Source organism: Herbaspirillum frisingense GSF30, assembly GCF_000300975.2.
GTDB classification, from domain to species: Bacteria; Pseudomonadota; Gammaproteobacteria; order Burkholderiales; family Burkholderiaceae_D; genus Herbaspirillum; species Herbaspirillum frisingense.
Map to the genome: position 1 here is coordinate 114737 of NZ_AEEC02000007.1, position 56834 is coordinate 171570.

The window sequence follows — 56834 nt, forward strand, 5'->3', positions numbered from 1 at the left end:
CGCCGCCATCTCGCCGTATTTCCGCGAGGTGCAGCCCTTGCTGACCCGCGCCAGCGGCGAACCGGTGATGAGTGCAGTGGATGCCGCCGACGCCGCCCTCAAGCTGGACGCCTTCAAGCGCGAGCTGCCGCGCCGCGTGCGCGCCACCCGTGGCACGCTGGCCGAACAGTGCGACAGCGACAGCGCCATGCTGGATTTCGATACGGCATCTGAACTTCTGTACCGCGTGGTCGAAGAACTGCATGCCTACACCCTGACCTATGCCTCGCTGAACCAGCGCCACCACGAGCGCGAGCAATGGGAGCATTCCTATGCCCCCAAGACCAGCATGACCACGGCATTGATCGCCGGTGCCCGCGCCGCCATCGTGATGCTGTGCCTGGCCGGGTTCTGGATCGCCAGTGGCTGGCCCAGCGGCGACGTGGCCGTGCTCAATGCGGCGGCTTTCTGCGCCATCACCTCGGCCGCCCCCGACCCGGCCAAGGCCACGCGCACGGTCGCCATCGGCGTGCTCTTCGCCGCCGTGGCCGGCTATGTCTACACATTCCATATCCTGCCGCGCCTGGATGGCTACTGGATGCTGGCCAGCGCGCTCATGCCGGTGCTGATGCTGGCCGTCTGGCTGACCACCAAACCCAAATGGGCCGGTTACGGCCTGGGGATCTGCATCTTCTTTCCCTTCCTGGCGGTACCGGACAACTTCGCCCACTTCAACGCGGCCGGCTACCTGAACGAATCGGTGGCGCTGGTGGTGTCCTTGCTGGTGACGGCCGTGGCCTTCATGCTGCTGCTGCCGCCGACCACCGACTGGACCGTGCGCGTGCTGGAAAAGCAATTGCGCAAGCAGGTGGTGGACGCCTGTTTCGGCAAGCTGGGCCGCCTGGCGCTGAAGTTCGAAAGCGGCACCCGCGACCTGATGCACCAGATCACGATCCTCACCAGCAGTCGCCCGATCCTGCGCCAGAAGGCGCTGGGCTGGATGTTCGCCACCCTGGAAGTGGGCCACGCCATCATCGAACTGCGTACCGAACTGCACGGCATCCGTACCGAAACCCCGGACCTGCTACCGCCCTCCGCCTACGCCGCACTGAACCGCCTGCGTGAAGCCGTCCCGGCCTTGTTCGCCCGGCCGTCGGCGGCAACCCTGCAGGCGGCGCTGGACGCCAATGACGCCACCATCGTCGAAGTCCAGACCGCCATCGGTCCGCATTACCGCGAACGCAGCGAACGTCATCGCCTGCAACGCACCCTGAGTTACCTGCACTTCATCCGCACCGCCCTGCTCGATCAGCAATCGCCGCTGCATACCATGCGCGCCGGTGCCAACCCCGCTTCCGGAGAGCGCCATGCCACGTGAGATTTCCTTCTTCGACGCCTACATTCCAACGGTACTGCTGCTGGCCGTGCTGGCCGCCGTCCTGGCCATGGCCGCGGACCGCCTCCTGGTGCGGCTGGGCTTCTACGAACTGACCTGGCACCCGGCGCTGTTCCGCGTGAGCCTGTTCGTCTGCCTGGCGGCCTTGCTGGGGCTGTTCGTGTATCGCTAGCGGACATCGGCTCTACCGCCTTCTGCGCCAAACCCATCACTTCAGAAAAGATAAAGAAACAATCAGGAGTAGTTCACCATGTCGGTCAAATCGATTTTCCGCGTCCTCATCACCTCGGCCATTTTCCTCTTGGCCATCCTGCTCGCCTGGAGCCTGTGGCAGCACTACATGCATTCCCCATGGACCCGCGACGGCCGGGTGCGCGCCGAAGTGGTCAACGTCGCGCCGGATGTCTCCGGCCAGGTAGTGGCCCTGCCGGTGCGCGACAACCAGCTGGTCAAGAAGGGGGATCTGCTGATGGAAATCGACCCGGCCCGCTACACGCTGGCGCTGCAACAGGCCGAGGCCGCCGTCACCGCGCGCAAGGCAGATCTGGATGTGCGCCGTGCCGAGGTCGAGGCACGCCGCGCCGACCTGGCCATGCGCCGTGCCCAGGCCCGCCGCCGGGCCGACGTGGATGCGCTGGTGGTGTCGCGGGAAGCCCGCGAAGATGCCGGCAGCCAGGTTACCGCCTCGCAAGCCCAGTTGGACGCCGCCCAGGCCCAGCTGCAAGGCGCCCAGGCGCAATACCAGGCGGCCCTGTCGCAGCGCGATACGGCCAGGCTGAACCTGGAGCGCACCAAGGTGTTTTCCCCGGTGGATGGCTATGTGACCAACCTGGCCGTGCGTCGCGGCGACTATGCGGCTGCCGGCGCGGCCAAGATCGCGCTGATCGACAGCCACTCCTTCTGGGTCTATGCCTATTTCGAGGAAACCAAGCTGCCGCTGCTGTCCATCGGTGACCGCGCCAAGATCCAGCTGATCAACGGCGCCACCCTGGAAGGCCACGTCGACAGCATCGCCCGCGGCATCTATGACCGTGACAACCCGCAAAGCCGCGAACTGACCGCCGATGTGAACCCGACCTTCAACTGGGTGCGGCTGGCCCAGCGCATCCCGGTGCGCATCCAGCTCGACGAGGTGCCGGAACATGTACTGCTGGCCTCGGGGCTGACCTGCACGGTGGTCTTGGAGCCGGGGAGCGGCAAGTCGCAGCCGGCAGCGCGCAACTGAACCAGCCTGAGGTAGTGGAAAGGCGGCCCTGATGCAGCATCAGGGCCGCCTTTTTCATGTGCGCTTGCGCGCGACTGCACCCACGCTCATGCCGACCGGCTTGAGCAGCTTGTCGGCAGTGGCCAGCGTGGGACTGGACTCACCGCGTTCGATATCCTGCAAGGTGCGGGCAGATACGCCGCACAGCTTGGCGTATTCGGCAATGGTCAGGCGCAGGGTGGTGCGGATCTTGCGGATCACGGCGGGAATGGGCAAGGCCGGATCGGCGGCCAGTTCATCGAACAGCGCACGCCGTTCTTCCAATTGCTCGATGGCAGTGAGCGGCTTGAAGCGCTTGTCCATTCAAAGCGCCTCCAGTTGGGTACGGACCTGGGCCAGCGTGACGGCCAACGGGTCGAGGAATTGTGCGTCGATGCGCAGATCGCGGGCGCGCTCCAGCAGTCCTGCCAGCGGCTGTGCCATCTCGCGCACAGCCGCCCGCACCGGTGCTTCCTCCAGTCGGGCCGCGTCGCAGGCCTGCGCGATCGCGCTGGCCCACTGCGGCGAACCGCCGTCATCGTGCTCCCAGCGCATGCGCCGGGCGATGCCGTCGGGATGCAGCCACATGGGCGCGAAGTCGAACAGCGGCGTGAGCCCGATCTGCCCCTGCGCGTCGCGCCGGATGGCGGTGTTGCGAGCATGGTTGTCCTTGTTGCGCAGGACGATATTGGCGATATCGCGCTTCATGTATTCGATGATCTCCGCCACCGGATCGGTGGTCACCTCCCCCAGCCTGGCGCAGGTCACGTTATGCGACGGCGTCGCCGCAAAGCCGGTCACGCCGCAGAGCGAAGCAATGCTTTCCTGGGCGTAGCGCACCACCTGGCGGCGACCGTCACTGGACTGCACCTCGCGATCAAAACGCGGAATGAACAAGGCCTTGCCGTGCAGTTCCAGTGCAGCGTGGACCCGCAGGCCGAGGCTGGCTGCCAGCTGCATATAGGGGGCTTCCAGTTGCAGGATGTTGGCCAGGTCGGGATCGGGCCCTCGTCCGAACTTGACGATGTAGTGGCAGTCGGCCAGGTCATCGGGCAAGGCGTGGTCGAGATAGAACAGGCCATCGCGGGCACGCGTCAGCAGAATCTTCGGCCATTCGCCCTGCACCCCCGAGGAGCCTGCCAGGAACAGACCGTGCTGGGCCAGGTATTCGTTGAAGTCTTCCGAACGCGCCGCGATCTCTTCGACTGCGAACCCGCGCAACTGCGGCCCGCTGCGTTGCTGCGCCCATTGCCAGGCTTCCAGCAGGCGCAGGTTGCCAATGGGATTGCCAGCACCGGCACAGAGCAATGGCCAGTCGGCGCTGGCTTCGGCACGCTCGTCCAGGCCAAGCTGGCGCAGCAGCTCACCCCGGCCGTAGCCTTGCGGCAGCAGATCGATCAGGAACGCCGGCCAGCGGTGTTCGCGCAGGTCGTCGAAGCTGACGGGTACATTCACGGAGACCGCCGCCGCATCACGCCGGTTCTGGTAGTCCACCACATGCGCCGCCTCATAGGCCAGGAAGGACGAGGCCGCCATGCCCTGCTCTACCGGGCCGGTCAGGGACAACGCGGCCGCGTCGCGCCAGGCGCCGTCGATATGTAGTTGCAGGGTGCAGGAAGTCTTCATATACACATCATACTATCATCAATACCCATAAAATCCAGGACAAACATGATAGTTTGATGTGCTAAAGGCGGTATTCAGGTGGCAAACACCTGCCACACCAACCACACGTTGGCCGCCGAGATCGCCACGAACAGCAGCCACGCCGTGGCACTGACCCACCAGCGGTTGACCAGCTCGCCCATCAGGTCGGCACGGCTGGTCAGGCGGATCAGCGGATACATGGCAAAGGGCAATTGCAGCGACAGCACCACCTGGCTGGCCACCAGCAGCTTGCCCACCGAATGCGGCCCCAGGGTAAGCACCCCGATCAGGGCCGGTACCAGCGCCAGGGCGCGGGTGATGACGCGGCGCTGCCAGCAGGGAATCTTCAGTTTCAGGAAGCCTTCCATGATGACCTGGCCGGCGATGGTGCCGGTGAAGGTCGAGCTCTGACCGGACGCGAACAGGCCCACGCCGAACAGGATGGCCGCCATGGCCGAGCCGGTGATGGGGTCCAGCAGATGGTAGGCCTCATCCAGTTCTGCGACCTGGGTATTGCCGCTCTTGTGGAAGGCGGTGGCGGCCAGGATCAGGATGGTGGCGTTGATGACCATGGCGATCAGCAGCGAGATCGTGGTATCGACCCGGGTGTAGCGCACCGCTTCCAGCAGGGAGGCCGGATCGCGCCGCACGCTGCGGGTCTGCACGATGGAAGAATGCAGATAGAGATTGTGCGGCATCACGGTGGCGCCGATGATGCCGATGGCCAGATACAGCGGCTCGCGGCTGGAGATGGCCTGCAGCGAGGGAACGAAGCCTTGCATCACTTCATGCCAGTCGGCCTTGACGAAGGCCAGTTGTGCCAGCAGGCAGGTGGCGATCGTGATGACCAGTCCGAGGATGATGGCCTCCACCTGTCGGAATCCCCTGCCCTTCAGTCCCAGCACGATCAGGGTATCGAGCGCGGTCAGCAGCACGCCCACCGGCAGCGATACGCCCAGCAGCAGGTTGAAGGCCAGTGCGCAGCCCAGCACTTCGGCCAGGTCGCAGGCGATGATGGAGAGTTCGGCCAGCACCCACATGCCTTTGCCCACGGCGGGCGGGTAATGTTCGCGTGAATGCACCGCCAGATCCTTGCCGGTGGCGATGCCCAGGCGTGCGCACAGGCATTGCAGCACGATGGCGGCCAGGCTGGAGAGCATCACCACGAATAGCAGCTGGTAGCCGAACTGCGAACCGGCCTGGATGGACGTGGCCCAGTTGCCCGGGTCCATGTAGCCGATCGACACCAGCAGGCCGGGGCCGACGTAGATGCGCAGCTTTTGCCAGACCGAGGCACCGGCCGGCACAGCGACCGAGCCCGCCACTTCGGACGGGCAGAATGGCGCGGTGGCCGTGGTCGGCAGACCGGGAATGCGCGGCATGCGTGGTAAACGTGGAATTTGAAACTTCAGTGGCAAGACGGTTTCCCCCTGTGATCGCCCTTGGCGGCCGGCGCCGGGATCAAGCTCCCGAGGCAGGACGCCTTATTGTTTCCACTTGCTCAGTGCCGTGTCGTCGCTCTCGCGGGCATCGACCCAGCGGGCGCCGTCCGGCGTCTGTTCCTTCTTCCAGAACGGCGCCTGGGTCTTGAGGTAATCCATGATGAATTCGCAGGCCGCGAAGGCTTCGCCGCGATGGGGCGAGGTGACTGCCACCAGCACGATCTGCTCCAGCGGCTGCATGGGCCCGATGCGATGGATCACCAGCGCATCGAAGATGGGCCAGCGCGCCTTGGCCTGTTCCACGATCTGCTCCAGGGCGCGCTCGGTCATGACCGGATAGTGTTCCAGCTCCATGGCCGAGACGGCCGCGCCCTCGTTGAGATCGCGCACCGTGCCCACGAAACTCACCACCGCCCCTACGCGGGGATTGGACAGGCGCAGTTGCGCCACTTCGGTGGAGAGATCGAAATCGGCGGTCTGGACGCGGACAGGCATGGCTGGACGGAAAGTGAAAGGCAGGGCTGCGATTCTACCAGCGCAGCCCTGCCCGCGAGCACACGTGGATCAGACGATCAGACGATCAGCCCCCACAGCAGCAGCGTCATGCCCAGGCCGATCACCGAGACCAGGGTCTGGATTACCGACCAGGTCGCCAGGGTCTGCTTGAGGTTCAGGCCAAAGTATTCCTTGACCATCCAGAAGCCGGCGTCATTGACGTGGCAGAAGAACACCGAGCCGGCACCGATGGCCAGGGCCATCAGCGAATTGTGGGTCGCCGACAGGCCAGCCACCAGCGGCGCGACGATGCCTGCGGTGGCGGTCGTGGCGACGGTAGCCGAACCGGTGGCCTGGCGCAGTGCCACGGCGATGATCCAGGCCAGGAGGATCAGCGGCATGTGGGTGCCGGTGGCGATCTTGGTGATGGTGTCGCTGATGCCGGCGGCCAGCAGGGTCTGCTTGAGGCCGCCGCCGGCGCCGATGGTCAGCAGCAGGCCGGCGATGGGCGGCAAGGCGCGGCGCAGCGTGGCACCCACCTCGAAGCGGCTGCTGCCCTGGCCCCAGCCCAGCACCACCACGGCAAAGAGCACCGTGACGGTCAGGGCGATGATGGGTTCGCCGAAGAAGTTGAGCATCTCGAACAACTCGGTCTTGGGCGTGACCCAGATGCGCGCCACGGTACGGCCCAGCATCAACGCCACCGGCAGCAGGATGGTCACCAGCGAGGCTACGAAGCCCGGCTGCGACTGCCCTTCACGGGCACTGAAGAGCTTGCCGATCTGGTCCGGTTCGGCCAGGTTCAGGCGCGGTGCCAGGAAGTTGCCATACAGCGGGCCAGCAATGATGACTGCCGGGATGGCGACGATGAAGCCCAGCAGCATGGTAGTACCGAGATCGGCACGCAGGGCCGACACGGCAATCAAGGGACCGGGGTGCGGCGGCAAGAGCGCATGCAGCGTGGTCATGCCGGCCAGCGCGGGAATGGCCACGCGCATGATGGGCAACTGCGAACGGCGTGCCATGACGAAGATGATCGGCGCCATCATCACCAGCCCGACCTCGAAGAACAGCGGCAGACCGACCACCAGAGCCACCAGGGCCATCATCCAGGGAATGATGCTGCCACGCGCATAGCGCAGCAGGGTATTGACAATGCGGTCGGCCGCGCCGGACTCGGCCATGAGCGCGCCCAGCATGGCGCCCAGGGCGATGATGATGCCGGCCTCGCCCAACAGGCTGCCGGCGCCCTTGCTGAAGGCCTTGGCGATGTCTTCCAGCGGCAGGCCGGCGCCGATACCGGCGATGAAGGTGCCGATGAGGATGGACAGGAAGGGTGCGATGGACAGGAAGCTGATCAGCACCACGATGGCGATCAATGCCGCCAGCGTGACCAGCAGCAACTGCGTGTCCTGGGCCGCCCAGGCGGCCAGTTGGGTCGAAATCAAGATGGTTCCTTCTTAGGTGTGGATGAATGCGCATCGATGGACGATGTCTTTTGTGCACCCCCTCCGCAAACCTGTTTGGCGCAGGCTTGGTCTCCTCCTAAAGAATCCGGATGTCGAATGTCCTGGTGGTTTGCTTAGCTCCGGTCTTGTGTTTTTTGCCAGACGCTGGCCAACCACGGCTGCTGCTCACGCGGCAAACCGTCAGGGCGGTAATAATGCCGCAATTCAACGAATCCTGCTGGCAGCAGGTAACGGCGCCAGCCCTCCAGGCTGTGCCAGACGCCATAGCGCGGACCGCTCCAGCCTTCCAGGTCTTCCCCGCGGGGATTGGAACTGAAGAGGATGCCGCCCGGCTTGAGGCTGGCGTGTAACCGGGAGAGCACGCTCGGCAGTGCAGCCGAAGGCACATGGAACAGCGAGGCATTGGCGAAGATGCCGTCGAAGCGTTGCGGCGGCAGGTCCAGCTGCAGGAAGTCCTGGTGCCAGACCTCGCAGCCACTGGCCGCACGCGCCATCTCGACGAACTCGGCCGTACCGTCCAGCCCGACCGCAACATGGCCGCGCCGGGTGAATTCGATCAGGTCGCGCCCCGGGCCACAGCCGAAGTCCAGAATCGTGAAGGGCCCTTGCCCGGCTTGGCCGGCTCTGGCGTGCAAGGCATCCAGCAAGGCTGCCATGTTCTGGCTGACATCATGATCCCAGGTGCCTTCGCGAAAGCTCTGAGCATTGCTGCTGTAGTGCGCAATCGTGCCGACCGAGGGATCCCGACGGGTGCCCATGTCAGCCACCGGTGACCGGCGGGAAGAAGGCCACTTCGCCGCCCTCGGCAATCTCGGTATCGGCCTCGGTCATGTCATGGTCGTAGGCCATGCGCAGGTTCTTTTCCGGTCCCAGCACCTCGGCCCAGATGCCGCCCCGCCCCATCAGGAAGGCGCGCACGTCGCCGACGGTCTTGACGCTGTCCGGCAGCTCGATGATTTCCTGCGAGGTCTGCAGGGCTTCGCGCACGCTGGCGAAGAAACGGAGTTCGATTTTCATGAAGGGAAATTCCTTGGTGGTTCAGTTGAGCAGATGATCGAAGGCCAGGAACTGCACCATGTCGCCGGCGGCGATGGTCTGTCCGGGCGGGTTGTCGATCAGGCCGTCGGCCCAGGCGGTCGAGGTCAGCACGGCCGAGCCCTGACTGGGGAAGAGATCCAGGCCGCCCTGGGCATTGCGACGCACGCGCAGGAATTCCTGGCGGCGGTCGGCGCGGGGCCAGTCGAAGTCAGCACGCATGCTCACTGCCTGCGGCAGCACGGCAGCGCGTGGCAGGCCCTGCAGACGCAGCAGGAAAGGTCGCACGAACAGCAGGAAGGTGACGAAGGAAGAGACAGGATTACCGGGCAAACCGATGAAGAACGCTTCACCCGCGCCCTCTTCCCCGCGCCGCACCTGACCGAAGGCCAGGGGCTTGCCGGGTTTCATGGCGATCTGCCACATGTTGATGCGCCCTTCCGCTTCCACGGCCGGCTTCACGTGGTCTTCCTCGCCCACGGAAACGCCGCCGCTGGTGATGATGAGGTCATGCTCGCGGGCGGCTTCGCGCAGGGTCTGGCGGGTGGCGGCAAGGTTGTCGGGGACGATGCCGTAGTCGCTGACGGCGCAACCCAGTTTTTGCAGCAGGCCACGCAGGAGGAAGCGGTTGGAGTTGTAGATGGCACCGGGCTTGAGGGGCTCGCCGGGCATGGTCAGTTCGTCGCCGGTAAAGAACACCGCCACCCGTACCCGCCGCAATACCTCCAGTTCGGCCTGGCCGACTGAAGCCGCCAGCCCCAGTTCCTGCGGGCGCAGGCGGGTGCCGGCGTCGAGGATGGTGCTGCCCTGGCGGATGTCTTCGCCGGTATAGCGCACCCATTCGCCACGGGTGGGCACATGGCGGATCACGACGTGGTCACCGTCCACCTCGCAGGCTTCCTGCATGACGATGGCGTCTGCGCCCTCGGGCAGCATGGCGCCGGTGAAGATGCGGGCGGCCGTGCCGGCTTCCAGCGGCTGGCCGACGTGACCGGCGGGAATGCGCTGCGACACCCGCAGGCGCGCCTGGCCGGAGGCGCAATCGGCGGCGCGCACGGCATAGCCGTCCATCTGCGAATTGTCCATGCCAGGCACGTTGATGTGGGCCTGCACGGGAGTGGCCAGCACGCGGTCGCAGGCGTCCAGGGTGGCGACGGTCTGGCTGCCGGTGACCGGCACGGCCGCATCGAGCAGGGTGTCGAGTGCCTGGGCGACGCTTTGCATGGGCGTGCGGGCGGGCTTGGCCGGGGAGTCTGGAATGGGAGCGGGCGTGGATTGCATGGCGGGCTTGAGGGATGGAATGCAGGAGTTGCGTTGTTTTCTGGTCAATTCCGGTCAACACAGCGACCCGACATTCTAATGCAATCACCGCCCCTCTGCGGCCCATGAAAAACGCCGCCCGGGCCGATGGCGCGGACGGCGTGATCGGGCAGAACCGACGGTGCTTACAGGCCGGTGTGCTCGGCCACGAAGGCCTTCACACGGGCGGCATCGGCCGGCATGACCTCGAAGCGCTGCGGCAGTGCCTCGATATTCTCGAAGCCGGCCGGACGGTCGGCGTCACGACCCAGGGCTTCGCGGATGGTCTCGTTGAACTTGGCCGGCAAGGCGGTCTCCAGCACGATCATGGTCACACCCGGGGTGAGGTTTTCGCGCGCCACCTTGATGCCGTCGGCAGTGTGGGTATCGACCGTGATGCCGTAGGTCTTTTCGGCGAAGCGGATGGTGTCCAGGCGGTCGGCGTGGGTGGACTTGCCGGAGGCGAAACCGTACTTGATCACGCTGGCGAATTCATCGCCGTCGCTGCCGGGCTTGCCGGTCAGGCCGAAGCCACCGGCGGTCTCGACCTTGTGGAACAGGGACTTGACGCGGGCGCTGTCGCGGCCCAGCAGGTCATAGACGAAGCGCTCGAAGTTGGAGGCCTTGCTGATGTCCATGCTGGGGCTGCTGGTGTGGTAGGTCTCGGCCGACTTGCGCACGCGGTACACGCCGGTGCGGAAGAATTCGTCGAGCACGTCGTTCTCGTTGGTGGCCACCACCAGCTTGTCGATGGGCAAGCCCATCATGCGCGCGATGTGACCGGCGCAGATGTTGCCGAAGTTGCCCGAAGGGACGGTGAAGGAGACCTTCTGTTCATTGCTGGTGGTGGCGGCCAGGTAGCCACGGAAGTAGTACACCACCTGCGCCACCACGCGTGCCCAGTTGATCGAGTTGACGGTACCGATCTTCTTGGCGGCCTTGTATTCCAGATCATTGGAGATGGCCTTGACGATGTCCTGGCAGTCGTCGAAGACGCCTTCCACCGCGAGGTTGAAGATGTTGGGGTCTTGCAGGCTGAACATCTGTGCGGTCTGGAAGGCGCTCATCTTCTTGTGCGGGGACAGCATGAAGACGCGGATGCCCTTCTTGCCGCGCATGGCGTATTCGGCGGCGCTGCCGGTGTCACCGGAGGTGGCGCCGACGATATTGAGTTCGGCCCCCTGCTTGGCCAGGGCATATTCGAACAGGTTGCCCAGCAGTTGCATGGCCATGTCCTTGAAGGCCAGCGTGGGGCCGTTGGACAGGCTTTGCAGTACCAGCTTGTTGCCGTCGCGCTCTTCCAGCGTGCGCAGCGGGGTGATCTGGGCGGCGTCCTCACCGGCGCGGGTGTTGCGATAGACGTCGGCGGTATAGGTCTTGTGCGCCAGCGCCTTGAGATCGGCTTCGGGGATATCGGTGGCGAACTTGCGCAGCACCTCGAAGGCCAGGTCGGCGTAGGACAGCTTGCGCCACTGCTCGAGCTCGGCGCCGCTCACCTGCGGATACTGCGCCGGGAGGTAGAGGCCACCGTCCGGGGCCAGGCCGCCCAGCAGGATTTCGGAGAAGGAAGGAGTTGCAGCGTGACCGCGAGTGGAGACGTATTGCATGTCGATAGGAAGCGCCGGCAGGCGGCTGGAGGGTGAATTGGCAGGAAAGCCTTGGATTATAAGGCCAGACGGGCTACGACAAAAGCGCAGCAAGGGGCCGGCCATGAAATCCTTGTGGCATCCGGGGCAAGGTGATCATGGGAAGGACTATTGCCCCGGAACATCACTGACCTGAAATAAAACGTTACCACCCTTGAAAGCCGGCCATGGCCGGGCTATGCTGCGCCACTTCGTGTGCAGCGCCGGATTGGCGGAATGTTTGCACGCTGGCGACATCAAAGACCTATTCAAACTCAACAAGGATGGAAAACGGCATGAATCACAAGACCAAGACCCTGCTCGCAACGACCGGCCTGTTCGCGGCCCTCCTGGCGAGTCTGCCGGCCCACGCCGAGAACTGGCAATCGCTGGGCGGTACCGACCAGTCCGAACTGCTGGTCGATACCGACTCCATCGTCGAGTCCGGCGGCGTGCGCGAGGCCTGGTCGCTGTGGAACTTCAAGGAAGCGCGCCCCAACAATGGCGACAAGAGCTTTCCGACGCTGAAGTCCTACAAGGACCTGCACCAGTACAACTGCAAGGCCGGCACCATGAAGCTGGTGCGCGAGATCATCTTTGCCGAGAACGATGGCAAGGGCGACAAGCGTGACCATTCGGACGCGCTCAAGGGCATGGACTTCGTCAAGCCCAAGCCGATGTCGGTGGGTGACGCCATGCTGCAGGCGGTGTGCAGCTTCGAACTGAAGAAGTAGGACACAGCAGGACGGCCCTCGCCCGGCGCGGCGGTCCGCCCTGCCGACGTAAAAAAATCGGAGCCCGCGGGCTCCGATTTTCGTTGGCGGCCAGACTTGACCGGCGAGAGATCAGCTCAGCTCTTCCAGGCGGATCTTGGTGACCTTGCCCACGACGGTGGACAGGGCTTCGATCTTGGCGATGGCGGCCTCGATGTTCTTTTCCTGGGTCTGGTGGGTCAGCATGATGATGTCGGTCTGCTGTTCACCTTCGCCCGGCTCCTTCTGCAGCATGGCGTCAATGGAGATGGTCGAGTCGGCCAGGATGCGGGTGACATCGGCCAGCACGCCAGCCTGGTCGGCCACGCGGATGCGCAGGTAGTAGCTGGTCACCACTTCGCTCATGGGCAGCACCGGGGTATCGGCCATGGCATTGAGCTGGAAGGCCAGCGAAGGTACGTGGTGTTCCGGATCGGCCGTAGCCAGGCGGGTGATGTCGACCAGGTCGGCGATCACGGCCGAGGCGGTCGGCTCGGAACCGGCACCCTTGCCGTAGTACAGGGCTTCGCCGACGGCGTCGCCCCGCACCACCACGGCGTTCATGGCCCCCTCAACATTGGCGATCAGGCGCGAGGCCGGGATCAGCGTCGGGTGCACGCGCAGTTCGATGCCCTTCTCGGTCTGGCGCGTGATGCCCAGCAGCTTGATGCGGTAGCCCAGCTTTTCGGCATAGGTGATGTCGCTGGCCTGCAGCTTGGTGATGCCTTCCACGTGGGCCTTGTCGAACTGCACCGGGATGCCGAAGGCGATCGAGGCCATGATGGTCAGCTTGTGGGCTGCGTCCACGCCTTCGATGTCGAAGGTCGGATCGGCCTCGGCATAGCCCAGGCGCTGCGCTTCCTTCAGGACCACGTCGAAGTCCAGCCCCTTGTCGCGCATCTCGGAAAGGATGAAGTTGGTGGTGCCGTTGATGATGCCGGCCACCCACTGGATACGGTTGGCGGTGAGGCCCTCACGCAGTGCCTTGATGATGGGGATGCCACCGGCCACGGCGGCCTCGAAGGCTACCATGACGCCCTTTTCCTGCGCGGCCTTGAAGATCTCGTTGCCATGGGTGGCGATCAGGGCCTTGTTGGCCGTGACCACGTGCTTGCCGTTGGCGATCGCCTTCAGTACCAGATCGCGGGCGGTGTCGTAGCCGCCGATCAGTTCGACGACGATATCGATCTCGGGATCGTTCACCACCAGGTTGCCGTCGTTGACGACCTTGACTTCGCCACGGGTCAGTTCGGTCGCGCGGGCAGTATTGCGAGCGGCGACCATGGTAATTTCAATGCCCCGGCCTGCACGGCGCGCAATCTCTTCCTGGTTGCGCTTGAGAACATTGAAAGTACCGGAACCCACGGTGCCGATGCCGAGCAAACCTACTTTGATGGATTTCATATTGTCTTCGTGGTTGATGAAAAAGACCGCCTGGTCCGCATCAGCGGGCAGGACGGGTTACTGCAGAAACGGTCAGGCGGTGCCGTGGCGGCGACGATAGCCCTCCAGGAAATGGGCGATGCGGCCCATGGATTCGGTCAGGTCGTCGGTATTGGGCAGGAACACCACGCGGAAGTGGTCCGGCGTGGGACAGTTGAAGCCGGTACCTTGCACGATCAACACCTTTTCCTCGGCCAACAGTTCGTAGGCGAATTCCTGGTCATCCTTGATCGGGTAGATCTCCGGGTCCAGGCGCGGGAACATGTACAGCGCCGACTTGGGCTTCACGCAGGTCACGCCCGGGATGTCGGTCAGGAGCTTGTGCGCCAGGTCGCGCTGCTTGGTCAGGCGGCCGTTGGGGCCGACCAGGTCATTGATGCTCTGGTAGCCGCCCAGCGCGGTCTGGATCGCGAACTGGCCCGGCGCATTGGCGCACAGGCGCATCGAGGCCAGCATGTTGAGGCCCTCGATATAGTCGCGGGCGTGCTTCTTCTCGCCCGAGACCACCATCCAGCCGGCACGATAGCCGCAGGAACGATAGTTCTTGGACAGGCCATTGAAGGTGATGAACAACACATCATCGGCCAGCGACGCCAGCGAGGTGTGGGTGTTGCCATCGTAGAGCACCTTGTCGTAGATCTCGTCGGCCAGGATGATCAGCTGGTGCTGACGTGCCAGTTCGATGATTTCCTTGAGCACCTCGACCGAATAGAGCGCGCCGGTCGGGTTGTTGGGGTTGATGACGACGATGGCCTTGGTGTTGGGGGTGATCTTCTTCTTGATGTCGGCGATATCGGGCTGCCAGCCTTGCTGCTCGTCGCAGACGTAATGCACGGGGGTGCCGCCGGACAGGCTCACGGCAGCGGTCCACAGCGGGTAGTCGGGCGACGGCACCAGCACTTCATCGCCGGTGTTGAGCAGCGCGTTCACGCTCATGACGATCAGCTCGGAGGCGCCATTGCCGAGGTAGATGTCGTCGATGGTGACGCCTTCGATCTTCTTTTGCTGGGTGTAGTGCATGACCGACTTGCGCGGGGCGAACAGGCCCTTGGAGTCGGTATAGCCGGAGGCATTGCCCATGTTGCGGATCATGTCCTGCACGATCTCGTCGGGGGCATCGAAGCCGAAGGCGGCCAGGTTGCCGATGTTGAGCTTGATGATTTTGTGGCCCTCTTCCTCCATCTGACGCGCCTTTTCCAGCACGGGACCCCGAATGTCGTAACACACATCTGCCAGCTTCTTGGATTTCTGAATCGGTCGCACAGCTCTTCCTCTAATCGTTTCGCAGGGTTCGGCCAGCCTGGCCCCATCGGATCTCATCGGCGCACATGGCGGGACCGGAACCTTTGCCTCGCGGTCCTCTCCATTACCACGCTTGCCGTCATTTTCCTGCATGTTCCTGCCCGCTGCAGTGCAATGTAAAGCACCTGCAAAGAGGCCGGTGACGGCGCCCCAAGGGCCCGCCGGGAACCGGCCATTTTGCCCAAAGCTAAGCATTTTATCAATCAAATAGGCGTGCGCCGGGGTCGGAAACGGCTACAATGGCGCACTTTACGACCACGTTGCCGCGATGCATGTCGCCATGACATCCCGGCCCGGCCGTCTGCCCGGACCGGGCGCCTGCAACCCATCCTGCCCATCCTGCGATGAAGCTCCACACGACCGAGACCAAGCAATACCAGACCGTCACCGCCTACGATGAGGACGGTGTCGAGCTCAATGCCATCCGTTTCACCAACAGCTTGCTGGTGCTGCCCGAAACCGAGCCGGTGCCCTGGCCGGTGGACAGCTTCGAGGCGCTCACCCCGCAGCATTTCGACCAGATCGACGCCACCGCGCCCGACGTGGTCATCCTGGGTACCGGCGAGCGCCAGCGCTTCGTCCACCCCAAGCTGACCACCGTGCTCACGGCGCGCCGCATCGGTGTGGAATGCATGGACAACCAGGCCGCCTGCCGCACCTACAACATCCTCATGGCCGAGGGACGCAAGGTGGCACTGGCGCTGATCATCTCGCCACAAGCCTGAACCGGCACTTGCCGCGACAAGAAACCCAAGAACACGCAACAAGGAACCGCTGTCAATGCGCGAACTGTACAAATCCAAGGCGTTCGTCTGGACGCTGCTTATCCTCTTCCTGCTGGTCTGGTTCTGGATGCTGGGCGCTCGCGTCCTGGTGCCCACCGATGAAGGCCGCTACGCCGAGATGGCACGCGAAATGGTGGCCACGCAGGACTGGATCACCACCCGCCTGAACGGCATCAAGTATTTCGAAAAGCCGCCGCTGCAGACCTGGATGAATGCCATCACCTTCGAGCTGTTCGGCCTGGGTGAATGGCAGGCACGCCTGTGGACGGGCCTGTGCGGCCTGCTCGGCATCGGTCTGGCCGGCTACACCGGCAGCCGCGTCTTCAACGGCCGCGTGGGCTTCTATGCCGCGCTGGTGCTAGCGTCGAGCTTCTTCTGGGCCGGCATGGGTCACATCAATACGCTGGACATGGGCCTGTCGGGCATGATGACCATCGCCCTGTGCGCCCTGCTGATGGCCCAGCGTGACGGTGCCTCCCGCGAGGGCCAGCGCAACTGGATGCTGCTGTGCTGGGCCGGCATGGCCCTGGCGGTGCTGTCCAAGGGGCTGATCGGCATCGTGCTGCCGGGCGCGGTGCTGGTGCTCTATACCTTCTTCGCCCGCGACTGGGCGATCTGGAAGCGCTTACATCTGGTCAAGGGCCTGATCCTGTTCTTTGCCATCTGCACGCCCTGGTTCGTGGCGGTATCGCTGCGCAACCCGGAATTCCCGCAGTTCTTCTTCATCCACGAGCACTTCCAGCGCTTCACCAGCAAGATCCATAGCCGCACCGGCCCGTGGTATTACTTCATCCCCATCCTGGTGCTGGGCATCATCCCTTGGTTGGGCGTGTTCTTCCAGAGTCTGTGGAAAGGCACCCGCGAACAACGCGATACGGCGGGCTACAACAGCCTCAACGGTGGTCGCTTCCAGCCCAAGCGGCTGTTGCTGGTGTGGGCGGTGTTCATCTTCGTGTTCTTCAGCATTTCGGACTCCAAGCTGCCCTCCTATGTGCTGCCGATCTTCCCCGCGCTGGCCCTGCTGATCGCCTGCCACCTGGAAGAAGCCGATTACAAGGCCCTGGCCTGGGCCGGCTCGCTGGTGGCCTTGCCCGCCGCGGTGGCGCTGGCCTTCATCCCGCGCGTGCCGTCGATGGCCAAGGATGCCTACTCGCTGCCGCTGGTGGAAGCCCACGTGCCCTACCTCTACGCCGCAGCGCTGATCTTCTTCGTCGGCGGCATCGCCGCGATCCGCCTGGCCCGCCAGCACAAGGACTGGGCCGTCACCTCGCTGGCGGCGACCGCCTTCGTGGCCGGACAGTTGCTGCTGCTGGGGCATGACCCGCAAGGCCGCTATTCGGCCGGCGTCGACTATGTCCCGGCGCTGCAGGCAGAGCTCAAGCCGGAAACCCCGATCTACCTGGTCGGCCGCTACGAACAGGCCCTGCCCTTCTACCTGCGTCGCACCATGACCCTGGTGCAGCACGCCGACGAAATGGAGTTCGGCCTGAAACAGGAGCCGCAGCTGTGGCTGCCGACGGTGGACGCCTTCGTGGCCCAATGGGTGGCCGACAATGCGGCCGGCAAGAAGGACATCGCCATCATCGACCCGACCATCTACAAGCAACTGGTTGAACGCAAGCTGCCGATGCGCCTGATCGGCCAGGATCCGCGCCGCGTCATCGTGGCCAATGATCCGCCGCCTGCGTCCACTCCTGCCGCTGCCCATGCCAACGGCGAGAAAAAGGCCGGCAAATGAACCTGGCGACATTTGGCTTCATCTTTGTCGGCATCTGCCTGAACGCAGTAGCGCAACTCCTGCTCAAGGCCGGTACCAATGCCGTGGGTGCGATCCACCTGACCGCGGACAACTGGTTTTCCACCGGTCTCAAGCTGGCCACCCAGCTGCCCATCATTGGCGGCCTGTCCTGCTATGTGATCTCGGTGGGCGTGTGGATCATCGGCCTGTCGCGGGTGGACGTAACCATCGCCTATCCGCTGCTGTCCCTGGGTTACATCATCAATGCCATCGGCGCGTGGTATTTCCTTGGCGAGGCCATTTCCATGCAGCGCCTGCTGGCCATCGGCGTGATCATTGTCGGCGTGGTCTTGCTGACCCGAAGCTGATTTACAATACCGGGTCGCCGCGCGGCGCCCGCCAGCGCCGCGCCGGCCCTCCCATCCTGAATATCGTCTGACCGGATTCCACCATGAGCCTGCCTTCGCTGCCATTCCTGCCTTTCGCCAAACCCACCATCGATGAAGCCACCATCGCCGCCGTCGGCGAGGTGCTGCGCTCGGGCTGGATCACCAGCGGCCCCAAGGTCCAGGCGTTCGAAAAGGCGCTGTCGGAATACGTGGGCGGGCGCATCGTGCGCACCTTCAATTCCGGCACCTGCACGATGGAAATCGCGCTGCGCATCGCCGGCATCGGCCCCGGTGACGAAGTCATCACCACCCCCATCTCCTGGGTGGCGACGGCCAACGTGATCCTGGAAACCGGTGCCACGCCGGTATTCGCCGACATCGATCCGATCACCCGCAATATCGACCTGGATCGCCTGGAAGCAGCCATCACCCCGCGCACCAAGGCGATCATCCCGGTCTATCTGTCCGGCCTGCCGGTGGACATGGACCGCCTGTATGCGATCGCCGCCAAGCACAAGCTGCGCGTGGTGGAAGACGCCGCCCAGGCGCTGGGTTCGACCTGGAATGGCAAGCGCATCGGCTCGTTCGGCGATTTCGTCTCCTTCAGCCTGCAGGCCAACAAGAACATCACCAGCGCCGAAGGTGGCTTCCTGGTGCTCAACAATGCCGACGAAGCGCGCCTGGCCGAGAAATACCGCCTGCAGGGCGTCACCCGCAGCGGCTTCGACGGCCTGGAAGTGGACGTGCTGGGCGGCAAGTACAACCTGACCGATGTGAATGCCGCCATCGGCCTGGGCCAGTTTGCCCATATCGACGCAGTGACCGCCCACCGCAAGGAACTGGCACGCCATTACTTCGCCTGCTTCGGCAGCGACTTCGAAGCCAACTACGGCGCCCAGCTGCCGGTGGCCGACTTCGAGAACTCGAACTGGCACATGTTCCAGCTGGTGCTGCCGGAACGCATTACCCGTGCCGCCTTCATGGAAAAGATGATGGAAAAGCAGGTCGGCATCGGCTACCACTACCCGGCCATTCACCTGCTCAAGCTCTACCGTGAACGCGGCTTCAAGGAAGGCATGTTCCCGGTGGCCGAACGCGTCGGCCAGCGCATCGTTTCCCTGCCGATGTTCAATGTCATGCGTAAAGAGGACGTTGTGCGCGCGGTTGAAACGGTAAAATCGGTGCTTGGCTGATTTTTGCGGAATTGTTCGAAAATTTCGGCATAATTCGATTTATTTGCACTTTCGCAATTTGCAGCCAACGCAATTCGTCATCTTTGCAACACGCTGGCCTGAACGCCGCGACCTCTACTGTCGCAGCGCATCGGGCCTTTGATTTATTTCAGCACCTGCATTTCCAGCATTCGATATTTGATGAAACCAGAACTGTCCGTCGTCATCCCGGTTTACAACGAGGAATCCGGGCTCTCCAAACTGTTCGAGCGCCTCTACCCGGCGCTGGACGCGCTGGGCTACAGCTATGAAGTCATCTTCGTCAACGATGGCAGCCGCGACCGCTCGGCCGGCATCCTGGCCGAACAGTATCGGCTGCGCCCGGATGTCACGCGGGTGGTGCTCTTCAATGGCAACTACGGTCAGCACATGGCCATCATGGCAGGCTTCGAGGCGACCCGGGGCGAAGTCGTGGTGACGCTGGACGCCGACCTGCAGAATCCACCCGAGGAAATCGGCAACCTGGTCGCCAAGATGCGCGAGGGCTACGACTACGTGGGCTCGATCCGCCGCAAGCGCCAGGATTCGGCCTGGCGCACCTATGCCTCCAAGGCCATGAACCGCCTGCGCGAGAAGATCACCCGCATCAAGATGACCGACCAGGGCAACATGCTGCGCGCCTATGGCCGCAACGTCATCGACCTGGTCAATCGCTGCCGGGAGGTGAATACCTTCGTGCCGGCCCTGGCCTACACCTTTTCGCGCAATCCGACCGAGATCGTGGTGGAGCATGAAGAGCGCTCGGCCGGGGAGTCGAAATACTCCTTCTACAGCCTGATCCGCCTCAATTTCGACCTGGTGACCGGTTTTTCGCTGGTGCCGCTGCAGTTCTTCTCGCTGCTGGGTATCGGGCTGTCCTTCGCCTCGGCGGCGCTGTTCATCCTGATCGTACTGCGCCGCCTGCTGATCGGCGCGGAAGTGGGCGGCGTCTTCACGCTGTTCGCCATCACCTTCTTCCTGATGGGCGTGATCCTGTTCTCGATCGGCCTGCTGGGTGAATACATCGGCCGCATCTACATGCAGGTGCGCGCGCGCCCCCGCTATGTGGTGCAGGCCATCCTCGAGCAATCCTCTTCGGAAGACAAGCAAGCCCTATGAACGCCGTCGTATTCGCCTACCATGACGTGGGGGTGCGCTGCCTGAAAGTCTTGCTCGCCCGTGGCGTGCAGGTTTCGCTGGTGGTCACGCACGAAGACAATGCCGCCGAGAACATCTGGTTCGGCTCCGTGGCCGGGGTCTGCCGTGAGCACGGCATCACCTGCATCACTCCGACCGACCCGAAGTCGCCGCAATTGCTGGCCCAGGTGCAGGCGGCGCAGCCTGACTTTATCTTCAGTTTCTATTACCGCCACATGTTGCCTGCGGAAGTGCTGGCGACCGCCCGGCGTGGCGCCTACAACATGCATGGCTCGCTGCTGCCCAAGTACCGCGGCCGCGTGCCGATCAACTGGGCGGTGCTGCACGGTGAGACCGAGACCGGCGCCACCCTGCATGAGATGACCGTCAAGCCCGACGCCGGCAGCATCGTGGCCCAGACGGCCGTGCCCATCCTGCCCGACGACACGGCGCACGAAGTCTTCGGCAAGGTCGTGGTGGCCGCCGAGATGACCCTGTGGACTGCCCTGCCGGCCATGCTGGCGGGTCGCACACCGCAGCTGCCCAACGATCTGTCCAAGGGCAGCTACTTCAGCGGCCGCAAGCCCGAGGATGGCCGCATCGACTGGCGCCGCACCGCCCGCGAAGTCCATAATCTGGTGCGCGCGGTAGCGCCCCCCTACCCCGGCGCCTTCGAGGAAATCGCGGGTGATAAAATTACGGTCACGAGAACCCGGCTGGTTCCGCCGTCGGCCCACCCTGCCCTGCAGCGGGCCCATGGCATGCAGGACAAGTTCTTCGAAGGCGGCAAGTTGTACGCCCGTTGTGGCGATGGCAACTTCCTCCAGATCCTGGGCATCCAGATCAATGATCAGGATGCTTCACTCAACAATTACCTGAAATACATGGCCTCCTGAAGTCCGGCCATTCACTAGCTCTCAACATTATGAAAAAAGTCCTCATTCTCGGCGTCAACGGCTTCATCGGCCACCACCTGTCCAAGCGCATCCTGGAAACCACGGACTGGCACGTCTATGGCATGGACATGATGACCGACCGTATCACCGACATTCTGGAAAACGAGGCCTACAAGTCGCGCATGCACTTCTTCGAGGGCGACATCACCATCAACCAGGAATGGGTGGAATACCACGTCAAGAAGTGTGACGTGATCCTGCCGCTGGTGGCCATCGCCACCCCGTCGACCTACGTCAACGCCCCGCTGCGCGTGTTCGAGCTGGACTTCGAAGCCAACCTGCCGATCGTGCGTTCGGCCGCCAAGTACAAGAAGCACCTGGTCTTCCCCTCGACCTCGGAAGTCTATGGCATGTGCCACGACGAGGAATTCGATCCGGAAGAATCCGAGCTGATCTGTGGCCCGATCAACAAGCCGCGCTGGATCTACTCCTGCGCCAAGCAGCTGATGGACCGCGTGATCTGGGGCTACGGCATGGAAGCCGGCCTGAACTTCACCCTGTTCCGCCCGTTCAACTGGATCGGCGCCGGCCTGGACTCGATCCATACCCCCAAGGAAGGCTCGTCCCGCGTGGTGACCCAGTTCTTTGGCCACATCGTGCGCGGCGAGAACATCTCCCTGGTCGACGGCGGCCTGCAGAAGCGCGCCTTCACCTATATCGATGACGGCATCGATGCGCTGATGAAGATCATCGCCAACGAAGGCGGCGTGGCCACGGGCAAGATCTACAACATCGGCAACCCGGTCAACAACTACTCCATCAAGGATCTGGCCGACATGATGTTGAAGCTGGCTGCGGAGTATCCGGAATACGCCGACACCGCCAAGCAGGTGCAACTGGTGGAGACCACCTCCGCTGCCTACTACGGCAAGGGTTACCAGGACGTGCAGAACCGCGTCCCGAAGATCACCAATACCTGCGAAGAACTGAACTGGGCGCCCAAGACCACCATGGCCGACACCCTGCGCAACATCTTCGACGCCTACCGCAGCCAGGTCGCCGAAGCCCGTGCCCTGATGGACTGATTTCCATCCCGCCACGGCCCGCAAAACCGCGCTTCTGGCGCGGTTTTGTTTTTTCCGGCGTGAAACCGTCACAGAGACCATCATCATGAGCCGATCTGCAGCCTGTTTGCCCCATTTTGCTGCATCGCTGCATATTGTTCTATCGGCCGCACAATGCTAGTCTCGCAACTTGTCGGCGGGCGTTGGCGTCTTCTTCCAGAGCCCGCCCCACACCATGGCGCGACACGGCCATCACCCATTCCCGGTTCAGCGAATTGCCCAAACTCACACTCAAGATCGACGCCGACACCTATCGCGGCACCCGCGTCGGCGTCCCCAACCTGATCGCGCAATTGCGCCGCCATGGCGCCGGCGCCACCTTCCTGTTCTCCCTCGGCCCCGACCACACCGGCTGGGCGCTCAAGCAGATTTTCCGTCCGGGCTTCTTCAGCAAGGTGTCGCGCACCTCGGTGGTAGAGCACTATGGCATCAAGACCCTGATGTACGGCACCCTGCTGCCGGCACCGGACATCGGCAAGACCTGCGCCGGCTTCATGCGCCAGGCGCGTGATGCCGGCTTCGAATGCGGCATCCACACCTGGGACCACCGCGTCTGGCAGGACGATGTGCGTACCGCCGATGCCCAGTGGACGGTCGAGACCATGCACCAGTCCCATGCCCGTTACCGCGAGATTTTCGGCGAGGCTCCGCGTACCCACGGCGCCGCCGGCTGGCAGATGAATGACCATGCCTTCGTGCAACTGGACCAGTTCGGCATGGCCTACTCCTCCGACGGTCGCTCGCAACTGCGCGAGGATGGCCGTCTGGCCGACCAGGACGCTGGCCCGCATCGGCTCTCGGCATTCGGCAAGCCGCTGTCCTGCGTGCAATTGCCGACCACCCTGCCGACGCTGGACGAAATCCTGGGCCGTGATATCGGCGGCAAGATGATCGATGCGGGCAACGCCGCCGATTTCCTGCTGCAGTTGACCAGGGAGCCACGCGACCATGTCTTCACCTTGCACGCCGAACTTGAAGGGCAGAAACTCGCCCCCATTTTCGAACGATTGCTGGCAGGCTGGCGCGCCCAGGGATACGAACTGGTCTCCATGGGTGACTACTACGACAGTATCCGCAACGACGTCCTGCCCATCCTGCCGATCAGCTGGGGCGAATTGCCCGGCCGCTCGGGCGAGATGATCGTTCAGGCCATGTAATCCGGACAACAGATCGAGCTTCTGGCCGGCATCACTTCCACCAACAAGACTTCACCTACGGGGCGCCATTTTGACAGACCGACCATCCATCCTGAACAAGACCGTGCCGGAGTTCTCGGCCGCCATGACCAGTGGCAAGACCTTCAACCTGGCCGATTACCGGGGCAAGAACCTGGTGCTGTATTTCTATCCCAAGGACAATACCCCGGGCTGTACCACCGAAGGCATGCAGTTCCGTGACCTGCACCCGCAATTCCTAGCCGCCAACACCGAAATCTTCGGTATCAGTCGCGACAGCCTGAAGTCGCATGAAAACTTCAAAGGCAAGCTGGGCATGCCTTTCGAGCTGATCTCCGATCCCGATGAAACCCTGTGCACCATGTTCGATGTCATGAAGATGAAAAACATGTATGGCAAGCAGGTTCGCGGCGTGGAGCGCAGCACGTTTGTGATTGACGGCGCAGGTAAAGTGGTGAAAGAATGGCGTGGAGTGAAGGTTCCTGCCCACGTGGATGAGGTACTGGCCTTCATCAACACCCTTGCCTGAACTGAACGATATTCGCTGCCGCGACTGTCGTGTTGCCCAAAAGGCAGCTGGTTCCGGCAGCGAAGGATCCGTCTGGCAAGCGTTTCCGACGCGTTCGACAAAAATGCGGTCAAACGATACAAGCCATTGAATTCAAACAGAAAAACGTTTGCTGGAAGCCGTTTCAGGTTTAGGCCTCAGGCCTGCCGAAACGGCTTTTTTACTTTTCGATTTGCCGCCACCTCTAATCAAGCCCTTGCCCACCCGTTTGCCAGCTTGCCCGGCAAGGGTTTCATTAGACTTCTCGGCCCCGCAGCTTCACCCTGCTTCCCTTTGCTGTTCGCTGTTCTGCTTCACCTGTTCGCTCTGACAAAGCGGAGTTTTCTTCATCCACTTCCGAGGTCCTGATGCCCCTGCCCAAAATGCCGAGCAAACCAGCTTCGATGCTGTCTCCCGAGGACTATCCCAAGGCCGATCGCAACAAGCCTGTCAAACCGAACATCACTCTCGTTGAAACGTCCGCTCCCGCTGTCGCACCGCAAGAAGTCGCCGTAGCCGCTCCTCCTGTCGCCGATGCCAAGGTCGCAGCACCCCGTGCGCGCATCACCGGCAAGACCGCTGCTGTCGCCGAAAAACCGAAAGCCGCGCCCAAGAGCGCCGAAGTCCGTCCCAAGTCGCCCACCAGCCGCGTGGCTGACAAGCTGGGCAAGTCCAAGCTGTTCGTGCTGGATACCAACGTGCTGATGCACGATCCGACCTCGCTGTTCCGCTTCGAGGAACACGACATCTACCTGCCCATGGTGACGCTGGAGGAGCTGGACAACCACAAGAAGGGCATGTCCGAAGTCGCCCGCAATGCGCGCCAGATCTCGCGTTCGCTGGATGCGCTGGTGTCCGACATCGCCGAGGATGCCATCGACCTGGGCATTCCGCTCTCCAAGCTGGGCAACAAGGATGCCAAGGGCCGCCTGTACTTCCAGACCAAGCTGCAGAATGCCGCCCTGCCGGAAGGTCTGCCCGAGGGCAAGGCCGACAACCAGATCCTGGGCGTGGTCCGGGCGCTGGACCAGCAGTATCCGGAGCGTCCGGTGGTGCTGGTGTCCAAGGACATCAACATGCGCCTGAAGGCGCGTGCCATTGGCCTGCCCGCCGAAGACTACTTCAACGACCACGTGCTGGAAGATACCGACCTGCTGTACTCGGGCATCCAGCAACTGCCGGACGACTTCTGGAACAAGCACGGCAAGGGCATGGAGTCGTGGCAGGAGAGCCGCCACGGCAGCAGCTATACCTACTACCGCGTCACCGGTCCCTACGTGCCGTCGCTGCTGGTCAACCAGTTCGTCTTCATCGAGCCCAAGAACGGCGAACCGGCCTTCTATGGCCAGGTGTCCCAGATCAACGGCAAGACGGCGGTACTGCAGACCCTGCGCGACTTCGGCCACGCCAAGAACAGCGTCTGGGGCATCACCGCCCGCAACCGCGAGCAGAACTTCGCGCTGAACCTGCTGATGAACCCGGAGTGCGACTTCGTCACCCTGCTGGGCCAGGCCGGTACCGGCAAGACCTTGCTGGCACTCGCCTCTGGCCTGGCGCAGGTGCTTGAAACCAAGCTCTACAACGAAATCATCGTCACCCGTGTGACGGTGCCGGTCGGCGAAGACATCGGTTTCCTGCCAGGGACCGAGGAAGAAAAGATGGGCCCCTGGATGGGCGCCTTCGACGACAACCTCGAAGTGCTCAACAAGTCCGACGGCGACGCCGGCGAATGGGGCCGGGCAGCGACCCAGGACCTGATCCGCTCGCGTATCAAGATCAAGTCGCTGAACTTCATGCGCGGCCGTACGTTCGTGAACAAGTTCTTGATCATCGATGAAGCGCAGAACCTCACGCCCAAACAGATGAAGACGCTGGTCACGCGTGCGGGTCCGGGCACCAAGATCGTCTGCCTGGGTAACATCGCCCAGATCGACACACCCTACCTGACCGAAGGCTCCAGCGGCCTGACCTATGTGGTCGACCGCTTCAAGGGCTGGGCGCACAGCGGCCACGTCACTCTGGCGCGGGGCGAACGTTCCCGCCTGGCCGATCACGCCAGCGACGTGCTGTAAGCAGTTTTCTTCCGCAGAAAAGCAAAAAGCCACGGTAACGTGGCTTTTTGCTTTTGGACGCCCGCGTCAACAACCGCCGCGGGCGCAAACCAGGATGGCTTACAGCACGTGCACCCCGATCCACCAGGCGATCGCGGCCACGAAGGCCGAAGCCGGGATGGTGAAGATCCAGGCCCAGACGATGTTGCTGGCCACGCCCCAACGCACGGCCGACATCTTCTGTGCCGCGCCCACGCCGACGATGGCGCCGGTGATGGTGTGGGTGGTGGAGACCGGGATACCCAAGGCGGTTGCGATGAACAGTGTGATGGCGCCGCCGGTTTCGGCACAGAAGCCACCGACCGGCTTCAACTTGGTGATCTTCTGGCCCATGGTCTTGACGATGCGCCAGCCACCGAACAAGGTACCCAGGCTGATGGCGCAGTAGCAGGAAATGATGACCCACATCGGCGGCGCTTCCGGCGAGGAATAGCCCGAGGCGATCAACAGCATCCAGATGATGCCGATGGTCTTCTGCGCATCGTTGCCGCCATGGCCCAGGCTATACATGGAGGCCGACAGCAACTGCAGCCGCCGGAACCAGCCATCGATCTTGCGCGGCGTAGAGCGGAAGAATATCCACGACACCATGAGCATCATCAACGAGCCGAATACCAGGCCCAGCAAGGGTGACAAGACGATGAAGAGGATCGTCTTGAGCAAGCCCGCCGAGATCAGGGCCCCGGTGCCGGCCTTGGCCACAGCCGCGCCGACCAGGCCACCGATCAGGGCATGCGAGGAGGAGGACGGAATGCCGTAGTACCAGGTCACCAGGTTCCAGAAGATGGCGCCGATCAGGGCACCGAAGATGACGTACTGGTCGACGATGGCCGGCTCGATGGTGCCCTTGCCGACCGAAGCCGCCACGTGCAGCTGGTGGAACACGAACACCGCGGCCAGGTTGAAGAAGGCCGCCATGGCCACGGCCGTCTGCGGGCGCAGCACACCGGTGGAGACCACGGTGGCAATCGCGTTGGCGGCGTCGTGGAAGCCGTTCATGAAGTCGAACAGCAGCGCCAGGACGATCAACAGCGCGAGGATATGTAAGCTGATTTGGATTGTTTGCATGGGGAAACCGTTGTGTGAAGCCAGCGGCGTTCCCCGGAGGAATCGCCGCTACGCCGGGGATCAGGCGTTTTCGACGATGATGCCTTCGATGATGTTGGCCACGTCTTCGCAGCGATCGGTGACGGTTTCCAGGATTTCGTAGATGGCCTTGAGCTTGATGAGCGTGCGCACATCCGGCTCGTCGCGGAACAGCTTGGACATGGCCGCGCGCATGACGTGGTCGGCATCGGATTCCAGGCGGTCGATTTCCTGGCAGATGGCCAGGATCTGGCGCGAATTGTCCATGTTCGACAGCAGGCCCACAGCCGATTGCACCTTCTCCGCACAGGACAGGCACAGCTCGGCCAGGCGCTTGGCTTCCGGCGTGATAGCCTTGATGTCGTACAGGGAGATGGTCTGGGCGGCATCTTCCAGCAGGTCCAGGATGTCATCCATGCGGGTGATCAGCTGGTGGATGTCATCGCGGTCCAGCGGGGTGATGAAGGTCTTGTGCAGCAACTCGATGGCATTGTGCGTGACCTTGTCGGCCTCCTTCTCGACGGCTTCAATGGCGTGCACACGGATTTCGAGGTCGTCGAAATTGGTCATCAGCGCCACCATTTCCTTCGCACACTTGACCGCCAGCTCTGCATGCTGATTGAAAAGGTCAAAGAATTTGCCTTCCGTCGGCATCAATCGTCCAAACATTTTTCTCTCTCATCAATGGTTAGCGCCCGAACCGGGCGCCGTTTCGAACCGGCCTGCGGCTTGCCCCCCTTGGAAGCCGGAATCCCGCCCTGCCGGTCCTGCACGGACGGCCTCGGGAGCCATCCGCCTTACATGACACGAGCGGCCATGCGCCGCCCGTGATCCTCGTGCGGTGACGGCCATCACTGCCCGCCACCCCAACCGTTCAGTCGCCGCCGTAGGGCTGCGCCAGATTCCCGATATAGTTGTCGTACTTGGTATACATCCCCAGGAAAGACAGGCGAATGCTGCCAATGGGGCCATTACGCTGCTTGCCGATAATGATTTCCGCAGTGCCCTTGTCGGGCGAGTCCGGATTGTAAACTTCATCCCGGTAAATGAACAAAATGACGTCGGCATCCTGCTCAATAGCACCGGATTCGCGCAAGTCAGACATCACCGGGCGCTTGTTGGGACGCTGTTCCAGCGAGCGGTTCAGCTGCGACAGCGCAATCACCGGGCAGTTGAGTTCCTTGGCCAGGCCCTTCAGACTACGCGAGATTTCCGAGATTTCGGAGGCGCGGTTTTCCGAGGAACTGCCACCGTTACCCGACATCAGCTGCAGGTAGTCGATGATGATCAGGCCCAGCTTGCCGCACTGGCGCGCCAGGCGACGCGAGCGTGCGCGCAATTCGATGGGCGACAGCGCCGGCGTTTCATCGATGTAGAACTGGGCATCGTTCATCTTCTGGATGGCGTGCGTCAGGCGCGGCCAGTCCTCGTCCAGCAGGCGACCGGTACGCAGGCGGTGCTGGTCCAGACGACCGACCGAGCCCAGCATACGCATAGCCAGCTGGGCGCCGCCCATTTCCATGGAAAACACCGCCACCGGCAGGCCGGATTCGATCGCCACGTGTTCGCCGATGTTGATCGAGAACGCCGTCTTACCCATGGAAGGACGACCGGCGACGATGATCAGGTCGCCCGGCTGCAGGCCGGAGGTCATCTTGTCCAGGTCCATGAAGCCGGTGGGCACACCGGTGATGTCGCTGGTGTTGTCGCGGTTGTAGAGTTCGTCGATACGCTCCACCACCTGGGTCAGCAGCGGCTGGATTTCCATGAAGCCCTGCGAGCCGCGCGAGCCCTCTTCGGCGATGGCGAAGATCTTGGATTCGGCTTCGTCGAGCATGGACTTGACGTCCTTGCCCTGCGGGTTGAAGGCATTGCCGGAGATTTCGTCGGCCACCGTGATCAGCTTGCGCAGGATGCCGCGGTCACGCACGATTTCGGCGTAGCGGCGGATATTGGCCGCCGAGGGGGTGTTCTGCGCCAGCGCGTTCAGATAGACCAGGCCACCGACTTCCTCGGCCTTGCCACTGGTGGACATGGCCTCATAGACCGTGATCACGTCCGCCGGCTTGGTGCTGTTGATGAGCTTGACGATGTGCTCGAAGATGATGCGGTGGTCGTAGCGGTAGAAGTCTTCCGCGCTGACGAAATCTGCGATGCGGTCCCAGGCTGCGTTATCCAGCAGCAGGCCGCCCAGCACCGATTGCTCGGCCTCGATGGAGTGTGGCGGCACGCGGAGCGCATCGATCTGAGGATCGGAAGACTCCTTCTGGCCGCGGAAAAATTCAGGATTGCCGCGGGACGATTCTTTCATGGCGCGCATTATAACCTGCTGATGTGAAGCCGTTGGTTCAGGTGGACGTTTTTGCAGCGCATAGCCCCATCAAGGAACGGATGCGAAGTTCAATCCCCGGCGGATGGTAGGCCAACATGCTTTCCCGGCAGGAAGAATCGAAGCAAAATGACAATAAAAAAGCCAGGCGAACCCGGCTTTTCTATTGCAAAACGAATTGCAGCAAACAGGCGAATTACGCTTGCTCGCCCTTCACTGCGATGGTGACGTCGACCACCACGTCGGTGTGCAGAGCAACCGACACAGGGTGTTCGCCGACAATCTTCAGCGGGCCGTTAGGCATACGCACTTGCGACTTTTCCACGGCGAAACCCTTCTTGCCCAGGGCTTCAGCGATGTCGAAGTTGGTCACGGAACCGAACAGACGACCGTCAACGCCGGCCTTCTGCGACACTTCCACGGTGGCACCAGTCAGCTTTTCACCTTGGGCTTGAGCAGCAGCCAGCTTCTCGGCAGCGGCCTTTTCCAGATCGGCACGCTTGGCTTCGAATTCGGCGATGGCAGCGTCGGTAGCACGACGGGCCTTGCGTTGCGGGATCAGGAAGTTACGTGCGAAACCGTCCTTGACGCGCACGACATCACCCAGACCGCCGAGATTAACGATTTTTTCCAACAGAATGACTTGCATGTTTTTCTCCTATTTCTCGGCGCAGATTACGCGTTGTGCAGATCGGTGTACGGCAGCAGGGCCAGATAACGCGCGCGCTTGATGGCGGTGTCAACTTGACGCTGGTAGTGGGCCTTGGTACCGGTCAGGCGTGCCGGCATGATCTTGCCGTTTTCCTGGACGAAGTCCTTCAGGGTGTCCACGTCCTTGTAATCGACCTGTTCAACGCCAGCGGCGGTGAAACGGCAGAATTTCTTGCGCTTGAACAGCGGGTTTTGCTGTTGACGCTTGTTTTTCAGCTTGCTTTTATCGAACTTTTTACCGAATGCCATGATTTGGCTCCTGTATCTAAAAATTGGGTAAGGTCTTTTTAGCGCAGTCTCTCGTCAGTCTTCCGACGGGACAGCGCCAAAATCAACGATATGAAACACGACGCTCTTGCTGTTGCGATTCCTGCGGGCCAGAAAGCCGGTGAAGCGGAAGACTTCTCCCAGCGCAGCCTTGTTGAGCGCACCGGAGATTTCTCCTGCTGCCATCGCCGCGATCTCGAATTCGACCTGGCGACGCATGCCAGCTTCCATCTGCTCCGACTGATGCTGCAACCTGGCAGTCACGATCGGAATACCGGCCGGCGTATAACGCAATACATCACGTTCGGCCAGACTGGCGATGACTTGAAGCTGGTTCACTCTCCGCTATGAATCGCAGCGCAATCAGGCTGCCGGTGCTTCGGTACGGCTCTTGGCCGCGTCTTCCTTCTGCACTGCCTTCAGGATGGGGGAAGGACCGGTTTCGGCCTTCTTCATCTTGACGGTCAGGTGGCGCAGGACGGCGTCGTTGAACTTGAAGCCGGTTTCGATCTCGGCCAGCGTTTCGCTGTCGACTTCGATGTTCAGGCAGACGTAGTGAGCCTTGGCCAGCTTCTGGATCTGGTAGGCCAGTTGACGACGGCCCCAATCTTCGACACGGTGAACCTTGCCGCCGCGGGTGGTGACGATGCCCTTGTAACGCTCGATCATCGCCGGCACTTGCTCGCTTTGGTCCGGGTGGACGATAAATACGATTTCATAATGACGCATGTAGACTCCTTATGGACTTATTGAAGACGCCCACCCCGGCGTCAAGACGGGTGTGGGAAGAGGAAAACCCAAGATCATACAAGGTTTCTGGCATAACAGCAATGTCGACTATTGCTGGCGAGGTCAGGCGGATACAGGCGGAGCCATCGCACCGGGCAGATATGCGGCACAAGATCTTTCATCTATTTATATATAGACAGGAAAAACTGTTCTTGCAGTACCAGAAAGTGCATGTTGCCGTTGACACAAGGATTGCACCTGTATAAAAATACAGACTGTTCATCCAAACAGCCTTCCCCCAGAGAAAGGCCTACCCCATGCTCAAACTGACCGCGCGCCAGGAACAGATCCTGAACCTGATCAAGAACGCCATCGAGAACACCGGCTTCCCTCCCACGCGCGCCGAGATCGCTGCCGAGCTGGGCTTCCGCTCCGCCAACGCCGCTGAAGAGCATCTGCAGGCACTGGCCCGCAAGGGCGCCATCGAAATATCCCCTGGCACCTCGCGCGGTATCCGCCTGCGCGAATCCGGCGTACCCGCATCAAGCGGCATCGCCCGCCAGATGGCCCTGCCCCACCCCGCCCTCATGCAGTTGAGTCTGCCCCTGATCGGTCGCGTGGCTGCCGGCTCGCCCATCCTGGCGCAGGAGCATGTCGAGAAGACCTATCAGGTCGATCCGGCGATGTTCCCCAGCAAACCGGATTACCTGTTGAAGGTGCGCGGCATGTCCATGCGTGACGCTGGCATTCTCGATGGCGATCTGCTGGCGGTCCGCAAGACAGACCAGGCGCGCAATGGGCAGATCGTGGTGGCGCGACTGGCCGACGAGGTCACCGTCAAGCGCTACCAGAAGACCGGCTCGGTCATCACACTCTTCCCGGAGAATCCGGAATTCGAACCCATCATCGTCAAGCCGGACGCCGACCAGTTTGCTCTTGAAGGGCTTGCCGTCGGGTTGTTGCGCAGCTGGCATTGAACCAGCAGGGAGCAGGCCTGCCGCTCCCGATGCATCGGCGCCCACCACCGCGCCGATCCCGCTCCCAAGGAACCTTCGTCTAAAACGAAGGTTTTTTGCTTTCTATTCGCCTCTTCGGCATCCGGTCCTTGCGCATATTATTTCTGCTGGACAGCTATGTCCGGCGCAAAGCATGCGCCCAACCAAGAGGATCCCTTTCGATGTCGATGCGCAAGAGCAGCAACAAGCACGGTAACCAGGCCCAGGCCGCCACCCAGTCCCATCTGCAAGACCTGCTGGATGTCCGCAAATGCCTGGATCTTCTGGATAATCGCAAGGTTGATGAAGCAAAGACCCTGTGTACTGCCGTGCTGGGGCGCGCTCCCACCCTGGTGTTCGCCAACCATGCACGCGGACTCATCGCCATGCAGGAGGGCCTGCACGCCGATGCCGAACACTATCTTCGCAAGGCCATCGCGGCCGATCCGGAGAATGCCGAGTACCTGAGCAACCTGGCAGCCGCACTCCTGGCACAGGATCGCATCGATGAAGCCATCAGGATCTATGAGCGCGCCATCGAAGTCGACAAGGAAAGTCGGACGGCCCGCGTCGGCCTGGCCAATGCCCTGCATGAAAAGAACGACCCGGACGCCTCGATCGCCTACTTCGAGGATGCGGTCAAGCGCGAGCCAGAGGCCCCTGGCCCGCTCTCCCATCTGGGGCGGGCGCTGGTGGAAGCGAAGCGCTATGACGAGGCGGTCGCAACCATCCTCAAGTCACTGGAACTGCAGATCAACTTCGCCCCTTCGCACACCGCCCTGGGCGAAGCCTTCCATGCCATGGAGATGTACAAGGAAGCCCTGGAGTCCCATAAGACAGCAATCCTTCTGGACCCGGAAGATACCTACGCGCACAACAAGATTGCCGATACCTACCTGAAACTGAACAAGGTCACCGAAGCCCACGAACACCTGCTGCGCGTCATCGACATCGCCCCCAAGGACTCCAACAGCTATCTCAAGCTGGGTGCCAGCTACTTTTCCGCCGAAGATCGCTTCGACGATGCCATGCGCATGTTCAACAAGGCGTTGGAACTGAATCCCAAGCAAGCCCTCATCTACAACAACATTGGTGCCATCAAGCACGACCATGGCGACACCCATGAGGCGGTGGAGATCTTCCGCAAGGCGCTCGAATTGCGCCCCAACTATTCCACCGCCAAACACAACCTGGCCCTGAGCCTGCTGTTGCACGGCGACCTCAAGGAAGGCTGGCAATGTCACGAAAGTCGCCTGGAAACCCGCGAGCGCGCCTACGTCTACAAGCTCATCCACAAACTGTTCGAGATCATTCCCAAATGGGATGGCAAGAGTTCGCTGGAAGGCAAATTCATACTCCTGATGCATGAACAGGGCTTTGGCGACAGCATCCAGTTTCTGCGCTATGCACGCCTGGTCATGGACCGTGGCGCCCGGGTGGCGGTGCACGTGAAGAATCCGCTGTATCGGCTGTTCCAGTCGTTCACACCAGAAGTCACCCTGATCCGGGAAAGCGACCCGCTGCCACCCTGCGACTGCGCCTACGTGATGATGAGCCTGCCCTATGCGCTGGGCACCGATACCGTGGACGACATCCCCTCCTTCCCCAGCTACTTGGCAGCCGATCCCTTGCTGGCAGAAGAATGGCGCCAGAAAATTGCCGCAATAACAATATCGGAACAGCATCTACGTGTCGGTGTGGTGTGGGGCGGCAATCCGGAGCACGGCAATGATCGGCACCGCTCGATCCCCCTTGACACCTTCAAGCAATTGTTCGGACTCCCGAAGATCGAGTTCTACTCCCTGCAAAAGGGCAAGCCCCTGGAAGACCTGAAGAATCTGCCTGCCGACCGGTCAGCCCACAATCTGGGTGACCAATGCGCAGACTTTGCCGATACCGCCGCAGCGATCCACAACCTGGACCTGGTCATCAGCGTGGATACCTCGGTGGTGCACCTGGCTGGCGCCATGGGCCACCCCACCTGGGTACTGCTCCCGCACATCCCCGACTGGCGCTGGCTGCAGAACCGCGACGATTCGCCCTGGTATCCGAGCATGCGTCTGTTCCGCCAGCCAGCCTTCAGCGACTGGGACTCCGTGATGAAGCGCATCGCCGAAGAATTAATCAGATTGCAACAAGAAAAGGCGCAGCAATAGGACTCTGGCCCTCACTCACTCCTTCCGAAAAAGCCGCTTGCACCGAGCGGCTTTTTCAATGGAGCGAAAATTTCTTGGTTTCAACAAAGATTTCCCTAAAGTTTTCTCGATCGGCGTCGAAAAAGGATTTGCTTGCAGTTTCAAAGCACGCAGTTTTAGTTCGGAAAGCCTTGAAAGAGATTTTTTTCGCGAAAGCCCTAAACTTTTTCCAAGACTGCCCGATAAAGCAATCAACAGAGGTTGAAACGCCTGGGGCTCATGGGTAGAAGACCAAAGTTAAGCACTGAAACTCGGATCATCGGTCTCAAATCTTAGGAGAATTAACATGGCATCAGTCATCAATACCAACATTGCGTCGCTGAACACGCAACGCAATCTGAATTCGTCGCAGGCGTCGCTCAACACCTCGATCCAACGCCTGTCCTCCGGTCTGCGCGTCAACAGCGCAAAGGACGACGCCGCCGGCCTGGCCATCGCCGACCGCATGAACTCCCAGATCAAGGGTCTGGCAGTTGCGCAACGTAACGCCAACGACGGCATCTCGATGGCCCAGACCGCTGAAGGCGCTCTGTCCACCGTGACCGACAACCTGCAACGTATGCGTGAACTGGCTGTTCAAGCTTCGAACGGCACCAACAGCGCGCAAGACCGCAAGACCCTGAACGACGAATACAAGCAGCTGTCGGAAGAAGTGTTCCGCGTGCTCAACGGCACCAGCTTCAACGGCCAGAACCTGTTCACCGGCTCCGGCCAAGGTGCATCGGCTGGCGTGGGCTCCAGCTCGGCCAACGTTTCGGCTTCCCTGACCCTGTCGTTCCAGGTCGGCGCCAACGTCCAGGACAACAAGCTGAACGACCAGATCACCATCACCCTGGATGACCTGTCGAACAACAAGACCATGGCCGACGTCATCGGCACCAGCGCCAAGGGTCTGATCGGTCTGGGCGACACCTCCGGTGTGAGCACTGCCCAAACCACCTACACCTCGGCCAAGGCCAAGCTGGACAACCTGTTCGCTACCGGCTCGACCCTGACCGCCAGCGCCCTGGCTTCTTCGGCAGTGACCCTGCAGAAGGCCGTGGACAGCGCCAAGCTGGCCCTGGACAAGGCTGTTGCTGCTCCGTCCGCACAAAGCGATGCACAGAAGGCAATCACCAACCTGGACAAGGCCATCAGCCTGATCTCGTCCAAGCGTGCAGAATTCGGTGCCGTTCAGAACCGCTTCAGCGCCGTCATCAGCAACCTGCAAGTGTCGAGCGAGAATATCACCTCGTCCCGTAGCCGTATCATGGATACCGACTACGCTGCAGAAACTGCCAACCTGACCCGTGCGCAGATCCTGCAACAGGCTGGTAACGCGATGCTGTCGCAGGCCAACTCGGCACCGCAGCAAGTCCTGTCGCTGTTGAAATAAGCCTGATAGCTAGGTAGGATGACGTGCGGAGGATAGGCCTTATTCTCCGCACGTTCCTTTAAGGAAGGGAGTAGTAACATGTCGATTGCCCCACTTAATATCACAGCTGCTGGCGATTCCGGTACGGCGTATGCCTTGCCGCAAAGCGCTGTCAAGCCCGATCCCGTGGTATCGACCGTTGCCCCGGCAGCGACTTCGGAAGCACGTCGCGCGACGGAAAGCGATGTCAACGATGCCGTCGGCAAACTCAACGACTTCGCCAAGACCAGCGCCTCGGCACTGAACTTCTCCAAGGACGAAGAGACTGGCCGCACCATCGTCAAAGTCGTGGATACCGCGACCGACACCGTGATCCGCCAGATTCCCAGCGAAGAAGCGATCTCCATCGCCAAGTCCATCGACAAGATGCAAGGCCTGTTGATCAACCACAAGGTCTGATTTGAAGTTGAGTCTGGTACGAACTGCAGTGGCTCGAAAGACCGCGTGCGCCCATGATCATTCATGGCGCATGACGGGTTCGGCTACCCCAGTTCATAATGGATTCGCATAACACCCGCACAGCGTCCCTCCTGCACCGACGCCGTACTTGAGAGCCACTCTCCTGTTGACCGCGCGCGCAGCTCCCCCTTAAAGCGCTGTGCTTACGCAAAGATTCAGGAGTTGAACCATGGCCACTTCCACCGGCACTATCTCCACCTCGGCAGGCCCGCTTGACGTTGCGACCCTGGTCAGCCAGCTGATCTCGGCGGAAAGCCAGTCTCAACTGACTCCGCTGACCACCCAGGCCAGCAGCTACAACACCCTGATCTCGGCGTACGGCAGCCTCAAGAGCGCGCTGTCGACCTATCAGTCGGCCATCAAGGGGCTCAGTGCAGCCAGCTTCAGCTCCCAGAAAAGCAGCGTCAGCAATGCCGGCACCGGTAGCAACCTGACCACCGATCCGTTCACCGCCGACGTCAACAGCGACGATTCGACCAAGATCCTGGCGCAGAAGATCAAATCCGAGGGCGTCACCAGCGGCACCACCTTCAGTGCTGGCGACTCGCTGGCGATCAAGATCGGCACCAACTCGCCCACCTTTATCACGCTCAAGGCCAACTCCACCCTGGCAGGCGTTCGCGACGCCATCAATGCCTCCAAGGCTGGCGTTACTGCCTCCATCGTCACCGATGGCAGCGGCGATCACCTGGTGCTGGAATCGAATACCGGCGGCACTGCCAATACCATCAAGGTCACTGCCAACAATAGCCTGTCCCGCTTCGCCTACGATCCATCGAGCTCGACGCCCAGCACCACCACCCAGATCCAGGCGCCGCGCGATGCGACCAAGGCTGCCTCGGGCACCTATTCGGTTGGCGTGACGCAACTGGCGCAGACCGCCAAGCTCAGCTCGGCCAGCATCACCCCGGGCAGCACGTTTGAAAATGGTCTGCTGGCCATCAAGACCGGCACCGGCTCGACGACCATCATCAAGCCGTCCACCAATAGTCTGGCCGGCATTCGCGATGCCATCAACAGCAGCGATGCCGGCGTGAACGCCACCATCGTCAGCGACGGCACTAACGACCACCTGGTGCTCACCGCCAAGGACAGCGGCGCCACCAATACCATCAAGGTCACCGGCACAGCGGACTTTGCCGTATTCAATTCGGATCCGAGCGGTACGGTCACTACCCCCAATGTCAGCAATAGCCAGCTCTATACCACTGGTACGCTGAACCTGAAAGTGGGGGACAGCACCATCGCCATCAACCCGACGGCCAATGGCAGTGGCGACATCGACCTGACCCAGGTCATGACCGCCATCAATGGTGCGGGTGCCGGCGTGACCGCCTCTATCACCAACGACGGCACCAATAGCCGCCTGGTACTGACGCCGAACGCCGCGAACGCCACGGCTTCCATTTCCCTCGCGGGCAGTGGTGATTATTCGGGTCTCAGCGCCAGCGGCATGGGACAGTTGCTCAAGGCGCAGGACGCCAAGCTGTCCATCGACGGCGTGACGGTCACCAGTCCCAGCAACAAGGTAGAAAACGTGATTTCGGGTGTGACCCTGAATCTCTCCAAGGTCACCACCTCGGCAGACGATTTCACGCTCAACATCAGCAACGACACCACCGGCCTGACCAGTGCGGCCAACACGTTCGTCTCCGCCTACAATACCCTGGCCAAGGCGATCGCCAGCATGACCGCGCAGACGCCTTCGACCACACTGGGCCAGGCCAATACCTCGGCCCCCCCTGGCCAGCGAGTCGTCGGTTCAGACCATCTTGACCCAGTTGCGCAACACCCTGTTCTCCTCGGTGGACGGTGGCAATGGCATCAACACGCTTTCCGACATCGGCATCGGGTTCCAGAAGGACGGCACGCTGGCACTGGACGCAACCAAATTGTCGACCGCGGCCACCAACAATTTTGCCGGCATCGCCAACCTGTTTGCCGGCACCGACCCGGATACGACCAACACCACGTCCTCCAAAAATGGTATCGTCACCAAGTTGACGACGCTGATGACGAACCTGTTGAGTGACACCGGCATCATCGCCACCAAGACCAACGGCCTGCAGGCCAGCCTGAAGATCAATCAGGATCGCCAGACCGCAGTGCAGACCCGTTTGTCCAACATGAAAGATGCCTACACCAACCAGTTCAACCAGCTCAACATCACGCTGGCCAGCATGCAATCCACGCAAAGCTACCTGACCCAGCAACTGGCCAGCCTGGCCAAGAGCAGTTGAGTCTGAATCCGCGAACATAGGAGAACGTCATGTTCGGAAGCATGAAACGCGGGGCCAACGCCTACGCCAATATCGGGGTGGAAACCGGCGTGGTCGCCGCCAGCCCGCACAAGCTCATCACCATGCTCTTCGATGGCGCACTGGTTGCCATTGCACTGGGCAAGAAGCACATGGGCGAAGGCAATATCAAGGACAAGGGTGAATCCATCACCAAGGCCATCCTGATCGTCGACAACGGTCTGCGCGCCAGCCTCAACAAGGAAGTCGGCGGCGAACTGGCGTTGAACCTGGATTCGCTGTACGAGTACATGAGCCGACGCCTGTTCGAAGCCAATGCCACCAACAATCCTGCCATCCTCGATGAGATCCACGGTTTGCTCAATGACATCCGTTCGGCGTGGGAACAGATTGGCCCCAACACCGTGCAGTCCGCACCGCAAATGGCAGTTGTCCAGGATCATTCCCAACCCAGCTTCGCAAAGGCCTGACTGATATGAACGGTGACGAAGTCATCGCCATTTACGAGTCGATTTCGCAATTGACTGACGAAATGCTGGCTGCCGCGCGGGCAGCAGACTGGGACCTGCTGGCCGGACTTGAGGCGCAGTGCGGCAAGCACATCGCCAATCTGCGCAATTGCGAGGACCATGTTTCCCTGCCTGAGGCCTTGCGCAACCGCAAGGTCGATATCATCAAGAAGATCCTCGAAGACGATCGCCACATCCGCAACCTGACCGAACCGGGATTGCGCAAACTGTCGGCGCTCATCCAAAGCAACCAGACCGAACAGAAGCTGCTCAATACCTACGGCATGGGTAGTTGAACATGCTGCCGCGGGCCGATATCGCCAGCGCCGTCCAGCCTGTCCATGCAGTTGACGCGGCCACCGCCGTCGTCTCGGTTGCCGATACCCGCCAGGAGGCCTTCAGCCGCCTGGCGCAGATTGCCATCGGCCAGCAGATGTCCGGCCGCATTCGCTCGAACTTCAGCGACGGCACTTTCCTGGTGCGCATTGCCAATACGGCTGCGCGCATGGTGTTGCCCAACAACGCCAAGGTCGGCGACTCGCTGATCCTCACCCTGGTCTCGAAGGACCCTCGTCCCACGTTCTCGGTCAACGAAGGCAGCATCCGCACCGACGAAGACAGTGCCTCGGTGGCGCTGAGCAATGCCGGCCGCGCCATGCAGAAGGACCTGAAGTCCTTGCAGTTCGTCACCCGTGACGAGAGTGGCGCCGGCCAGATCGGGCAGAACGAGGAAGTCCCCGTAGATGCCCGCGCCAAGGGCCCAGGCCAGGGCGATTCGGGCGCCCCCTCCAGCACCACCACCACGCTCAGCAATGCCGGCCGCCTCATCGGCAGCCTGCTGCAGGCCTCACAGCAAGGCGACATGGCCGATCACGTCAGCGCGCCTGCCCCGCTGCTGGCCAAGCCCAATGTTCCCACCGAACAGATGGCAGGCGCCCTCAAGGATGCCATCGCCTACAGCGGCGTTTTCTACGAGTCCCACGTCTCGGCGTGGGCCGCCGGCCAGCGCCCCGCCGAAGAACTGATGAAGGAACCGCAAGCCCAGGTGGCTGCCCAGAAAGGCGGCGACATCAACCTGCTGAGCCAGAGTGATCCGGCACAGAACCAGCTCGGACAGTTGATCAACCTACAACTAAACGCCCTGGAACAGCAACGGGTCGTCTGGCACGGGCAAGTCTGGCCGGGGCAGCAGATGGAATGGGAAATCGCCCAGGAACATGACCAGTCCGCCTCCGGCGGACGCGACGACGACGCCTCGCCCCCGACCTGGCACAGCGTCGTGCGCTTCAACTTCGCCCAGCTGGGCAGCGTTTCCGCCTCGATCCGCCTGATCGGACAGCAGATCCACGTACAGGTCAAGGCCGACAACGAAGCTGCCGCGGCCGCCCTGCGTGGTCATAGCGGCCTGTTTGCCAATGCCATGGCAGCCGCAGGCACCTCCCTCGACTCCCTCACCGTCAAGCAAGCCGATGGAGAAACCTAATATCCCGCTGCAAAACGCCGTCGCGCTGGCCTACAATGCCAGCCAGGGGGCGCCCCAGGTCGTGGCCAAGGGCCGTGGCCTGGTGGCCGAAGCCATCATCGCGCGGGCCAAGGAAAGTGGCGTCTACGTGCACGAATCCAAGGAACTGGTTTCCCTGCTGATGCAGGTCGAACTGGACCAGCAGATCCCCCCCGCTCTCTACCGCACCGTGGCCGAACTGCTTGCGTGGCTATATCGTATTGAAAATATGCAATTAAGTGAGTCTGTGATGTATGATACTGGGTTAAATTATTCCAATAATTTCCCCGGGGAAAGCGAGCCCACTCGCTGATTTCAGACGCACAAGACGCAAAAGACGCACAGATAGATGGCTAATCACGACGAGATCGACGACGACAGTCCCTACCGGGTTCATTCACGGCGGGAAATCATCGCCCTGCTGACCAGCATGATGGAAAAGAACCAGCTCCTGAGCCTGCTGATCAAGGGTGGCTCCGAGTCCGTGATCACCTCCATCCTCGAAGTCGATGCCGATGATGATTCTCTGATCATCGATGCCGCGCCCAGCGCCATGCTCAATGAGAGCATCGTTTCCAGCAAGCGCATCAATTTCGAAGCCCTGTACAACAGCATCCGCATCACCTTCGCCGTCGACGGCGCCACCCAGATCGAATACCAGAATCGCCCTGCCCTCAAGGTCGACATCCCGGAAAGCCTGGTTCGCCTGCAACGTCGCGAGTATTTCCGTATCCCGACGCCGATCGCCAAGCCGCTGCGCTGCACCTTCCGCATCACCCAGGCCGATGGCTCCTTCGCCACGGTGATCACCCTGCTCAACAACATCAGCGCAGGTGGTGTGGGTATCACGGACGAAAAGAAGATCCTCCCCGCCACACCAGGCGTGATCTATGAAGATTGCCAACTGGAACTGGGTGACAACACCCTGGTCTCGGTAAAGCTGCAGGTGCGCGACTGCAAGGAATTCAAGATGACCAACGGCAAAGTGGTCAACCGCTTCGGCTGCCAGTTCGTGGACATTCCCCGCACCGTACTGGCGGCGATCCAGCGTTTCATCACCAAGCTGGAACGCGAACAGAACGCCAAGGCTTCCGGCATGATGTAAGGCCGGACGGGGCCGCCCTGCAACCCCGCTCCCAACAGTCATCCCCGCACAAAACAAAACACCCCGAGACCGGTTCGACCGGTTTCGGGGTGTTTTTGCATGCAGAGCGTACCGCCACGGCGCGGCAATCGCTGCGCCGAAGCAACATCAGGGCAAATCGATCACAGCTGCATGGTCATGATGTCGCGGTAGGCCGAGACCAGCTTGTTGCGCACCTGAATACTTGTCTGGAAAGAAATGCTTGCCTTCTGTGAAGCAATCATCACGTCCGAAAGGTTCACACTATCATCGCCCATTGCGAAGGCTTGCGACATTTTGGCCGCCGTCTGCTGGGAGCTGTTGACCTGATCGATCGCGCCCTTGAGCACATCGGCAAAATCCACGCGCTGCGCCGGCTTTTCCGCCTTCAGGCTGCTCTGGACCGGGTCGGTCACACCCTGCGCCCGCGCTGCAGCCGCCTTCAGCTGGGCCACCATCGCCTCGATCTTGCTGGTATCAATCACGCTTTCGATTGCCATTTCCCACCCCTTGAGTTCATCTTGCAGGCCTTACGGGAGCGCAGCACGCACCCCTGCCATCTACAGCAGCACCTTAACACTGCCGCATTGACAAATCGCACCAATAAGCGGGGAATTTGCCATTCTGTTCGGGCGATCAAATTCCCGCTTCCAACGGACAATCCACACTGAGCAAAAAACCTCACAAAGGTAGGCAGTGAATAAAGTCTTTATCAAGCTGGCAATCGCGGGGACGCCAGAGGGGAAATCATGGCGGTAGCAGCCGACGGCACGATGACCGGCGAAACCAATACCACGGGCGACATCAGCAACGCTGAGGGCATGCCCCAGGGGCAACCCGCCCAGGGTGGCATGGTTGGCTATGCCCGCTCGCCGCAAGGCAAACGCATCCTGCTCATCATCGCCGCAGCTGCCACCCTGGCACTGATGGCCGGTATCTGGCTGTGGAGCCAGAAGGTCGAGTATCGCGTCCTGTTCTCCAACTTCAATGACCGCGACGGCGGTGCCATCGTGGCCTCGCTGCAGCAGATGAACGTGCCCTACAAGTACTCCGAGGGCGGCACGGCCATTCTGGTGCCCGAGAACATGGTCCACGACGCCCGCCTGAAGCTGGCCGCTCAAGGCCTGCCCAAGGGCGGCAATGTCGGCTTCGAACTGATGGAAAACCAGAAGCTGGGCATCTCCCAGTTCCTGGAACAGGTCAACTTCCAGCGCGCCCTCGAAGGTGAGCTGGCGCGCTCAGTGCAATCCCTCTCTTCGGTACAGACCGCCCGCGTGCACCTGGCCTTGCCCAAGGCCTCGGTCTTCGTGCGCGACCAGCAGAAACCCACTGCCTCCGTAGTGCTGAGCCTCTATCCGGGCCGCTACCTCGACCAGCAACAGGTCAGCGCCATCGTCCACCTGGTGGCCAGCAGCGTCCCCGAACTGTCTCCCAAGTCGGTCACCATCGTCGACCAGAACGGCAACCTGCTCTCCGACACCACCAAGCAAACGCAGACCAATACCCTGGACCCGACGCAGCTGAAGTATGTCCAGGACCTGCAGCAGGACATCGTCAAGCGCGTCGAGTCGATCATCGCGCCCATCGTCGGCAATGGCAACGTGCGTGCCGAAGCGACCGCCGATGTCGACTTCTCCCGCACCGAACAGGCTTCCGAAGCCTACAAGCCCAACCAGACCAAGGATACCGCCGCCGTTCGCAGCAAACAGAGCAGCGAAGCCAATAGCGCGACCTCCGGCACCTCCGGCGTCCCCGGCGCACTCACCAACCAGCCGCCGGCCCCGGCCACCGCGCCTATCGTCAATCCGGCGGTTGCCAATGGTGCTGCCAACCAGAACGGTACCGCCGCCACACCCAATGGCGCAGCGCCCACCCCCACGGCCAGCGGCAATTCGCGCAAGGACGAGACCATCAACTACGAGGTCGACAAGACCGTGCGCTACACCCAGCAACCCATGGGTGGCGTGCGTCGCCTGACGGTGGCCGTGGTGGTGAACTACAAGCGCACCATGGACAACACCGGCAAGATCGTGATGCGTCCGCTGACCGAAGCCGAACGCAACCAGATCACCGACCTGGTCCGTGAAGCCATGGGCTACAACAAGGACCGGGGCGACTCGCTCAACGTGGTCAACACCCAGTTCAGCACCGACATGGAACCGGAAGTGCCGCTCTGGAAGCAGCCGGGCATGATCGAGCTGGCCAAGGAAATCGGCAAGTACGTGCTGGTGGCCGCAGTCCTGCTGTTCCTCTACTTCCGCGTACTGCGCCCCATCGTCTGGAAGCTCTCCGGCCGGGAAGAGCGCGAACGCCTGGCCAAGGAAAAGGCCGAGGCCGAAGCCGCCGCAGCCGCTGCCGCCGTGGCCGCCGGCTTCGATCCGGACGATCCGGATGCCATCGTCAACCTCTCGGGCGAACCCGAAGTCGACGAACGCGCCGCCTACAAGGCCAACCTCGAAACCGCCAAGCAGTGGGCCAAGAACGATCCGAAGCTGGTGGCAAGCATCATCAAGTCATGGGTGAACAATGAGTAACGACGGCGTTCAGAAAGGTGCCATCCTCATGCTCGCCCTGGGCGAGGATGAAGCCGCCGAAGTCATGAAGTACCTGGGCCCGAAAGAGGTCCAGAAGCTGGGCGCGGCCATGTCGGCCCTGCGCAATGTCAGCTTCGAGGAAATCAATGAGGTGCTGGAAGCCTTCGTGGCCGAGACCGGCCAGGCCTCTTCGCTGGGCCTGGATTCGGACGAGTACATCCGCAGCGTCCTGACCAAGGCCCTGGGCGATGACAAGGCCACCTCCCTGCTCAACCGCATCCTGGGTGGCCGCGACGCTTCCGGTATCGAAAGCCTCAAGTGGATGGACGCCCAGTCGGTCGCCGAACTCATCCGCAACGAGCACCCGCAGATCATCGCCACCATCCTGGTTCACCTGGAGCGCGACCATGCCTGCGGCATCATCAACAATTTCACGGAACGTTTGCGCAACGATGTCATCCTTCGTATTGCAACTCTGGACGGCGTGCAGCCGGCTGCGTTGCGCGAACTCAATGATGTGCTGACCAAGCTGCTGACCGGCAACGAAAGCCTGAAGAAGCAACAGATGGGCGGTATCCGTACCGCGGCCGAGATCCTCAACTTCATGTCCGGCGAGAACGAGACCTCGGTGATGAACAACCTGCGCTCCTACGACGAGGACATGGCGCAGAAGATCATGGACGAGATGTTCGTCTTCGAGAACATCATCGACATCGACGGCCGCGGCATCCAGCTGCTGCTGCGCGAAGTCCAGTCCGAGTCGCTGATCGTGGCCCTGAAGGGTGCCTCGCAAGGCCTGCGCGACAAGATCTTCGCCAACATGTCGCAGCGTGCGGCCGAGATGATGAAGGAAGACCTGGAATCCAAGGGGCCGGTACGCCTGTCCGAAGTGGATGCCCAGCAGAAGGCCATCCTGCAGATCGTGCGCCGCCTGGCCGACGAAGGCCAGATCGTCCTGGGCGCCAAGGGCGAGGACGCGTTCATCTGATGCGCTTGATGCCCATCATGCAGTTTGCTGTCGGCATGCCGGCCTGAGGAGTCAAAGAAGCCATGCGTGCAAAGATCATTCCCAAGGAAGAGATGACGCCCTACCAGCGCTGGGAGCTGGCGTCCTTCCACGACGAACCCGAACCGGAGCCCGAACCGCTGCCGGTAGAGGAAGAATTCCTCGAAGAACCGCCGCCGGTGCCACAACTGACGGCCGAACAGCTCGACGCCATCCGCGAAGCAGCGCGCCAGGAAGGCTTCGCCGAAGGTCGCCAGCACGGCCTGCAGGCCGGTCGCTCAGAAGGCTACATGGCCGGTCTGCAGCAAGGTCAGCAGGAAATCAACGAAGTCATCCAGCATTTCCGCCAGATCGCGGTCAACTTCAGCACCGAAGTCTCCCAGTGCAGCGAACGCATGGCCCCCGAAATGCTGGACCTGGCGCTGGACCTGGCCAAGTCCATGCTCAAGACCGCCCTGCGCGCACGCCCGGAACTGGTCCTGCCCACCGTCAGCGCTGCCATCCACGCCCTGCCGGTGCTGCAACTGCCGGCCAGCCTGACCCTGCACCCGGAAGACGCCGCCCTGGTGCGCGAGCACATGGGTGCCGAGCTGGCCCAGCAAGGCTGGAAGATCGATGAAGATGCCCAGATGGACCGCGGCGGCTGCCGCGTCGAAACCCGCACCAACCAGATCGATGCCACCACCGAGACCCGCTGGAAGCGGCTGGGCGAATCGCTGTCCAAGCAGCTCGAATGGCTGGAATGACGTTTTACAAGTGATACCGACCTGAACGGGAGCCCCGCATGAACTCCCCGATGCCATCCCATAGCAGCCTGTGGCAAGCCTATCTGCACAACTGTCGCAGCCTGGTGTCCATGGCTGAGCCGACCATGACCGCCGGCCGCATCACCCGCGTCGCCGGGCTGGTGATGGAAGCGGTCGGACTGAAGCTGCCAGTGGGCAGCCCCTGCAACGTGCCCCTGCCCAATGGCACCATGATCGAAGCAGAAGTCGTCGGATTCCAGGACGATCGCCTCTTCCTGATGCCGCAGAGTGATGTCGAAGGCATCGTTCCGGGCACCCGCGTCTACCCCGTCGAACCCGTACGCCCGCCCCCGCGCACCGGCCCCATCAGCTTTACCCCGCGCCGCATCGACGAACACAGCCGGCGCCTGCCGGTCGGCGACGAACTGCTGGGCCGCGTGCTCGATGGCGCCGGCCGCCCGCTGGACAACCTCGGCCCGCTGCACACTGAAAGCTCGGCGCCCCTGGGCGTACGTGCCGCCAATCCGCTGGGGCGCGCGCCCATCCGCGACATCCTCGACACCGGCATTCGCGCCATCAACACCATGCTGACCGTCGGCCGTGGCCAGCGCATGGGCCTGTTCGCCGGCTCAGGCGTGGGCAAGAGCGTGCTGCTGGGCATGATGGCGCGCTACACCAGCGCCGACGTGATCGTGGTCGGCCTGATCGGGGAACGTGGTCGTGAGGTCAAGGAATTCATCGAACAGATCCTGGGACCGGAAGGCCTGGCACGTTCGGTGGTGGTAGCAGCCCCCGCCGATACCCCACCCCTGATGCGCCTGCAGGGCGCGGCCTATTGCACCTCGATTGCCGAGTATTTCCGCGACCAGGGCAAGGATGTGCTGCTGATCATGGATTCGCTCACCCGCTATGCCATGGCCCAGCGCGAGATCGCCCTGGCCATCGGCGAGCCGCCTGCCACCAAGGGCTATCCACCTTCCGTGTTCGCCAAGCTGCCGGCACTCGTGGAACGCGCCGGCAATGGCGACGAAGGTGGCGGCTCCATCACCGCCTTCTACACCGTGCTGACCGAAGGCGATGACCAGCAGGACCCCATCGCCGACGCCGCCCGCGCCATCCTGGACGGCCACATCGTGCTCAACCGCCAACTGGCCGAAGCCGGCCACTACCCGGCCATCGATATCGAGCAATCCATCAGCCGCGCCATGCACAGCATCACCGATGCCGATCACCAGCGCCGCTCCCGCCACTTGAAGCAGTTGTACTCACGCTTCCAGCGTAACCGCGACCTCATCAGCGTGGGCGCCTACGCTGCCGGCAGCGACCCCATTCTGGACGAAGCCATTGCCTTATTGCCAAGAATGGAAGCCTTTTTGCAGCAAGGTATTCACGAGCAGGCCGATGTATCAGAGAGCTTGAGGCAACTTACCGCTCTATTCGGGTGATTGAGCGGGCACGGCCAAAAATATAATCGGAGCGATCATGGCTACTCCCTCCGCACTTGATACGCTGATTGAATTGGCGACCAAAGAGACCGACGATGCGACCAAACGCCTCGGCCGGGCTTATTCGCGTGAGTGAAGAAGCACAGCAGAAGCTGGGCATCCTGCAGCAGTACCGCGACGACTACGCGGCCCGTTTCCAGGAAACCCTGACCAATGGCTTGACCGCGCTGGCCTATCGGAACTTCCAGTTGTTCCTGGAGAAGATCGACAACGCCATCGACGGCCAGCAGGACGTGGTGCGCAGCAGCCAGCAACGCGTGGCCGAGGCGCGTGCCGCCTGGCAGGCCTGCGAGCGCAAGCGCATGTCCTACGACACCCTGGCCACGCGTGCCCGGGACAAGGAAATGCGCAAGGAAAGCAAGCGCGACCAGAAGTCCATGGATGAGCACGCCGCACGCATCAGCTTCTACAAGCGCTGATCGCACGGATGACAGGCAAGCAATACCAGACGACGACCGCAACGCAAAGAGCACGCAGAGCACCGAGTAGCAAGTAACCGACAGGCCACCACCATGAATACTTCCCTGCCGCTGTTGAACGTCATTACCGGCTCGCAAGCCGCCACCGGTTCGCGTTCCGGCAATCCTGCCGACAGCTTCACGGCCGACGCCCCCTTCAACCAGGTGCTCAACAGCCAGGTGAACTCGCGCAATCAGGAACAGCAGTCGCAAGCCAAGCCACAAGCTCCGCAGCCACCGGCCGCGACCAACCAGGCTGCACAGAATGATGCTGCCAAGCAGGCAGCGGCCACCAAGACCGAATCAAAGCAGGACGTTGCCGACCAGAGCAAGGAAAAGGACGAGGACAGCGACGACACCACCACTGCCGCCTCCGCCGAGCTGCTGGCGCTGGTGGCCAACATCGCCCAGAACGCCGTCAAGCCGGTCGGCGAAGGCAAGAGCGAAAATACCGAGGCCGATCTGCTGGCCCAATCCAAGCGTAGCGGCGCTACGCTGTCACTGGCCGACCAGCAAACCCTGATGGCGGACGGCAAGCAAGGCAAGATCGACCTGGCCGGCCTGCAGGACGCCATGGCTGCCAACAAGCTGAAACAGGAAGGCCGCGACCTGAGCCGCAATGCCAGCGGAACCGAAGCCAATCCCTTGGGCCAGGAAAGCGCCAACAATGGCAAGAGCGACAAGCCGGCCCTGGACCTGAGCGCTGACACCAAGGCCGCGCCCAAGGAAGATGCCAGTGCCTTGGCCGCTGCCCGCGCCCAGACTGGCAAGGTCACCGCCGAAGCCGTGACGACCGCCAAGCAGGACCTGCCGCAAACGACACCGGCCCCGATCGTCGTGCCTGCCATCCAGCAGACCCTGGCCGCCAGCCAGCCGCAAGCCGTCTTCGCCAACTATACCGACAAGGTGCAGCCCAATGTCGGCAGCGCCGGCTGGGACCAGGCCGTCGGCAGCAAGATCACGTGGATGGTCAGCGCCGGTATGCAAAGCGCCTCCCTGAGCCTGAATCCGCCCGACCTGGGCCCCATGCAGGTGGTGCTGAACGTGCACAACCAGCAGGCTGACGCCACCTTCATCACTGCCCAGCCCGAAGTGAAGCAGGCGCTGGAAGCGGCCATGCCCAAGCTACGCGAAATGATGGACCAGGCTGGCATCCAGCTGGGTCAGGCGACCGTCAATACCGGCATGCCCAATCAGCAGCAGGGCAACACCGGCCAGCAGCAGGGCCGCTCTGCATCTGCCTCCGGCAGCTTCGGCAAGGATCAGGAAGGCGAACTGGCCGTCAACGCTACCACCACCACGACCGCCACCACCAGCGGCTTGGGCCTGGTAGACACCTTCGCCTGAGGCACGCCGCTTCGGTCACGCTTACAAAAAATGCAATTTCGTCCGCGCAGGGCTCAACAATGGGATTTCCTTGCCGATAAGCAGATATCCTCGCATTGTGCGCAGACGAACTGAAAGGACTAGTAGATGGCAACAAAAGGAAAAGCACCTGCCAAGGGCGCTGAAGCAGACGCAGCACCGGCCAAATCCAGCAAGAAGATGCTGTTCATCATCATCGGTGCCGTGCTGGTACTGGTCATCGGTGGTGCCGCAGCCTTCTTCATGATGGGCGGCAAGGGCAAGAAAGGCGAGGACCATGCCGAGGAAAAGACCGAGGCCAAGGCACCGACCTTCGTGGTCATCGAACCCTTCGTGGTCAACCTGCAGCAGGAAAGCGGCGACCAGTATCTGCAAGTGGCGATGACCCTGCAGGTGCCGGACGGCCAGACCGCCGAAGCCCTGAAGCTTTACATGCCCCAGGTGCGCAGCCGGCTGCTGATGGTACTGTCCAGCAAGAAGGCTTCCGAACTGCTCACCAGTGAAGGCAAGCGCAAGCTCACCGACGAGATCATCGACCAACTAGGCGAACCGTTCTCCGGCAAGGGCAAGGGTCCGCAGATCACCGACGTGTTCTACACCTCGTTCGTGATCCAACAGCAGTAACACCGCATCGCAGTCAGAGATTTTCGACCATGGCCGAGCATTTTCTATCACAGGAAGAAGTCGATGCCCTTTTGAAGGGTGTGACGGGAGACGAAGACGAAGAAAAAATCGTCGAAGAAGCTCCTGGTACGGTACGTACCTACAACCTGGCCACGCAGGAACGCATCGTGCGCGGGCGTATGCCCACGCTCGAAATCATCAACGAGCGCTTCGCCCGGCTGTTCCGCATCGGCTTGTTCAACTTCATCCACCGTACCGCCGAGATTTCGGTCGGTCCGGTGAAGGTGTCCAAGTACAGCGAATTCATCCGCAACCTGGTGGTGCCGACCAACCTGAACCTGGTCCACATCAAGCCCTTCCGGGGCATCGGTCTGGTGGTGTTCGACCCGCAGTTCGTGTTCATGCTGGTGGACAACATGTTCGGTGGCGATGGCCGCTTCCACACCCGCATCGAAGGTCGCGAATTCACGCCCACCGAGCAACGCATCATCATGCGCGTGCTCGAAATTACGTTTGAGACCTACTCCAAGTCGTGGGAACCGATCTATCCGATCGAGTTCGAGTTCATCCGCTCGGAAATGAACACCCAGTTCGCCAACATCGCCACCCCCAACGAAGTGGTGGTTTCCACCACCTTCACCGTTGAACTGGGGCCGGTGTCCGGTGAAATCCATATCTGCACGCCCTACTCGATGATCGAGCCGGTGCGTGACCGCCTCACCAGCAGCATGCAGGGTGAGGCACTGGAAGTCGACAAGCGCTGGATCCGCCTGATGAAGCAGCAGATCCAGACCGCCGAAGTCGAACTGATCGTCAATTTTGGCACCGCCCGCGTCAACTTTACCGACCTGCTCCACATGCAGGTGGGTGACGTGATCCCGCTGCAGACCAACGAGACCGTCGAGGCGCAGGTCGATGGCGTGCCGGTGATGGAATGCAGCTATGGCCAGTTCAATGGCCAATACGCCTTGCGCGTGGAAAAACTGCTGTCCATCACCCATCAAGAAACACCGGAAAGCTTTCAAGGAGATTAGTAATGGCTGATGAGAACGTAGCAGGCGCAGGCGCGGCGGAAGACGATCCGTGGGGCGCGGCCATGGCCGAGCAGACCCAGGCCGAAGAAGAACAGAAAAAAGGTCAGATGGAAGACGAGAAGGGCATCACGGCCGCACCGGCTGCCGCCACCGTCTTCAAGGACCTGAGTGCCCAGGACATCAAGACCAACACCCCCAACGATATCGACTTCATCCTCGATATCCCGGTGCAGTTGACCGTGGAACTGGGTCGCACCAAGATCGCCATCAAGAACCTGCTGCAACTGGCGCAGGGCTCGGTGGTGGAACTGGACGGCATGGCCGGCGAACCGATGGACGTGCTGGTCAACGGCTGCCTGATCGCCCAGGGCGAAGTGGTGGTGGTCAACGACAAGTTCGGTATCCGCCTGACCGACATCATCACGCCCGCCGAACGCATCCGCAAGCTCAACCGCTAGGCAGGACGGCTTGAGTTTGATGAAACGCATTTCCGCTGCATCCCCCGCCTCACCTGCCACACGCTCGTCGGGCAGATTGCATCAGCACCGGGCGGGCCTTGTGTCCGCCCGGCTTCTCATCGGTGGCACGCTGGTCGCCTGCGCCCAGGCCTGGGCTGACAACGCCCCCGCCGCTGCCACTGCGACCAGCACCGCTCCCGTCGCAACCGCATCTGTCACAACTGCTCCTGCGGCGACCGTCCCTGCCGTCACCGGCAGCGCCCTGCCCTCGTCCGGCGGCAGCATCTTCACGATGCTCTTCGGCCTGGTGGCAGTCCTGGCTGTGATGGCAGGCATTGCCTGGCTCCTGAAACGCTTCGGACTGAGCCAAAACCTGAGCGGTAATGCCGCCGCCAAGGTAGTCGGTGGTGTCTCCGTGGGGAGCCGCGAACGCGTGATGGTCATCGAAGTCGGCGAACAGTGGATCGTGGTCGGCGTGGCGCCGGGACGCGTGAACGCCCTGGCCACCCTGCCGCGCCAGGAACTGACGGCACAGCAAAGCAGCCAGGCCAGTGCACCGGCCTTCGCCACCTGGCTCAAGCACACCATGGACAAACGTAATGGCGGCGCCGGCAACGGCAGTCGCCCAGGTAATGATGGCAGCACAAGCTAAGCCGCAAGGCCTCCTCCGTATCCTGGCCGCGCGCGCGGCCACGCTGCTGCGCAGCCGCTACTGGTGGCTGGCACTGATCTGCCTGCCGCTGGCCGCCTCGGCCCAGCAAGGCATCCCCGCATTGAACAGCATGCCCGCGCCGGGCGGTGGCACGAATTATTCGCTGCCGATCCAGACCATGCTGTTGCTCACTTCGCTGTCGTTCATTCCGGCGGCGTTGCTGATGATGACCTGCTTCACGCGCATCGTGATCGTGCTGTCGCTGCTGCGCCAGGCGCTGGGCACGCAATCGACGCCACCCACCCAGGTGCTGATCGGCCTGTCGCTGTTCCTGACCTTCTTCGTCATGAGCCCGGTGTTCGACCGCATCTACACCGAGGCCTACCAGCCCTTCGCGGAAAACCGGATCCAGATGATGGAGGCCCTGGACAAGGGTGCCGCCCCGCTCAAGGAGTTCATGCTCAAGCAGACCCGCCAGTCCGACCTGGCGCTGTACGTCAAGCTCTCGCGCGGCCCGGCCCTGCAGGGACCGGAAGACGTGCCGCTGCGTCTGCTGGTGCCGGCCTTCGTCACCAGCGAATTGAAGACGGCCTTCCAGATCGGTTTTGCCATCTTCATCCCCTTCCTCATCATCGACATGGTGGTGGCCAGTATCCTGATGTCGATGGGCATGATGATGATGTCGCCGGCCATCGTCTCGTTGCCCTTCAAGCTGATGCTGTTCGTGCTGGTGGATGGATGGCAGTTGTTGATCGGGTCTCTGGCCCAGAGTTTCTACTAGCCGCCGGCAAGGACCGACAATGACTCCCGAAACCGTCATGACCATGGGCCGCCAGGCCATCGAAGTCACCCTCCTGATCGCCGCGCCGATGCTGCTCACGGCACTGGCCATCGGCCTGCTGGTGAGCATCTTCCAGGCTGCCACCCAGATCAATGAACAGACCCTGGCCTTCATTCCCAAGCTGGTAGGCGTATTCCTGGCCATGATCATCGCCGGTCCCTGGATGCTGAGCATCATCATGGACTACATGCACAACATGCTCACCGGCATTCCCGCCATGGTCCAGTAGCGCGCTTGCAGGACCGCGTGTCCGGCAACTCCTGATTCATGCTTACCTTCTCCAGCCAGCAGCTCTACACCTGGGTTGCCATGTTCATCTGGCCGACCACCCGCATCCTCGGGCTGCTGTCCATCGCACCGCCTTTCGGCAGTGCCAGCGTGCCGATGCTGGTGAAAGTCCTGCTGGGCATCGCCATCGGCGCGGTGCTGGCGCCGGACGTGCCGGTGCCACCGGCGATCGACCCGATGTCGATGACCGGCCTCCTGATCCTGCTGCAGCAGTTGCTGATCGGCCTGTCCATGGGCCTTGCCATGCGCGTGGTGTTTGCCGCCGTCGAAGCAGCCGGCGAACTGACCAGTTCCACCATGGGCCTGTCCTTTGCCGCCTTCTTCGATCCGCAAAGCCAGGGCCGCACGGCCGTCATCAGCCAGGTCCTGTCACTGCTGGCCACCATGGTCTTCCTGAGCCTGAACGGCCACCTGCTGCTGCTGCAGGTGATGGCCGAAAGCTTCCACACCCTGCCCATCACCGGCCAGCCGATCACCACCGAGGGCTTCCACCAGCTTGTCCTGTGGGGTGCCAAGGTGTTCAGCATGGGGGTGCAATTGTCGCTGCCGCTGCTGATCGCCCTGCTGATCACCAACTTCGCGCTAGGCATCCTGACCCGCGCCGCGCCTCAATTGAACCTGTTCGGGATCGGTTTTTCGATTACCATGCTGTCCGGTTTCATCCTGATCGCCTTTGCCCTGCCCTACATGCTCACCCCCCTGCAACGTCTTCTCTCGGATGGCATCGAGATGGTGCGCCTGCTGGGTAGTGTGCCGCCGGTCAATGCATTGCCCAAACCGTGAGCAGGCGACTTAGCTTCGAGCGGGGTGATCGCCAGTGCGCGATGGCTCCACATTTACTTCTTCTGACGATCCGGCGGCCCGCCTTGCCACACACTGGCGGCTATCCGGTACTGACTACAGCGCGCCCATTTTTCGCATGAATATTGCCTCCCTTCGCCGTCCCAAGATCATCGTCCTGGCACTCGCCGTCCTGCTCGTGGGCGGCTACGTCGTCCATCGCATGCTCACACCGCCGCCACCGCCCACCTACCTGAGCGCCACTGCCGCCGTGGCCGATATCCAGGACGTGGTACTCGCCAGCGGCACCGTCAAGGCCTACAAGCAGGTCAGCGTGGGTGCCCAGGTCTCGGGCCAGATCAAATCGCTCAAGGTGGTGCTGGGCGAGCGCGTCAAGAAGGGCCAGCTGGTGGCCGAGATCGATTCCATGACCCAGGCCAATACCCTGGCCAGCAGCGAATTCACGCTACAAAACCTGCAGGCCCAGTTGCGCTCCAAGGAAGCCACCCTGAAGCAGGCGCAACTGGCCTACGAGCGCCAGAAGACGATGCTGGCCGGTGACGCCAGTTCGCGCGAGAACTTCGAGACCGCCGAAGCCACCCTCAATGCCACCCGCGCCGACATCACCGGCCTGCAGGCGCAGATCAGGGATGGCGCCATCAAGGTGGACAATGCCCGCGTCAACCTGGGCTATACCCGCATCACCGCCCCCATCGACGGCGAAGTGGTGGCCATCGTGGCGCAGGAAGGACAGACCGTGAACGCCAACCAGTCCACGCCGACCATCATCAAGGTGGCGCGCATGGATACGGTCACCGTCAAGGCGCAGATCTCTGAAGCCGACGTGGTCCGCGTCAAGCCGGGCCTGCCGGTCTACTTCACCATCCTGGGCGACCCCGATCACCGCTACCGCACCACGCTGCGTGCCATCGAGCCGGCACCGGACTCCATCCTGCAGGACGAGACCTCCGCCAGTAGTCTCAGCAGCAGCAGCTCCAGCGCCACGTCCACGGCGATCTACTACAACGGCTTGCTGGACGTGCCCAATCCCGACGGCAAGTTGCGCATCTCCATGACCACCCAGGTCAACATCGTCCTGTCCGAAGCCAAGAACGCCGTGCTGGTGCCCTCGACCGCGCTGGGCGAGAAGGATGCCCAGGGCAGCTACCTCGTGCGCGTGCTCGATGAACAGGGCCTGGCACATGATCGGCGCGTCAAGATCGGCATCAACACCAATGCCCAGGTACAGATCACCGAGGGCCTGAAGGCCGGTGAGCGTGTCGTGACCGGCACCGCCGTGGCCGGCGCCACCGACAGCAGCAACAGCAGCGAACGCCGCGGTCCGCCGCCGCGCATGTAAGGCCGCCATGACCACAGCCCTGCTGCAGCTGCGCGGCCTGCGCCGCGATTTCCCGGCCGGTGACGACAGCATCACCGTGCTCAATGACGTCAACCTCGACATCGAGGCCGGCGAGCTGGTGGCCATCGTCGGCGCCTCCGGCTCCGGCAAGTCGACCCTGATGAACATCCTCGGCTGCCTGGACAAGCCCAGTGCCGGCAGCTACCTGGTGGCCGGGCGCGAGACCGGCAAGCTCGATGCCGACGAACTGGCGCAATTGCGGCGCGAACATTTCGGCTTCATCTTCCAGCGCTACCACCTGCTCTCGGACCTGGACGCCACCTCCAACGTTGAAGTGCCCTCGGTCTATGCCGGTCTGGACCCGGCGCAACGACGCCAGCGTGCCGCACAACTGCTGGCCCGCCTGGGCCTGGCCGAACGCAGCCATCACAAGCCGGGGCAATTGTCGGGTGGTCAGCAGCAGCGCGTGTCCATCGCGCGCGCCTTGATGAATGGCGGCGACGTCATCCTCGCCGACGAACCCACCGGCGCCCTGGACAGCCACAGCGGTCACGAGGTGATGAACATCCTCAAGGAACTGCATGCCGAAGGCCACACCATCATCATCGTCACTCACGATATGCAGGTGGCCAGCAATGCCCAGCGCATCATCGAGATCAAGGATGGCGTGATCATCACCGACCGCCGCAATCTGCCGGCCGGGACCGATGCCACCACCCCCACGGGCAGCGGCAGCCCCTCCCGCCAACGCAGCGACCGCCAGCAGCAGGCCAGCCCCTGGCGCGCCACGCTGGACCGTCTTGGCGAGGCGCTGCGCATGTCACTGCTGGCCATGAACGCACACCGCCTGCGCAGCTTCCTGACCATGCTGGGCATCATCATCGGCATTGCCTCGGTGGTCTCGGTGGTGGCACTGGGAAGTGGCTCGCGCGAGCAGATCCTCTCCGACATCAGTGCCATGGGCACCAACACCATCGACATCTTCCCCGGCACCGACTTCGGCGACATGAAGTCGGCGGCCATCCGCACCCTCACCCCGGCCGATGCCGCCGCCCTGGCCGAGCAGAACTTCGTCGACAGCGTCACTCCCAGCGTGGCCACGGCCTCCTCGGCGCGCTACGGCAACATCTCGGTGACCGCCACCATCAACGGCGTGGGCGAGCAGTATTTCCGCGTGCGCGGCCTGAAGATGGCGCAGGGCATGGGCTTCAACGACGAGAGCATCCGCCGCTATGCGCAGGAAGTGGTGATCGATGCCAATACCTACAAGAAGCTCTTCCCCAACGGTGGCAATGCCCTGGGCGAAGTGATCTTCCTGGGTAGCGTGCCCTGCCGCGTGATCGGCGTAACGCAAAAGCGCGAGAACG

The 56834-nt window shown here is 62.1% G+C and carries 56 protein-coding genes and 2 pseudogenes (2 of these 58 running past the window's edge); 39 read left to right on the forward strand and 19 right to left on the reverse strand.

What is annotated here, in order from left to right; translation table 11 throughout:
* From HFRIS_RS07145 to HFRIS_RS07155, 3 genes are all read left to right on the forward strand, one after another.
* A protein-coding gene (locus HFRIS_RS07145; RefSeq protein ID WP_006462613.1) for an FUSC family protein crosses the window boundary here: on the forward strand, positions 1–1357 show its 3' portion. It extends 860 nt beyond the left edge of the window; the window shows 1357 of its 2217 coding nt (coding positions 861–2217); the start codon falls outside the window, past its left edge; the stop codon is at positions 1355–1357.
* Entirely contained in the window at positions 1347–1547 is a 201-nt protein-coding gene (locus HFRIS_RS07150; RefSeq protein WP_006462614.1) for a DUF1656 domain-containing protein, read from the forward strand. The genes HFRIS_RS07145 and HFRIS_RS07150 overlap by 11 nt, the downstream gene beginning before the upstream one ends.
* Positions 1548–1625: 78 nt before the next feature.
* Positions 1626–2600 carry an HlyD family secretion protein gene (locus tag HFRIS_RS07155; protein WP_006462615.1) on the forward strand — a complete coding sequence of 325 codons (975 nt, stop codon included), beginning with the start codon at positions 1626–1628 and terminating at the stop codon, positions 2598–2600.
* A 54-nt stretch (positions 2601–2654) separates the two neighbouring features.
* Here the strand turns inward: HFRIS_RS07155 and HFRIS_RS07160 are convergent, their stop codons facing one another.
* The 9 genes from HFRIS_RS07160 to thrC form a co-directional block, all read right to left on the reverse strand.
* Positions 2655–2942, reverse strand: coding sequence for a helix-turn-helix transcriptional regulator (locus tag HFRIS_RS07160; protein WP_006462616.1), 288 nt, complete (start codon positions 2940–2942; stop codon positions 2655–2657).
* The gene (locus HFRIS_RS07165) at positions 2943–4244 is read right to left on the reverse strand and encodes a type II toxin-antitoxin system HipA family toxin (protein WP_006462617.1); all 1302 of its coding nucleotides are present in this window, start codon (positions 4242–4244) and stop codon (positions 2943–2945) included.
* 74 nt (positions 4245–4318) lie between these two features.
* Positions 4319–5647 (reverse strand): Nramp family divalent metal transporter, encoded by a 1329-nt coding sequence (locus HFRIS_RS07170; RefSeq protein WP_006462618.1) that lies wholly within the window; start codon positions 5645–5647, stop codon positions 4319–4321.
* A gap of 102 nt (positions 5648–5749) precedes the next feature.
* A complete protein-coding gene (moaE, locus tag HFRIS_RS07175; RefSeq protein WP_006462619.1) occupies positions 5750–6202 on the reverse strand; it encodes a molybdopterin synthase catalytic subunit MoaE in 453 nt (150 codons plus the stop codon).
* A 77-nt stretch (positions 6203–6279) separates the two neighbouring features.
* On the reverse strand, positions 6280–7650 hold the full coding sequence (locus HFRIS_RS07180) for a GntT/GntP/DsdX family permease (RefSeq protein WP_006462620.1): 1371 nt from the start codon (positions 7648–7650) through the stop codon (positions 6280–6282).
* Positions 7651–7784: 134 nt separating this feature from the next.
* Entirely contained in the window at positions 7785–8429 is a 645-nt protein-coding gene (locus tag HFRIS_RS07185; RefSeq protein ID WP_006462621.1) for a class I SAM-dependent methyltransferase, read from the reverse strand.
* Position 8430: 1 nt separating this feature from the next.
* Positions 8431–8688, reverse strand: coding sequence for a molybdopterin converting factor subunit 1 (gene moaD / locus HFRIS_RS07190; RefSeq protein WP_006462622.1), 258 nt, complete (start codon positions 8686–8688; stop codon positions 8431–8433).
* 21 nt (positions 8689–8709) lie between these two features.
* Positions 8710–9930, reverse strand: coding sequence for a molybdopterin molybdotransferase MoeA (locus HFRIS_RS07195; protein ID WP_006462623.1), 1221 nt, complete (start codon positions 9928–9930; stop codon positions 8710–8712).
* A 221-nt stretch (positions 9931–10151) separates the two neighbouring features.
* The gene (thrC, locus tag HFRIS_RS07200) at positions 10152–11612 is read right to left on the reverse strand and encodes a threonine synthase (protein ID WP_006462624.1); all 1461 of its coding nucleotides are present in this window, start codon (positions 11610–11612) and stop codon (positions 10152–10154) included.
* Positions 11613–11926: 314 nt separating this feature from the next.
* Here thrC and HFRIS_RS07205 point away from each other — a divergent pair, with 314 nt between their 5' ends.
* Positions 11927–12364 (forward strand): surface-adhesin E family protein, encoded by a 438-nt coding sequence (locus HFRIS_RS07205; protein ID WP_006462625.1) that lies wholly within the window; start codon positions 11927–11929, stop codon positions 12362–12364.
* Between the two features lie 111 nt (positions 12365–12475).
* Here HFRIS_RS07205 and HFRIS_RS07210 read toward each other — a convergent pair whose 3' ends face one another.
* Both HFRIS_RS07210 and HFRIS_RS07215 read right to left on the reverse strand, forming a co-directional pair.
* Positions 12476–13786 carry a homoserine dehydrogenase gene (locus HFRIS_RS07210; RefSeq protein ID WP_006462626.1) on the reverse strand — a complete coding sequence of 437 codons (1311 nt, stop codon included), beginning with the start codon at positions 13784–13786 and terminating at the stop codon, positions 12476–12478.
* A gap of 72 nt (positions 13787–13858) precedes the next feature.
* Positions 13859–15088: a pyridoxal phosphate-dependent aminotransferase gene (locus HFRIS_RS07215; protein ID WP_006462627.1), complete on the reverse strand. Its 1230-nt coding sequence runs from the start codon at positions 15086–15088 to the stop codon at positions 13859–13861.
* Positions 15089–15471: 383 nt separating this feature from the next.
* Here HFRIS_RS07215 and HFRIS_RS07220 point away from each other — a divergent pair, with 383 nt between their 5' ends.
* The 10 genes from HFRIS_RS07220 (at position 15472) to HFRIS_RS07265 (ending at position 26201) form a co-directional block, all read left to right on the forward strand.
* On the forward strand, positions 15472–15852 hold the full coding sequence (locus HFRIS_RS07220; protein WP_006462628.1) for an Mth938-like domain-containing protein: 381 nt from the start codon (positions 15472–15474) through the stop codon (positions 15850–15852).
* Positions 15853–15907: 55 nt separating this feature from the next.
* Positions 15908–17650: a glycosyltransferase family 39 protein gene (locus HFRIS_RS07225; RefSeq protein ID WP_006462629.1), complete on the forward strand. Its 1743-nt coding sequence runs from the start codon at positions 15908–15910 to the stop codon at positions 17648–17650.
* A complete protein-coding gene (locus HFRIS_RS07230) occupies positions 17647–18018 on the forward strand; it encodes an EamA family transporter (RefSeq protein WP_006462630.1) in 372 nt (123 codons plus the stop codon). The genes HFRIS_RS07225 and HFRIS_RS07230 overlap by 4 nt, the downstream gene beginning before the upstream one ends.
* Before the next feature lie 83 nt (positions 18019–18101).
* The gene (locus tag HFRIS_RS07235) at positions 18102–19232 is read left to right on the forward strand and encodes a DegT/DnrJ/EryC1/StrS family aminotransferase (RefSeq protein WP_006462631.1); all 1131 of its coding nucleotides are present in this window, start codon (positions 18102–18104) and stop codon (positions 19230–19232) included.
* Between the two features lie 180 nt (positions 19233–19412).
* Complete coding sequence (locus tag HFRIS_RS07240) at positions 19413–20369, forward strand: glycosyltransferase (RefSeq protein ID WP_006462632.1); 957 nt, start codon at positions 19413–19415, stop codon at positions 20367–20369.
* Entirely contained in the window at positions 20366–21283 is a 918-nt protein-coding gene (locus HFRIS_RS07245; RefSeq protein WP_006462633.1) for a formyltransferase, read from the forward strand. The genes HFRIS_RS07240 and HFRIS_RS07245 overlap by 4 nt, the downstream gene beginning before the upstream one ends.
* Positions 21284–21312: 29 nt before the next feature.
* Positions 21313–22368 (forward strand): bifunctional UDP-4-keto-pentose/UDP-xylose synthase, encoded by a 1056-nt coding sequence (locus HFRIS_RS07250; RefSeq protein WP_006462634.1) that lies wholly within the window; start codon positions 21313–21315, stop codon positions 22366–22368.
* A gap of 254 nt (positions 22369–22622) precedes the next feature.
* Positions 22623–23564, forward strand: coding sequence for a polysaccharide deacetylase family protein (locus tag HFRIS_RS07255; RefSeq protein WP_006462635.1), 942 nt, complete (start codon positions 22623–22625; stop codon positions 23562–23564).
* A gap of 70 nt (positions 23565–23634) precedes the next feature.
* Positions 23635–24111 (forward strand): peroxiredoxin, encoded by a 477-nt coding sequence (locus tag HFRIS_RS07260; protein WP_006462636.1) that lies wholly within the window; start codon positions 23635–23637, stop codon positions 24109–24111.
* 422 nt (positions 24112–24533) lie between these two features.
* The gene (locus HFRIS_RS07265) at positions 24534–26201 is read left to right on the forward strand and encodes a PhoH family protein (protein ID WP_006462638.1); all 1668 of its coding nucleotides are present in this window, start codon (positions 24534–24536) and stop codon (positions 26199–26201) included.
* 99 nt (positions 26202–26300) lie between these two features.
* Here HFRIS_RS07265 and HFRIS_RS07270 read toward each other — a convergent pair whose 3' ends face one another.
* The 7 genes from HFRIS_RS07270 to rpsF form a co-directional block, all read right to left on the reverse strand.
* Positions 26301–27308, reverse strand: a complete 1008-nt coding sequence (locus HFRIS_RS07270) for an inorganic phosphate transporter (RefSeq protein ID WP_006462639.1) — start codon at positions 27306–27308, stop codon at positions 26301–26303.
* A 60-nt stretch (positions 27309–27368) separates the two neighbouring features.
* Positions 27369–27995: a DUF47 domain-containing protein gene (locus HFRIS_RS07275; RefSeq protein ID WP_006462640.1), complete on the reverse strand. Its 627-nt coding sequence runs from the start codon at positions 27993–27995 to the stop codon at positions 27369–27371.
* Between the two features lie 205 nt (positions 27996–28200).
* Positions 28201–29646, reverse strand: coding sequence for a replicative DNA helicase (locus tag HFRIS_RS07280; protein ID WP_006462641.1), 1446 nt, complete (start codon positions 29644–29646; stop codon positions 28201–28203).
* 205 nt (positions 29647–29851) lie between these two features.
* Entirely contained in the window at positions 29852–30304 is a 453-nt protein-coding gene (gene rplI, locus HFRIS_RS07285; protein ID WP_006462642.1) for a 50S ribosomal protein L9, read from the reverse strand.
* 26 nt (positions 30305–30330) lie between these two features.
* Complete coding sequence (rpsR, locus tag HFRIS_RS07290) at positions 30331–30615, reverse strand: 30S ribosomal protein S18 (protein ID WP_006462643.1); 285 nt, start codon at positions 30613–30615, stop codon at positions 30331–30333.
* A gap of 54 nt (positions 30616–30669) precedes the next feature.
* Positions 30670–30972, reverse strand: a complete 303-nt coding sequence (priB, locus tag HFRIS_RS07295; RefSeq protein ID WP_006462644.1) for a primosomal replication protein N — start codon at positions 30970–30972, stop codon at positions 30670–30672.
* A gap of 24 nt (positions 30973–30996) precedes the next feature.
* On the reverse strand, positions 30997–31362 hold the full coding sequence (gene rpsF / locus HFRIS_RS07300; RefSeq protein WP_006462645.1) for a 30S ribosomal protein S6: 366 nt from the start codon (positions 31360–31362) through the stop codon (positions 30997–30999).
* Between the two features lie 317 nt (positions 31363–31679).
* Between rpsF and lexA the strand changes: the two genes are divergently transcribed.
* From lexA to HFRIS_RS07350, 10 genes and pseudogenes are all read left to right on the forward strand, one after another.
* A complete protein-coding gene (lexA, locus tag HFRIS_RS07305) occupies positions 31680–32339 on the forward strand; it encodes a transcriptional repressor LexA (protein ID WP_006462646.1) in 660 nt (219 codons plus the stop codon).
* 200 nt (positions 32340–32539) lie between these two features.
* Positions 32540–34513: a tetratricopeptide repeat protein gene (locus HFRIS_RS07310; protein ID WP_006462647.1), complete on the forward strand. Its 1974-nt coding sequence runs from the start codon at positions 32540–32542 to the stop codon at positions 34511–34513.
* Between the two features lie 325 nt (positions 34514–34838).
* On the forward strand, positions 34839–35927 hold the full coding sequence (locus tag HFRIS_RS07315; RefSeq protein ID WP_006462648.1) for a flagellin N-terminal helical domain-containing protein: 1089 nt from the start codon (positions 34839–34841) through the stop codon (positions 35925–35927).
* Between the two features lie 78 nt (positions 35928–36005).
* Positions 36006–36365, forward strand: a complete 360-nt coding sequence (locus HFRIS_RS07320) for a flagellar protein FlaG (RefSeq protein ID WP_039874823.1) — start codon at positions 36006–36008, stop codon at positions 36363–36365.
* A 229-nt stretch (positions 36366–36594) separates the two neighbouring features.
* Positions 36595–38665, forward strand: a pseudogene (gene fliD, locus HFRIS_RS07325) (flagellar filament capping protein FliD).
* A 29-nt stretch (positions 38666–38694) separates the two neighbouring features.
* Positions 38695–39153 (forward strand): flagellar export chaperone FliS, encoded by a 459-nt coding sequence (gene fliS, locus HFRIS_RS07330; RefSeq protein ID WP_006462650.1) that lies wholly within the window; start codon positions 38695–38697, stop codon positions 39151–39153.
* 5 nt (positions 39154–39158) lie between these two features.
* Positions 39159–39488: a flagellar protein FliT gene (locus HFRIS_RS07335; RefSeq protein WP_006462651.1), complete on the forward strand. Its 330-nt coding sequence runs from the start codon at positions 39159–39161 to the stop codon at positions 39486–39488.
* Positions 39489–39490: 2 nt separating this feature from the next.
* Positions 39491–40675, forward strand: coding sequence for a flagellar hook-length control protein FliK (gene fliK / locus HFRIS_RS07340; protein ID WP_039874826.1), 1185 nt, complete (start codon positions 39491–39493; stop codon positions 40673–40675).
* Positions 40662–41006, forward strand: coding sequence for an EscU/YscU/HrcU family type III secretion system export apparatus switch protein (locus HFRIS_RS07345; RefSeq protein ID WP_006462653.1), 345 nt, complete (start codon positions 40662–40664; stop codon positions 41004–41006). Before fliK ends, HFRIS_RS07345 begins: the two co-directional genes overlap by 14 nt.
* Before the next feature lie 36 nt (positions 41007–41042).
* Positions 41043–41798 (forward strand): flagellar brake protein, encoded by a 756-nt coding sequence (locus HFRIS_RS07350; RefSeq protein ID WP_006462654.1) that lies wholly within the window; start codon positions 41043–41045, stop codon positions 41796–41798.
* A 161-nt stretch (positions 41799–41959) separates the two neighbouring features.
* Here the strand turns inward: HFRIS_RS07350 and fliE are convergent, their stop codons facing one another.
* Entirely contained in the window at positions 41960–42316 is a 357-nt protein-coding gene (fliE, locus tag HFRIS_RS07355; RefSeq protein ID WP_006462655.1) for a flagellar hook-basal body complex protein FliE, read from the reverse strand.
* A 249-nt stretch (positions 42317–42565) separates the two neighbouring features.
* On the opposite strand from fliE, the gene fliF reads away from it, so the two are divergent.
* The 15 genes and pseudogenes from fliF to HFRIS_RS07430 all read left to right on the forward strand — a co-directional run.
* Positions 42566–44350 (forward strand): flagellar basal-body MS-ring/collar protein FliF, encoded by a 1785-nt coding sequence (fliF, locus tag HFRIS_RS07360; protein WP_006462656.1) that lies wholly within the window; start codon positions 42566–42568, stop codon positions 44348–44350.
* Positions 44343–45338 carry a flagellar motor switch protein FliG gene (gene fliG / locus HFRIS_RS07365; RefSeq protein WP_006462657.1) on the forward strand — a complete coding sequence of 332 codons (996 nt, stop codon included), beginning with the start codon at positions 44343–44345 and terminating at the stop codon, positions 45336–45338. Before fliF ends, fliG begins: the two co-directional genes overlap by 8 nt.
* A gap of 62 nt (positions 45339–45400) precedes the next feature.
* Positions 45401–46102: a flagellar assembly protein FliH gene (gene fliH / locus HFRIS_RS07370; RefSeq protein WP_006462658.1), complete on the forward strand. Its 702-nt coding sequence runs from the start codon at positions 45401–45403 to the stop codon at positions 46100–46102.
* A gap of 38 nt (positions 46103–46140) precedes the next feature.
* Positions 46141–47547, forward strand: a complete 1407-nt coding sequence (fliI, locus tag HFRIS_RS07375) for a flagellar protein export ATPase FliI (protein WP_039874829.1) — start codon at positions 46141–46143, stop codon at positions 47545–47547.
* A 37-nt stretch (positions 47548–47584) separates the two neighbouring features.
* Positions 47585–48026 (forward strand): annotated as a pseudogene (gene fliJ / locus HFRIS_RS07380) (flagellar export protein FliJ).
* A gap of 93 nt (positions 48027–48119) precedes the next feature.
* Positions 48120–49412, forward strand: a complete 1293-nt coding sequence (locus tag HFRIS_RS07385) for a flagellar hook-length control protein FliK (protein WP_006462661.1) — start codon at positions 48120–48122, stop codon at positions 49410–49412.
* A 126-nt stretch (positions 49413–49538) separates the two neighbouring features.
* Positions 49539–50054 carry a flagellar basal body-associated protein FliL gene (gene fliL, locus HFRIS_RS07390; RefSeq protein ID WP_006462662.1) on the forward strand — a complete coding sequence of 172 codons (516 nt, stop codon included), beginning with the start codon at positions 49539–49541 and terminating at the stop codon, positions 50052–50054.
* A 29-nt stretch (positions 50055–50083) separates the two neighbouring features.
* Positions 50084–51088 (forward strand): flagellar motor switch protein FliM, encoded by a 1005-nt coding sequence (gene fliM / locus HFRIS_RS07395; RefSeq protein WP_039874831.1) that lies wholly within the window; start codon positions 50084–50086, stop codon positions 51086–51088.
* 2 nt (positions 51089–51090) lie between these two features.
* Positions 51091–51546: a flagellar motor switch protein FliN gene (fliN, locus tag HFRIS_RS07400; protein ID WP_006462664.1), complete on the forward strand. Its 456-nt coding sequence runs from the start codon at positions 51091–51093 to the stop codon at positions 51544–51546.
* Positions 51547–51646: 100 nt separating this feature from the next.
* Entirely contained in the window at positions 51647–52198 is a 552-nt protein-coding gene (gene fliO / locus HFRIS_RS07405) for a flagellar biosynthetic protein FliO (protein WP_244436268.1), read from the forward strand.
* On the forward strand, positions 52182–52979 hold the full coding sequence (fliP, locus tag HFRIS_RS07410; RefSeq protein WP_006462667.1) for a flagellar type III secretion system pore protein FliP: 798 nt from the start codon (positions 52182–52184) through the stop codon (positions 52977–52979). Before fliO ends, fliP begins: the two co-directional genes overlap by 17 nt.
* A gap of 19 nt (positions 52980–52998) precedes the next feature.
* Positions 52999–53268 carry a flagellar biosynthesis protein FliQ gene (fliQ, locus tag HFRIS_RS07415; protein WP_006462668.1) on the forward strand — a complete coding sequence of 90 codons (270 nt, stop codon included), beginning with the start codon at positions 52999–53001 and terminating at the stop codon, positions 53266–53268.
* A gap of 38 nt (positions 53269–53306) precedes the next feature.
* Positions 53307–54110 (forward strand): flagellar biosynthetic protein FliR, encoded by an 804-nt coding sequence (gene fliR, locus HFRIS_RS07420; RefSeq protein ID WP_006462669.1) that lies wholly within the window; start codon positions 53307–53309, stop codon positions 54108–54110.
* Between the two features lie 136 nt (positions 54111–54246).
* Entirely contained in the window at positions 54247–55467 is a 1221-nt protein-coding gene (locus HFRIS_RS07425; RefSeq protein WP_006462670.1) for an efflux RND transporter periplasmic adaptor subunit, read from the forward strand.
* A gap of 7 nt (positions 55468–55474) precedes the next feature.
* Positions 55475–56834 carry the 5' portion of a MacB family efflux pump subunit gene (locus HFRIS_RS07430; RefSeq protein WP_006462671.1) on the forward strand. Its footprint extends 620 nt past the window's final position, so 1360 of the gene's 1980 nt are visible here — the first part of the coding sequence; its start codon is at positions 55475–55477; its stop codon lies beyond the right edge, outside the window.

What these genes read in the sequence shown, in the direction of transcription:
- HFRIS_RS07150 (WP_006462614.1), top strand. Translation starts at nt 1,347, where the DNA reads ATGCCACGTGAGATTTCCTTCTTCGACGCCTACATTCCAACGGTACTG.
- HFRIS_RS07155 (WP_006462615.1), top strand. Translation starts at nt 1,626, where the DNA reads ATGTCGGTCAAATCGATTTTCCGCGTCCTCATCACCTCGGCCATTTTC.
- HFRIS_RS07160 (WP_006462616.1), bottom strand. Translation starts at nt 2,942, where the DNA reads ATGGACAAGCGCTTCAAGCCGCTCACTGCCATCGAGCAATTGGAAGAA.
- HFRIS_RS07165 (WP_006462617.1), bottom strand. Translation starts at nt 4,244, where the DNA reads ATGAAGACTTCCTGCACCCTGCAACTACATATCGACGGCGCCTGGCGC.
- HFRIS_RS07170 (WP_006462618.1), bottom strand. Translation starts at nt 5,647, where the DNA reads ATGCCGCGCATTCCCGGTCTGCCGACCACGGCCACCGCGCCATTCTGC.
- moaE (WP_006462619.1), bottom strand. Translation starts at nt 6,202, where the DNA reads ATGCCTGTCCGCGTCCAGACCGCCGATTTCGATCTCTCCACCGAAGTG.
- HFRIS_RS07185 (WP_006462621.1), bottom strand. Translation starts at nt 8,429, where the DNA reads ATGGGCACCCGTCGGGATCCCTCGGTCGGCACGATTGCGCACTACAGC.
- moaD (WP_006462622.1), bottom strand. Translation starts at nt 8,688, where the DNA reads ATGAAAATCGAACTCCGTTTCTTCGCCAGCGTGCGCGAAGCCCTGCAG.
- HFRIS_RS07195 (WP_006462623.1), bottom strand. Translation starts at nt 9,930, where the DNA reads ATGCAAAGCGTCGCCCAGGCACTCGACACCCTGCTCGATGCGGCCGTG.
- thrC (WP_006462624.1), bottom strand. Translation starts at nt 11,612, where the DNA reads ATGCAATACGTCTCCACTCGCGGTCACGCTGCAACTCCTTCCTTCTCC.
- HFRIS_RS07205 (WP_006462625.1), top strand. Translation starts at nt 11,927, where the DNA reads ATGAATCACAAGACCAAGACCCTGCTCGCAACGACCGGCCTGTTCGCG.
- HFRIS_RS07210 (WP_006462626.1), bottom strand. Translation starts at nt 13,786, where the DNA reads ATGAAATCCATCAAAGTAGGTTTGCTCGGCATCGGCACCGTGGGTTCC.
- HFRIS_RS07220 (WP_006462628.1), top strand. Translation starts at nt 15,472, where the DNA reads ATGAAGCTCCACACGACCGAGACCAAGCAATACCAGACCGTCACCGCC.
- HFRIS_RS07225 (WP_006462629.1), top strand. Translation starts at nt 15,908, where the DNA reads ATGCGCGAACTGTACAAATCCAAGGCGTTCGTCTGGACGCTGCTTATC.
- HFRIS_RS07230 (WP_006462630.1), top strand. Translation starts at nt 17,647, where the DNA reads ATGAACCTGGCGACATTTGGCTTCATCTTTGTCGGCATCTGCCTGAAC.
- HFRIS_RS07235 (WP_006462631.1), top strand. Translation starts at nt 18,102, where the DNA reads ATGAGCCTGCCTTCGCTGCCATTCCTGCCTTTCGCCAAACCCACCATC.
- HFRIS_RS07240 (WP_006462632.1), top strand. Translation starts at nt 19,413, where the DNA reads ATGAAACCAGAACTGTCCGTCGTCATCCCGGTTTACAACGAGGAATCC.
- HFRIS_RS07245 (WP_006462633.1), top strand. Translation starts at nt 20,366, where the DNA reads ATGAACGCCGTCGTATTCGCCTACCATGACGTGGGGGTGCGCTGCCTG.
- HFRIS_RS07250 (WP_006462634.1), top strand. Translation starts at nt 21,313, where the DNA reads ATGAAAAAAGTCCTCATTCTCGGCGTCAACGGCTTCATCGGCCACCAC.
- HFRIS_RS07265 (WP_006462638.1), top strand. Translation starts at nt 24,534, where the DNA reads ATGCTGTCTCCCGAGGACTATCCCAAGGCCGATCGCAACAAGCCTGTC.
- HFRIS_RS07270 (WP_006462639.1), bottom strand. Translation starts at nt 27,308, where the DNA reads ATGCAAACAATCCAAATCAGCTTACATATCCTCGCGCTGTTGATCGTC.
- HFRIS_RS07275 (WP_006462640.1), bottom strand. Translation starts at nt 27,995, where the DNA reads ATGTTTGGACGATTGATGCCGACGGAAGGCAAATTCTTTGACCTTTTC.
- HFRIS_RS07280 (WP_006462641.1), bottom strand. Translation starts at nt 29,646, where the DNA reads ATGCGCGCCATGAAAGAATCGTCCCGCGGCAATCCTGAATTTTTCCGC.
- rplI (WP_006462642.1), bottom strand. Translation starts at nt 30,304, where the DNA reads ATGCAAGTCATTCTGTTGGAAAAAATCGTTAATCTCGGCGGTCTGGGT.
- rpsR (WP_006462643.1), bottom strand. Translation starts at nt 30,615, where the DNA reads ATGGCATTCGGTAAAAAGTTCGATAAAAGCAAGCTGAAAAACAAGCGT.
- rpsF (WP_006462645.1), bottom strand. Translation starts at nt 31,362, where the DNA reads ATGCGTCATTATGAAATCGTATTTATCGTCCACCCGGACCAAAGCGAG.
- lexA (WP_006462646.1), top strand. Translation starts at nt 31,680, where the DNA reads ATGCTCAAACTGACCGCGCGCCAGGAACAGATCCTGAACCTGATCAAG.
- HFRIS_RS07310 (WP_006462647.1), top strand. Translation starts at nt 32,540, where the DNA reads ATGTCGATGCGCAAGAGCAGCAACAAGCACGGTAACCAGGCCCAGGCC.
- HFRIS_RS07315 (WP_006462648.1), top strand. Translation starts at nt 34,839, where the DNA reads ATGGCATCAGTCATCAATACCAACATTGCGTCGCTGAACACGCAACGC.
- HFRIS_RS07320 (WP_039874823.1), top strand. Translation starts at nt 36,006, where the DNA reads ATGTCGATTGCCCCACTTAATATCACAGCTGCTGGCGATTCCGGTACG.
- fliS (WP_006462650.1), top strand. Translation starts at nt 38,695, where the DNA reads ATGTTCGGAAGCATGAAACGCGGGGCCAACGCCTACGCCAATATCGGG.
- HFRIS_RS07335 (WP_006462651.1), top strand. Translation starts at nt 39,159, where the DNA reads ATGAACGGTGACGAAGTCATCGCCATTTACGAGTCGATTTCGCAATTG.
- fliK (WP_039874826.1), top strand. Translation starts at nt 39,491, where the DNA reads ATGCTGCCGCGGGCCGATATCGCCAGCGCCGTCCAGCCTGTCCATGCA.
- HFRIS_RS07345 (WP_006462653.1), top strand. Translation starts at nt 40,662, where the DNA reads ATGGAGAAACCTAATATCCCGCTGCAAAACGCCGTCGCGCTGGCCTAC.
- HFRIS_RS07350 (WP_006462654.1), top strand. Translation starts at nt 41,043, where the DNA reads ATGGCTAATCACGACGAGATCGACGACGACAGTCCCTACCGGGTTCAT.
- fliE (WP_006462655.1), bottom strand. Translation starts at nt 42,316, where the DNA reads ATGGCAATCGAAAGCGTGATTGATACCAGCAAGATCGAGGCGATGGTG.
- fliF (WP_006462656.1), top strand. Translation starts at nt 42,566, where the DNA reads ATGGCGGTAGCAGCCGACGGCACGATGACCGGCGAAACCAATACCACG.
- fliG (WP_006462657.1), top strand. Translation starts at nt 44,343, where the DNA reads ATGAGTAACGACGGCGTTCAGAAAGGTGCCATCCTCATGCTCGCCCTG.
- fliH (WP_006462658.1), top strand. Translation starts at nt 45,401, where the DNA reads ATGCGTGCAAAGATCATTCCCAAGGAAGAGATGACGCCCTACCAGCGC.
- fliI (WP_039874829.1), top strand. Translation starts at nt 46,141, where the DNA reads ATGAACTCCCCGATGCCATCCCATAGCAGCCTGTGGCAAGCCTATCTG.
- HFRIS_RS07385 (WP_006462661.1), top strand. Translation starts at nt 48,120, where the DNA reads ATGAATACTTCCCTGCCGCTGTTGAACGTCATTACCGGCTCGCAAGCC.
- fliL (WP_006462662.1), top strand. Translation starts at nt 49,539, where the DNA reads ATGGCAACAAAAGGAAAAGCACCTGCCAAGGGCGCTGAAGCAGACGCA.
- fliM (WP_039874831.1), top strand. Translation starts at nt 50,084, where the DNA reads ATGGCCGAGCATTTTCTATCACAGGAAGAAGTCGATGCCCTTTTGAAG.
- fliN (WP_006462664.1), top strand. Translation starts at nt 51,091, where the DNA reads ATGGCTGATGAGAACGTAGCAGGCGCAGGCGCGGCGGAAGACGATCCG.
- fliP (WP_006462667.1), top strand. Translation starts at nt 52,182, where the DNA reads ATGGCAGCACAAGCTAAGCCGCAAGGCCTCCTCCGTATCCTGGCCGCG.
- fliQ (WP_006462668.1), top strand. Translation starts at nt 52,999, where the DNA reads ATGACTCCCGAAACCGTCATGACCATGGGCCGCCAGGCCATCGAAGTC.
- fliR (WP_006462669.1), top strand. Translation starts at nt 53,307, where the DNA reads ATGCTTACCTTCTCCAGCCAGCAGCTCTACACCTGGGTTGCCATGTTC.
- HFRIS_RS07425 (WP_006462670.1), top strand. Translation starts at nt 54,247, where the DNA reads ATGAATATTGCCTCCCTTCGCCGTCCCAAGATCATCGTCCTGGCACTC.